62 protein-coding genes and 7 pseudogenes are annotated in these 49,650 nt (G+C 51.5%); 7 read left to right on the top strand and 62 right to left on the bottom strand.

Features of this window, described 5'->3' with window-relative positions:
• From ACJHWR_RS22515 to traI, 15 genes and pseudogenes are all read right to left on the bottom strand, one after another.
• On the bottom strand, positions 1-55 hold a 55-nt coding region (locus ACJHWR_RS22515; protein ID WP_129692851.1), incomplete at its 3' end, for an IS1 family transposase.
• A 248-nt stretch (positions 56-303) separates the two neighbouring features.
• Positions 304-636 (bottom strand): type II toxin-antitoxin system toxin endoribonuclease PemK-mt, encoded by a 333-nt coding sequence (gene pemK-mt / locus ACJHWR_RS22510; protein WP_000439434.1) that lies wholly within the window; start codon positions 634-636, stop codon positions 304-306.
• A gap of 1 nt (position 637) precedes the next feature.
• The gene (gene pemI, locus ACJHWR_RS22505; RefSeq protein ID WP_000557619.1) at positions 638-895 is read right to left on the bottom strand and encodes a type II toxin-antitoxin system antitoxin PemI; all 258 of its coding nucleotides are present in this window, start codon (positions 893-895) and stop codon (positions 638-640) included.
• A 92-nt stretch (positions 896-987) separates the two neighbouring features.
• The gene (locus ACJHWR_RS22500) at positions 988-1,641 is read right to left on the bottom strand and encodes a CPBP family intramembrane glutamic endopeptidase (RefSeq protein ID WP_000616807.1); all 654 of its coding nucleotides are present in this window, start codon (positions 1,639-1,641) and stop codon (positions 988-990) included.
• A 938-nt stretch (positions 1,642-2,579) separates the two neighbouring features.
• Complete coding sequence (repA, locus tag ACJHWR_RS22495) at positions 2,580-3,437, bottom strand: incFII family plasmid replication initiator RepA (protein ID WP_000774297.1); 858 nt, start codon at positions 3,435-3,437, stop codon at positions 2,580-2,582.
• Entirely contained in the window at positions 3,430-3,912 is a 483-nt protein-coding gene (locus ACJHWR_RS22490) for a hypothetical protein (protein WP_001273588.1), read from the bottom strand. Before ACJHWR_RS22490 ends, repA begins: the two co-directional genes overlap by 8 nt.
• The gene (gene tap, locus ACJHWR_RS22485; protein WP_001442103.1) at positions 3,905-3,979 is read right to left on the bottom strand and encodes a RepA leader peptide Tap; all 75 of its coding nucleotides are present in this window, start codon (positions 3,977-3,979) and stop codon (positions 3,905-3,907) included. The genes ACJHWR_RS22490 and tap overlap by 8 nt, the downstream gene beginning before the upstream one ends.
• 231 nt (positions 3,980-4,210) lie before the next feature.
• Positions 4,211-4,468, bottom strand: coding sequence for a replication regulatory protein RepA (locus ACJHWR_RS22480; RefSeq protein WP_000083845.1), 258 nt, complete (start codon positions 4,466-4,468; stop codon positions 4,211-4,213).
• Between the two features lie 283 nt (positions 4,469-4,751).
• Complete coding sequence (locus ACJHWR_RS22475) at positions 4,752-4,901, bottom strand: Hok/Gef family protein (RefSeq protein ID WP_001312851.1); 150 nt, start codon at positions 4,899-4,901, stop codon at positions 4,752-4,754.
• A 360-nt stretch (positions 4,902-5,261) separates the two neighbouring features.
• Positions 5,262-5,336, bottom strand: a pseudogene (locus tag ACJHWR_RS22470) (endonuclease); the annotation flags it as partial.
• Between the two features lie 245 nt (positions 5,337-5,581).
• Positions 5,582-5,794, bottom strand: coding sequence for an ANR family transcriptional regulator (locus ACJHWR_RS22465; protein ID WP_001299730.1), 213 nt, complete (start codon positions 5,792-5,794; stop codon positions 5,582-5,584).
• Positions 5,795-5,929: 135 nt separating this feature from the next.
• On the bottom strand, positions 5,930-6,490 hold the full coding sequence (locus ACJHWR_RS22460; protein WP_000139315.1) for a fertility inhibition protein FinO: 561 nt from the start codon (positions 6,488-6,490) through the stop codon (positions 5,930-5,932).
• A 102-nt stretch (positions 6,491-6,592) separates the two neighbouring features.
• Positions 6,593-7,453, bottom strand: a complete 861-nt coding sequence (locus ACJHWR_RS22455) for an alpha/beta hydrolase (protein WP_000704513.1) — start codon at positions 7,451-7,453, stop codon at positions 6,593-6,595.
• 58 nt (positions 7,454-7,511) lie between these two features.
• Entirely contained in the window at positions 7,512-8,258 is a 747-nt protein-coding gene (traX, locus tag ACJHWR_RS22450) for a conjugal transfer pilus acetylase TraX (protein WP_000205749.1), read from the bottom strand.
• Positions 8,259-8,277: 19 nt separating this feature from the next.
• Positions 8,278-13,548, bottom strand: coding sequence for a conjugative transfer relaxase/helicase TraI (gene traI, locus ACJHWR_RS22445; RefSeq protein ID WP_000986962.1), 5,271 nt, complete (start codon positions 13,546-13,548; stop codon positions 8,278-8,280).
• A gap of 81 nt (positions 13,549-13,629) precedes the next feature.
• Here traI and vapB point away from each other — a divergent pair, with 81 nt between their 5' ends.
• Positions 13,630-13,857, top strand: coding sequence for a toxin-antitoxin system antitoxin VapB (vapB, locus tag ACJHWR_RS22440; protein WP_000450520.1), 228 nt, complete (start codon positions 13,630-13,632; stop codon positions 13,855-13,857).
• Positions 13,857-14,255 carry a type II toxin-antitoxin system tRNA(fMet)-specific endonuclease VapC gene (locus ACJHWR_RS22435; protein ID WP_000911313.1) on the top strand — a complete coding sequence of 133 codons (399 nt, stop codon included), beginning with the start codon at positions 13,857-13,859 and terminating at the stop codon, positions 14,253-14,255. Before vapB ends, ACJHWR_RS22435 begins: the two co-directional genes overlap by 1 nt.
• A gap of 8 nt (positions 14,256-14,263) precedes the next feature.
• On the opposite strand, the gene traD is transcribed toward ACJHWR_RS22435, so the two are convergent.
• The 9 genes from traD to traQ form a co-directional block, all read right to left on the bottom strand.
• The gene (gene traD, locus ACJHWR_RS22430; RefSeq protein WP_000009324.1) at positions 14,264-16,417 is read right to left on the bottom strand and encodes a type IV conjugative transfer system coupling protein TraD; all 2,154 of its coding nucleotides are present in this window, start codon (positions 16,415-16,417) and stop codon (positions 14,264-14,266) included.
• Between the two features lie 252 nt (positions 16,418-16,669).
• Entirely contained in the window at positions 16,670-17,401 is a 732-nt protein-coding gene (traT, locus tag ACJHWR_RS22425; RefSeq protein ID WP_023565183.1) for a conjugal transfer complement resistance protein TraT, read from the bottom strand.
• Positions 17,402-17,432: 31 nt separating this feature from the next.
• Positions 17,433-17,930, bottom strand: coding sequence for an entry exclusion protein (locus ACJHWR_RS22420; RefSeq protein WP_000605857.1), 498 nt, complete (start codon positions 17,928-17,930; stop codon positions 17,433-17,435).
• Positions 17,931-17,945: 15 nt separating this feature from the next.
• The gene (traG, locus tag ACJHWR_RS22415; RefSeq protein WP_001007018.1) at positions 17,946-20,768 is read right to left on the bottom strand and encodes a conjugal transfer mating-pair stabilization protein TraG; all 2,823 of its coding nucleotides are present in this window, start codon (positions 20,766-20,768) and stop codon (positions 17,946-17,948) included.
• Complete coding sequence (traH, locus tag ACJHWR_RS22410; protein ID WP_001517790.1) at positions 20,765-22,138, bottom strand: conjugal transfer pilus assembly protein TraH; 1,374 nt, start codon at positions 22,136-22,138, stop codon at positions 20,765-20,767. The genes traG and traH overlap by 4 nt, the downstream gene beginning before the upstream one ends.
• The gene (gene trbF / locus ACJHWR_RS22405; protein ID WP_001389370.1) at positions 22,138-22,518 is read right to left on the bottom strand and encodes an F-type conjugal transfer protein TrbF; all 381 of its coding nucleotides are present in this window, start codon (positions 22,516-22,518) and stop codon (positions 22,138-22,140) included. The genes traH and trbF overlap by 1 nt, the downstream gene beginning before the upstream one ends.
• Positions 22,505-22,846 (bottom strand): P-type conjugative transfer protein TrbJ, encoded by a 342-nt coding sequence (gene trbJ, locus ACJHWR_RS22400; RefSeq protein ID WP_001443031.1) that lies wholly within the window; start codon positions 22,844-22,846, stop codon positions 22,505-22,507. The genes trbF and trbJ overlap by 14 nt, the downstream gene beginning before the upstream one ends.
• Positions 22,776-23,321, bottom strand: a complete 546-nt coding sequence (gene trbB / locus ACJHWR_RS22395; protein WP_000059851.1) for a type-F conjugative transfer system pilin assembly thiol-disulfide isomerase TrbB — start codon at positions 23,319-23,321, stop codon at positions 22,776-22,778. Before trbB ends, trbJ begins: the two co-directional genes overlap by 71 nt.
• Positions 23,308-23,592, bottom strand: a complete 285-nt coding sequence (traQ, locus tag ACJHWR_RS22390; RefSeq protein ID WP_000624109.1) for a type-F conjugative transfer system pilin chaperone TraQ — start codon at positions 23,590-23,592, stop codon at positions 23,308-23,310. Before traQ ends, trbB begins: the two co-directional genes overlap by 14 nt.
• 80 nt (positions 23,593-23,672) lie before the next feature.
• Between traQ and ACJHWR_RS22385 the strand changes: the two genes are divergently transcribed.
• On the top strand, positions 23,673-23,987 hold the full coding sequence (locus ACJHWR_RS22385) for a hypothetical protein (protein ID WP_001324103.1): 315 nt from the start codon (positions 23,673-23,675) through the stop codon (positions 23,985-23,987).
• Between the two features lies 1 nt (position 23,988).
• Here the strand turns inward: ACJHWR_RS22385 and trbA are convergent, their stop codons facing one another.
• From trbA to traM, 22 genes are all read right to left on the bottom strand, one after another.
• Positions 23,989-24,336 (bottom strand): conjugal transfer protein TrbA, encoded by a 348-nt coding sequence (gene trbA, locus ACJHWR_RS22380; protein WP_001287910.1) that lies wholly within the window; start codon positions 24,334-24,336, stop codon positions 23,989-23,991.
• Between the two features lie 15 nt (positions 24,337-24,351).
• Entirely contained in the window at positions 24,352-25,095 is a 744-nt protein-coding gene (traF, locus tag ACJHWR_RS22375; RefSeq protein ID WP_410226718.1) for a type-F conjugative transfer system pilin assembly protein TraF, read from the bottom strand.
• Positions 25,088-25,345 (bottom strand): conjugal transfer protein TrbE, encoded by a 258-nt coding sequence (locus ACJHWR_RS22370; protein WP_000864318.1) that lies wholly within the window; start codon positions 25,343-25,345, stop codon positions 25,088-25,090. The genes traF and ACJHWR_RS22370 overlap by 8 nt, the downstream gene beginning before the upstream one ends.
• A gap of 26 nt (positions 25,346-25,371) precedes the next feature.
• Positions 25,372-27,180: a type-F conjugative transfer system mating-pair stabilization protein TraN gene (traN, locus tag ACJHWR_RS22365; RefSeq protein ID WP_000821841.1), complete on the bottom strand. Its 1,809-nt coding sequence runs from the start codon at positions 27,178-27,180 to the stop codon at positions 25,372-25,374.
• Entirely contained in the window at positions 27,177-27,815 is a 639-nt protein-coding gene (gene trbC, locus ACJHWR_RS22360; RefSeq protein WP_000777700.1) for a type-F conjugative transfer system pilin assembly protein TrbC, read from the bottom strand. The genes traN and trbC overlap by 4 nt, the downstream gene beginning before the upstream one ends.
• Positions 27,816-27,823: 8 nt before the next feature.
• Positions 27,824-28,816 (bottom strand): conjugal transfer pilus assembly protein TraU, encoded by a 993-nt coding sequence (traU, locus tag ACJHWR_RS22355; RefSeq protein ID WP_000830183.1) that lies wholly within the window; start codon positions 28,814-28,816, stop codon positions 27,824-27,826.
• Positions 28,813-29,445 (bottom strand): type-F conjugative transfer system protein TraW, encoded by a 633-nt coding sequence (gene traW / locus ACJHWR_RS22350; protein WP_001203720.1) that lies wholly within the window; start codon positions 29,443-29,445, stop codon positions 28,813-28,815. The genes traU and traW overlap by 4 nt, the downstream gene beginning before the upstream one ends.
• Positions 29,442-29,828 (bottom strand): type-F conjugative transfer system protein TrbI, encoded by a 387-nt coding sequence (gene trbI / locus ACJHWR_RS22345; protein WP_000099686.1) that lies wholly within the window; start codon positions 29,826-29,828, stop codon positions 29,442-29,444. The genes traW and trbI overlap by 4 nt, the downstream gene beginning before the upstream one ends.
• Positions 29,825-32,452, bottom strand: a complete 2,628-nt coding sequence (gene traC / locus ACJHWR_RS22340; RefSeq protein WP_001064245.1) for a type IV secretion system protein TraC — start codon at positions 32,450-32,452, stop codon at positions 29,825-29,827. Before traC ends, trbI begins: the two co-directional genes overlap by 4 nt.
• Positions 32,453-32,611: 159 nt before the next feature.
• On the bottom strand, positions 32,612-32,833 hold the full coding sequence (gene traR, locus ACJHWR_RS22335; protein ID WP_001278689.1) for a conjugal transfer protein TraR: 222 nt from the start codon (positions 32,831-32,833) through the stop codon (positions 32,612-32,614).
• A gap of 134 nt (positions 32,834-32,967) precedes the next feature.
• Complete coding sequence (gene traV, locus ACJHWR_RS22330) at positions 32,968-33,483, bottom strand: type IV conjugative transfer system lipoprotein TraV (protein ID WP_000809838.1); 516 nt, start codon at positions 33,481-33,483, stop codon at positions 32,968-32,970.
• A complete protein-coding gene (gene trbG / locus ACJHWR_RS22325; protein WP_001038342.1) occupies positions 33,480-33,731 on the bottom strand; it encodes a conjugal transfer protein TrbG in 252 nt (83 codons plus the stop codon). Before trbG ends, traV begins: the two co-directional genes overlap by 4 nt.
• A gap of 11 nt (positions 33,732-33,742) precedes the next feature.
• A complete protein-coding gene (locus tag ACJHWR_RS22320) occupies positions 33,743-33,940 on the bottom strand; it encodes a conjugal transfer protein TrbD (protein ID WP_001324648.1) in 198 nt (65 codons plus the stop codon).
• Positions 33,927-34,517 (bottom strand): conjugal transfer pilus-stabilizing protein TraP, encoded by a 591-nt coding sequence (traP, locus tag ACJHWR_RS22315; RefSeq protein ID WP_001376242.1) that lies wholly within the window; start codon positions 34,515-34,517, stop codon positions 33,927-33,929. The genes ACJHWR_RS22320 and traP overlap by 14 nt, the downstream gene beginning before the upstream one ends.
• Positions 34,507-35,934: an F-type conjugal transfer pilus assembly protein TraB gene (gene traB / locus ACJHWR_RS22310; RefSeq protein WP_000146685.1), complete on the bottom strand. Its 1,428-nt coding sequence runs from the start codon at positions 35,932-35,934 to the stop codon at positions 34,507-34,509. The genes traP and traB overlap by 11 nt, the downstream gene beginning before the upstream one ends.
• Positions 35,934-36,662, bottom strand: a complete 729-nt coding sequence (gene traK, locus ACJHWR_RS22305) for a type-F conjugative transfer system secretin TraK (protein ID WP_001230787.1) — start codon at positions 36,660-36,662, stop codon at positions 35,934-35,936. The genes traB and traK overlap by 1 nt, the downstream gene beginning before the upstream one ends.
• A complete protein-coding gene (gene traE / locus ACJHWR_RS22300) occupies positions 36,649-37,215 on the bottom strand; it encodes a type IV conjugative transfer system protein TraE (protein WP_000399792.1) in 567 nt (188 codons plus the stop codon). Before traE ends, traK begins: the two co-directional genes overlap by 14 nt.
• A 21-nt stretch (positions 37,216-37,236) precedes the next feature.
• Positions 37,237-37,548: a type IV conjugative transfer system protein TraL gene (gene traL, locus ACJHWR_RS22295; protein ID WP_000012106.1), complete on the bottom strand. Its 312-nt coding sequence runs from the start codon at positions 37,546-37,548 to the stop codon at positions 37,237-37,239.
• Between the two features lie 14 nt (positions 37,549-37,562).
• Positions 37,563-37,928, bottom strand: coding sequence for a type IV conjugative transfer system pilin TraA (traA, locus tag ACJHWR_RS22290; protein ID WP_000994779.1), 366 nt, complete (start codon positions 37,926-37,928; stop codon positions 37,563-37,565).
• A 32-nt stretch (positions 37,929-37,960) separates the two neighbouring features.
• Positions 37,961-38,356: a conjugal transfer relaxosome DNA-bindin protein TraY gene (gene traY, locus ACJHWR_RS22285; RefSeq protein ID WP_001309237.1), complete on the bottom strand. Its 396-nt coding sequence runs from the start codon at positions 38,354-38,356 to the stop codon at positions 37,961-37,963.
• A gap of 98 nt (positions 38,357-38,454) precedes the next feature.
• Complete coding sequence (gene traJ / locus ACJHWR_RS22280; RefSeq protein WP_000283385.1) at positions 38,455-39,144, bottom strand: conjugal transfer transcriptional regulator TraJ; 690 nt, start codon at positions 39,142-39,144, stop codon at positions 38,455-38,457.
• A 186-nt stretch (positions 39,145-39,330) separates the two neighbouring features.
• Complete coding sequence (traM, locus tag ACJHWR_RS22275; RefSeq protein WP_001151524.1) at positions 39,331-39,714, bottom strand: conjugal transfer relaxosome DNA-binding protein TraM; 384 nt, start codon at positions 39,712-39,714, stop codon at positions 39,331-39,333.
• Positions 39,715-40,046: 332 nt separating this feature from the next.
• Between traM and ACJHWR_RS22270 the strand changes: the two genes are divergently transcribed.
• A complete protein-coding gene (locus ACJHWR_RS22270; protein WP_186235717.1) occupies positions 40,047-40,637 on the top strand; it encodes a transglycosylase SLT domain-containing protein in 591 nt (196 codons plus the stop codon).
• A 296-nt stretch (positions 40,638-40,933) separates the two neighbouring features.
• On the opposite strand, the gene ACJHWR_RS22265 is transcribed toward ACJHWR_RS22270, so the two are convergent.
• The 3 genes from ACJHWR_RS22265 to ACJHWR_RS22255 form a co-directional block, all read right to left on the bottom strand.
• Positions 40,934-41,755 (bottom strand): DUF932 domain-containing protein, encoded by an 822-nt coding sequence (locus tag ACJHWR_RS22265; protein ID WP_001234469.1) that lies wholly within the window; start codon positions 41,753-41,755, stop codon positions 40,934-40,936.
• A gap of 118 nt (positions 41,756-41,873) precedes the next feature.
• Entirely contained in the window at positions 41,874-42,161 is a 288-nt protein-coding gene (locus ACJHWR_RS22260) for a hypothetical protein (RefSeq protein WP_000107535.1), read from the bottom strand.
• 24 nt (positions 42,162-42,185) lie between these two features.
• Positions 42,186-42,392 (bottom strand): hypothetical protein, encoded by a 207-nt coding sequence (locus ACJHWR_RS22255; protein ID WP_000547971.1) that lies wholly within the window; start codon positions 42,390-42,392, stop codon positions 42,186-42,188.
• A gap of 69 nt (positions 42,393-42,461) precedes the next feature.
• On the opposite strand from ACJHWR_RS22255, the pseudogene ACJHWR_RS22250 reads away from it, so the two are divergent.
• Positions 42,462-42,635, top strand: a pseudogene (locus tag ACJHWR_RS22250) (hypothetical protein); the annotation flags it as partial.
• Here the strand turns inward: ACJHWR_RS22250 and ACJHWR_RS22245 are convergent.
• The 3 genes and pseudogenes from ACJHWR_RS22245 to mok form a co-directional block, all read right to left on the bottom strand.
• Positions 42,633-42,863 carry a hypothetical protein gene (locus ACJHWR_RS22245; protein WP_001426396.1) on the bottom strand — a complete coding sequence of 77 codons (231 nt, stop codon included), beginning with the start codon at positions 42,861-42,863 and terminating at the stop codon, positions 42,633-42,635. The pseudogene ACJHWR_RS22250 and the gene ACJHWR_RS22245 sit on opposite strands and share 3 nt — an antisense overlap.
• Positions 42,864-43,082: 219 nt before the next feature.
• Complete coding sequence (locus ACJHWR_RS22240) at positions 43,083-43,208, bottom strand: type I toxin-antitoxin system Hok family toxin (RefSeq protein ID WP_001372321.1); 126 nt, start codon at positions 43,206-43,208, stop codon at positions 43,083-43,085.
• Positions 43,150-43,299 (bottom strand): annotated as a pseudogene (mok, locus tag ACJHWR_RS22235) (plasmid maintenance protein Mok); the annotation flags it as partial. The pseudogene mok and the gene ACJHWR_RS22240, both read right to left, overlap by 59 nt.
• 21 nt (positions 43,300-43,320) lie before the next feature.
• On the opposite strand from mok, the gene ACJHWR_RS22230 reads away from it, so the two are divergent.
• Positions 43,321-43,509 (top strand): hypothetical protein, encoded by a 189-nt coding sequence (locus ACJHWR_RS22230; RefSeq protein ID WP_001299721.1) that lies wholly within the window; start codon positions 43,321-43,323, stop codon positions 43,507-43,509.
• Here the strand turns inward: ACJHWR_RS22230 and ACJHWR_RS22225 are convergent.
• From ACJHWR_RS22225 to ACJHWR_RS22200, 6 genes and pseudogenes are all read right to left on the bottom strand, one after another.
• A pseudogene (locus tag ACJHWR_RS22225) lies at positions 43,478-44,240 on the bottom strand (plasmid SOS inhibition protein A). The gene ACJHWR_RS22230 and the pseudogene ACJHWR_RS22225 overlap by 32 nt on opposite strands.
• The gene (gene psiB / locus ACJHWR_RS22220; protein WP_064770609.1) at positions 44,237-44,671 is read right to left on the bottom strand and encodes a conjugation system SOS inhibitor PsiB; all 435 of its coding nucleotides are present in this window, start codon (positions 44,669-44,671) and stop codon (positions 44,237-44,239) included. The pseudogene ACJHWR_RS22225 and the gene psiB overlap by 4 nt, the downstream one beginning before the upstream one ends.
• A 54-nt stretch (positions 44,672-44,725) precedes the next feature.
• Positions 44,726-44,929, bottom strand: a pseudogene (locus ACJHWR_RS22215) (hypothetical protein); the annotation flags it as partial.
• A gap of 21 nt (positions 44,930-44,950) precedes the next feature.
• A complete protein-coding gene (locus ACJHWR_RS22210; RefSeq protein WP_000005987.1) occupies positions 44,951-45,184 on the bottom strand; it encodes a DUF905 family protein in 234 nt (77 codons plus the stop codon).
• A gap of 67 nt (positions 45,185-45,251) precedes the next feature.
• Positions 45,252-45,791 carry a single-stranded DNA-binding protein gene (locus ACJHWR_RS22205; RefSeq protein WP_000290840.1) on the bottom strand — a complete coding sequence of 180 codons (540 nt, stop codon included), beginning with the start codon at positions 45,789-45,791 and terminating at the stop codon, positions 45,252-45,254.
• Positions 45,792-45,816: 25 nt separating this feature from the next.
• The gene (locus ACJHWR_RS22200; protein ID WP_000275856.1) at positions 45,817-46,023 is read right to left on the bottom strand and encodes a hypothetical protein; all 207 of its coding nucleotides are present in this window, start codon (positions 46,021-46,023) and stop codon (positions 45,817-45,819) included.
• A 69-nt stretch (positions 46,024-46,092) separates the two neighbouring features.
• On the opposite strand from ACJHWR_RS22200, the pseudogene ACJHWR_RS22195 reads away from it, so the two are divergent.
• A pseudogene (locus ACJHWR_RS22195) lies at positions 46,093-46,173 on the top strand (hypothetical protein); the annotation flags it as partial.
• A 182-nt stretch (positions 46,174-46,355) separates the two neighbouring features.
• Here ACJHWR_RS22195 and ACJHWR_RS22190 read toward each other — a convergent pair.
• The 4 genes and pseudogenes from ACJHWR_RS22190 to ACJHWR_RS22175 all read right to left on the bottom strand — a co-directional run.
• A pseudogene (locus tag ACJHWR_RS22190) lies at positions 46,356-46,525 on the bottom strand (hypothetical protein); the annotation flags it as partial.
• A 593-nt stretch (positions 46,526-47,118) separates the two neighbouring features.
• Positions 47,119-48,090 (bottom strand): ParB/RepB/Spo0J family plasmid partition protein, encoded by a 972-nt coding sequence (locus tag ACJHWR_RS22185; RefSeq protein WP_000817028.1) that lies wholly within the window; start codon positions 48,088-48,090, stop codon positions 47,119-47,121.
• Positions 48,090-49,256, bottom strand: a complete 1,167-nt coding sequence (gene sopA / locus ACJHWR_RS22180) for a plasmid-partitioning protein SopA (RefSeq protein ID WP_001238646.1) — start codon at positions 49,254-49,256, stop codon at positions 48,090-48,092. Before sopA ends, ACJHWR_RS22185 begins: the two co-directional genes overlap by 1 nt.
• A 299-nt stretch (positions 49,257-49,555) precedes the next feature.
• Positions 49,556-49,650: IS1 family transposase (locus ACJHWR_RS22175; RefSeq protein ID WP_000306640.1), on the bottom strand; the 95-nt coding region annotated here is incomplete at its 5' end.

Below are 49,650 nucleotides of genomic sequence, written 5' to 3'. Positions count from 1 at the left end.
GCACCACCCCGTCAGTAGCTGAACAGGAGGGACAGCTGATAGAAACAGAAGCCACTGGAGCACCTCAAAAACACCATCATACACTAAATCAGTAAGTTGGCAGCATCACCGGAACTTCAAAACTGCGCAAAACACGCAAATACGCACAAGAAAGTAGGGCTGCGCTTGGAATTCGGAAAATAAACCACATCAAAACTACTTTTTAGCCAAATAACGTTTGGGAATCACCAGAATGGTGGGACAACAGCGGTTTTAGTGCCCTAAATCGTACGTTTTCATCCAGTTGCCCCTCAAACCCCATGTTCAAGTCAGAATAGTGGACAGGCGGCCAAGAACTTCGTTCATGATAGTCTCCGGAACCCGTTCGAGTCGTTTTCCGCCCCGTGCTTTCATATCAATTGTCCGGGGTTGATCGCAACGTACAACACCTGTGGTACGTATGCCAACACCATCCAACGACACCGCAAAGCCGGCAGTGCGGGCAAAATTGCCTCCGCTGGTTACGGGCACAACAACAGGCAGGCGGGTCACGCGATTAAAGGCCGCCGGTGTGACAATCAGCACCGGCCGCGTTCCCTGCTGCTCATGACCTGCGGTAGGATCAAGCGAGACAAGCCAGATTTCCCCTCTTTCCATGTCAGATTTCCTCCTGACCAGTCGCCGGTGCATCCAGCCATTCTCGTTCTTCAGCTGATATTTCAGCATTCGGATCACACTGTGCCAGTAGCTCAGCCAGTGAATATTGCGGGCGTCTGTACGGCTCAACAATCAGCCGGCCATTATCAATGACCATGCCAACTTCATTATCTGTGCCCAGAGACAGCGCATTCAGCAGTGCCGGTGGGACGGTCAGCATAACTGAGCCGCCAACCCTCTTCAGTCGGGTGGTATGCATTCTTCACCTCCATAAAAGTTATATTTAAATATAACATCCACTAAAAAAACACACCAGGCTTTAACGCACAATGTTTAATAAAAATATAACTTTCAACCAAACAGTAAACCCAGCGTGGTTGCTTCCATATGCAGCAATACCGGCAGCAGCAGGCCACCACTTCTGATCCTGGCCACTGATGTAATCAACCCCACCAGGAACAGTTCTGCCAGTGTCAGCAGGTTCTGATACTGGCTGTGCGCGGCGACGAACAACAACGACGTTATCAGCGCCCCCAGCCACATCGTCCAGCAGTACCGTGAACGGAAGACGTTCAGCATAATCCCCCGGAACAGCGTTTCCTCATTCAACGGGGCAAGGATAAAGATGGTCAGCAACGTCAGGATCACGTCAGGTATGGACTTATCGGCAAAAAGTTTCGTCATAAATGGCTCAGCAGGCAGAGCCAGCGCCTTACCGAGCAGAAATACACCGACATACACCACGGCCATCGCACCGACCAGCCACGGTACGCCAACGTTGCGCAGCTGACCAACGACCGGTAGCGGAGCTATCCAACGGCGGTATACCAGGAAAACACACAGCAGGTACATCAGAACAGTACCATGACTGAAGAACAAATAGTTTTTTCCTGATCCATAAAGCAGAACGGCCTGCTCCATGACAAATCTGGCTCCCCAACTAATGCCCCATGCAGCCAGCATAACCAGCATAAACTGCAGATATTGATTACGTGTTTGAATCATTGCATCGCCTGTAAATTTTTAACTTGTCCTATTTTTGTCATTACCACGTATATACACATGTATAACAATTCAGATATCGTTACCAGGATATGCCGCATCAGCGGCATGGAAGGCGGCACTCTGTTGTTTCATATGATACAGGAGTAAAACCGCCGAAGCCCGGCGTAAGCCGGTACTGATTGATAGATTTCACCTTACCCATCCCCAGCCCTGCCAGACCATACCCGCTTTCAGCCATGAGAGAGCTTCTGTGCGCGGTCGGAGTGGTCCCGACGAGGGTTTACCCGAAGTCGGGGCGTATCTCCGCGTTAGCGGGCCGTGAGGGCCGCTTACGAGCGTGTACTGAGAACTTCCAGCGAGAAGACTGACAGCGATGAAGATGTAGTTACAACATTCATAATTAAAAGCGACTCTGTTCCGGCCCGAAGGGCCGGGGCGGGGCCGCTTTTCAGTTATGAGGGAGGGGCTTTGTGGTTTCAGTTCTGCGCTGGTTCGGGGTTTTTCTGGAGGTTGGTTTTGTGTGTTGTAACTAAAGTGGCTCCGGTTGGGGCCCGCCGTTTACGGTGGGAGGTGCATATCTGTCTGTCCACAGGACAGGCAGTGAATAGGTTTTCTTTTTAAATGAATGTAATTAAGTAGTTTAAAGGAGATATAAACAGGTGTTTAAAAGATACATTGCACCCTGTAAGGCTGGCGCCTGGCGCTTTATGACATGAACGGTTGTAACCTTATGGGGAAGTCCATTGCAGTTAAATGTGGATAAGCAAAATTCCCCGTCTGTGAGGCGTGTTTTGTATCAAAAACAGGGGGGGCCAGATGCACCAGAAGGTGGATGATGAGGTTGTTTTTTGTATGAGGTGCTGCTTTTTTGTTCGCTGGCAGGCTTCAGGCGTGCGAATGCCTCCGGTGCGGGCCGGATTATTCAGAAGAGGTCACTTTCAGGGGGAAGCTGTGGCCAGCCGGCTGTAATTACGGTTACGTGACAGAATCATGCGCTCTTTCACACGACGCTCCACTTCGCGTTTTACCGCCTCACGATTGGCAGTGAAGCGCCCTTCCGAGATTTCACGCGTCAGCTGCCGTTTCACCAGGGTGACGATATCCTGACGTTCCCTGTTCGCATCACGACGCGCACGGGCACGCTTTATTCCACGGGACTTAAGCTCTGTCTGGTAACTGCGGAAACGCTCACGCACAAAACGCCAGGCTTTCGCTATCAGTTCATCCATACCCAGGGTATCCAGCCCCTGCTTTTTGCGCTGTCTGTTTTCCCATTCAACACGACTGCGGCGCGCAGCAACCACTGCATCCTCAGACACATCAAGGGCGGCAAATAACGCCGGTGTGAACGTGATATCGGTCGGAATGTAGCACCCGATAAGCGGATCATATTCCGTCTGGTAGGTAATCAGTCCCAGCTCTGCAAGGAACGTCAAGGCTCGGGAGGCCCGGGTGATGGAGAGTTTTCCGGCAGCAGACTCCGTCGCCAGTCCGCACTCAATGGCCAGCGTAGTGATGGAGCACTGGACGCGGTTGGCCAGCGGGTCATAGTGAAAACACAGCCCCTGCAGCAGCGCATCAATAGCCCGGCGACGCAGTACCGGTGGCATGCGCCGACGCAGTCCCTTCGAACGGGCATGTGCCACATGAATGGCGAAATCAAAACGGGAGGTGAAGCCCACCGCCTTTTCCATCAGTTTTTCGCAGAACTTCAGCGTTCCGGCACCTTCACGGGGTGTGAACACCGGATTCGGATTTTTAACCTGTGAATAGTATTTTTGAAGGAGATCAGCCATGTCCCCCTCCAACACTATTCCCCCTCCTACGGGCGGTAACTAGCTCGTCTGGGCCGACACGTAAAGTTTCGAACATATCTGGTCTGAACCAGATGGTTCCTCCATCAAAAGCGATGAGATGAAGATCATTATCAAGAGTTTTGAGGGCTCTCCAAACACGAGTGTATGAACCTCCACTACAAACTGAAAGCTCTTTAACAGATAAGTTAACTTTGTTCGTATCAGGGATGTAGTGTGCGCACATTACTTGTACGAGGGAAACATAAAAACTAACCATCGACGCGCTGATTTTATTTTTACGTTTGCCATGCGCTATTGCAAGCAAACCTCTGATGAAGATCAGATGCTTGAAGGAGTCAAAATGAGCCCTTTTCTGGAGAAGGCTGCAAAACGGGTGAGGATACTTGCTGGAATCAATGTGAAGATCTGATTCAATCCCACCCGCTATTACTGAATGTGTTTCATGATTAGCCACACCATCCTGCACTTACAATGCACAGAAGGAGTGAGCACAGAAAGAAGTCTTGAACTTTTCCGGGCATATAACTATACTCCCCGCATAGCTGAATTGTTGGCTATGCGGTTTTATGGGGCCCCGGTAATCTTTCTAGTCGCCAAACTTGAAGAAGATTATCGGGGTTTTCGCTTTTCTGGCTCCTGTAAATCCACATCAGAACCAGTTCCCTGCCACCTTACGGCGTGGCCAGCCACAAAATTCCTTAAACGATCAGCAATCTACCACTCACTCCTGAGATAAGCAAGAATGTGAATATTTACGAAGTCGCTCTGCGTTTCAGCTCTGATTCAATCAGTTTTTCAAGCATCTGCGCCTGAGTAATACCTTCCTCATCCGCCAGTTCACTCAGCCTGTCTTTTAACCGGGCCTGAATAACCGCATGAAAAGCCTTATGAGTGTTGCTTCTGCGAGCCAGAGAAGCTCTTTGCCTCTCTCTGGCCGGAACAGGGTTACCTTTCCGGTATGTACGCTTGGTGCCTGATGAGGAAGTCACTGCATTTTCTGTCTGCGACATCTCGCCTCCTCAATTCTCAAACAGGGATCGTTTCGCAGAGAATACTACAGTTTTTTGAAATCAGCGACTTGAAAGTTGTGACGATGATCTGTGTTGGCGCACAAATCATGTCTGATTACGACCGTTTAATGTGATTTTGATAATGAAATGACTGAAAAGCTGGAAATGCCTTAGCCAGGGTGCCGGCCCCGGGCGGGACCGGCTGTTTCTGGTATATAGGGTGTCTGCCCCTGAAATACCTCACACTTCCGGAAAGCGGGGACTTCCGTCCCCGCCCGGCAGCTTACTTCCGTGCTTCGTAGGCCAGAGTTACCTGCACCACTGTATTTCCTCTGTGAATATTCAGCTCACATAACCGTTCCCTGAATATCAGTGAAAAACACAACACCGTGGCGCACACGGCGAGCAACCCGATAAGGGCATATTTCGTCATAAACTTTGACCTCTCAGCAAAGAAGAGGCTACAATCAGTAGTGTTAAGGTACTTCATGCAGACCTCACGAGTTAATGGATTAACGAGTGGGGTCTTCGCATTTCTGGTACCTGCGTCTTGCCTGAACCAGAAAGGCTCAAACACCCGCCGCGATAATACCACATTCCCTGTTGCTGACTATTACCCCCATTTGCCTGTTTTTGTTACAAAAACGCCGGGAGCGGGGGAAAACTTACTTTTTCCCGTTTCCGGGGGGGACAACTGAGCATTGCGAACGCGTCAGCTACGATGTTCCGGTGATTGCTGATCAGCCCCTGTTGTATTCATAAACTAATTAACATTCATTCTGTCTGGTGCATAAATCTGCCCGTGAACATCTGCAGACAATACCGGCCATGAAAAGATAAATAATACCAGTGGAATATATTTCCTCATGTTATTCTCCATATCAGATAAATGGCACCTGTATTTCAGCCCCCCTGAATATCGCAGCACACATTGAATAAGACCTTATTTTGTGAAATTAATCACAAAATATAAAATCGCGACTTAATACGGAAAAAACTCTGTGCTACTCAGAACTGGCCGGTCATACTGCCCGACCGGATATTAAAAAAAGCAAATCTCATAAACTCCTTTCAGCCTTCTGACTCCTGGAGTAATGAAGGCTGCTTTTTTCGTTACACCCTTCCCCGGCAGCGCCGGTGGCAGTGTTCAGCCCTTTTCCGGGCAAACTGTTGCCAGTCTGTCCGGGGAGCTATGCAGGCAGCCCGTCGCCATGCTTCTGCCGCTTCCATCCAGCGTCCACTGACCTCCAGAATAACGGCCCGCCCGCCGGCACGCTGGTAACGCCAGACCTGACCGTTCCGTGAACTGTTTCTGAATCCATTCATTTTTCTGCTCCTCCCTTTTAGTCGTCAGTATTATTGTGGTAAATAATTCAGTGGACTGGCTTCCTTTCGGGTACGGAAGTTATTTCCTTTTAAGCCTTATTGTTTCAGCCTCCCCGGTTTCCGGGGAGGCTTTTTTTATTTCCCATCAAGCACGGCCTGAAGTTCTGCCTTTGTCCGGTTCTGGCGGCGAATTTTCTCCAAACGCCCTGCCGCATACGCTTCCTCCTCCTGAGAAATATGCTCCGTCACATACCCTTCCGTGTCATACCGGCAGGCACCGGCTTTCATGGCACACAGATAGCTTTCTGAACGGGTGATGGCCTTCAGCGCCCGGCGCAGTTTTTTATGCGAGAGCGGGATATTCCGCTGCGCCACGTCTTCCAGTAACACGTCCCGGATACCGCAGGCCAGAAGCCGGGGCGTGTTACCGTCAAACAATCCCGGCCACCAAGGTTTCAGAGTGTTCACCGCCTCATCCAGCGAGGGCAGCGTCAGATAAATGGACAGCGCCTGTCTGGCCTGTGCTTTCTTCGCCGCCAGCTCTGCTTCCCGGGCAGCCTTCTCCGCCAGTTTCTGCTTTTTCACCTTCCATTTTGGTGGCGTGGTGACATTGATGATGGTTTTCCGGCTCCGGGTCGGTGTTTCCCCTTCCGTTTTCCGTTTCAGTGTCAGTACCGGTCGTTTCTGCTCTGTCATGATTGCCCTGACCTTTGTGAAAATATGTCCTCCAGGTCGTTGAAACTACTCACTATGATATTAAGCTGACCTCAACGACCTCTGACATATTAATACCGACAATTAAAGATGTTTTTTAAACCATTGCGTCTGTACTGCCGCCACACGTTCAAAAAACGCGCCTTTATAAATATCATAATGGCATGCGTCAGCTTCCTCGTATAATTCCTTAGTACCAGAAGCAACAGCATCATATAAGGCTCTTCCCTGTTCTGGTGGATTAACACTATCCTGGCCGGCAATAACAACCAAAACTGGGCACTGTACTTTGGCTGCGCTCTCTGCCGGTTTATATTGCAACGTCTCCATAACCGTAAGGAAAGGTATTTTTATATCCATTTCAGGATACTGACCTTTTACCTTCTCGAAGAATACCTTTGATTCATTATCACTCAGTACCCGGGTAACCCCCACAAACATCTCTTTCCCGGTATTTTTCTTCTTTTCTGCCATTTTATTCAGCGTGGACAGAAAAGAAGCTTTCTCCAGTTCATTCATTTCTCCGGTAACCAGAACCTCACCGTCAGCAAAAGCCAGCTGGCTGACAATACTTTTCACTCTTTTATCCTGCGCAGCTGCATTGAATACATGACACCCACCCAGCGATGTTCCCCATAATCCTATACGCTGATTATCAATACATACCTGCTTTTCTGCCCAATTGATAACTGAAATAATATCTTCGGTCTGCATTGCCGGAACCAGACGACCTCGTTCCCCTTCACTCTCACCGAATCCACGATAATCAAAAGTAATCGTTGCAAACCCGGCTTCTGTAAACGCATTCGCAAAGGAAGGCAGCAGAACATTCCGGATACCGCAAAATCCATGGCATAAGAGAATCAAAGGATGTTTTATATTTCCTTCCGGGACACGAAATGTCAGGGCAATACCTTCAGGGAGTTTGTGATCCGTAATTTTCATAAATATCCTGTGTTATGTTGTTTATTAATAAGCAGAATCAGCGCCAGCATCATACCAGTCACACAGCCAGAACGCCCAGCACAGTAAGATGACAGGCATAGAACGTCGGGAAAAAATCCCCGTACCAGAAACGGGGTAGTGATTTCCCTGTACAGGACACCAGACCAACAGTCAGCACCGTCATCACAAGGCCGGCCACCGCCGCTGCATCACTGGTGGCAAGGTTAAGCGCCGGAATAACAGCCAGCAGGCAGGCGACCAGCGCCAGACGTTCCATTCTGTCTTCCGCCCGGTACAGCCTGTGGCTGACTGCCAGCATCAGCAGCCCGGCAATGCCGTAACTGGTGCCGGAGAAAGGCAACCACATTGCCAGAAGCAACATGGTCTCTGCGGAACGCCACCAGGTGCGCGTTTCACACCATGTCAGCACCTGTGCCGCAACTGCAAAGGCAAACAGGATATTCCCCTCATACCAAGGAAAGCCGGCCAGATAATATGCGAACTGGGCAATCACCGCCCATCCCCACAGCCGGTTAATGGCCTCCTGCCGGATATGCGTATGACGGGACAGATTCAGCCCCCACACCAGGGCAAACAGCGGAAAGGCCCCACGCCCGACCAGAAACATCCACGACTGGTCCAGATGCAGAATGCGGTTTGCATGGTCCAGAACCATCAGCACCAGTGCCACCGTTTTGATGATATCCCGCTGTCCGGGTGACCAGACCAGCAACGACTGCAACCAGGTATCGGTCCGGGCAGCCAGTGAATCATTACGTGTTGTGTTCGTGTTATCCGTTGTCATCAGCGTTTATCTTCCTGTGTCAGTCTCCGCCCAGGGTTTTCTCTTTCTGCAGGTCACGAACCATATCCCGCTCCATCTGCTGCAGTCGCTCCTGCAGCAGATTTTCCCGGGCAACCTCCCGGACCGCTTCCCGCACCCGTTGTGGTTCACGCAGTACACTCTCCGGCAGCGCGGCTTCCCGTTCAGATATGGCAGACCGGTCACGCTCCAGCCCGGCAATATCCCTGACAGCCTGCTCTGTTTTGCCGTCCGGCAGGTCAGGTTTGTTCTCTGCCATTTTACGGACAATTTCATCCGCACGGCGTTCCGTTTCACGGCGGATGGCCTCTTCAGCCTGCCGCTGTGCCAGTACCTCTGCCGTGACCGGTTCGCCATTTCCGGCTCCCGGCTGAACGCTGTTGTCCGGGATATCCCCCCACACGCGACCACCGGTGATGGTTCTGGGATTCCACGGACGACCTTCACCGGCGATTCTTACCACCACACCGCTGTCAGGATTATCACGGGCAATCCGGACACCATCCTGCATATTATCAGCCAGCAGGCTCTCTCCGTTACGGCTGCCCTGCAGGGCCACGAACTGCGCATCCCCGCTGCCTTTCACCCGGCCTTCACCACTGAAGCCCCGCAGCCCGTTTCCGTCATCCGTGGTCAGCGGGTTCAGCCAGATACCAGCTGACTTGCCGTTACGGTCAAAAGCCGGCAGTGCCACATACGGCTGCGGATATTTGCGCCCGGGTGCAATAAACCGTGCAGGACTGTCTCCCCCGGCCAGCCCTGCCTGACGGAGAACGGCACGGCCGGCCACCACGTCCCGCAGCTCCCGCGCCGTACTGAACAGCCGCTCTGCATTCATGACCTCCCGGTCCGATTTCGGCTCTAGCACATCGTGGGCAGTTCCTTTCTGTACGGCATTGTTGATGGCATCCGTCCAGCCCTGACGGTTATCGGTGTACACCTGCACATGCTGCTTCATACGCGACAGGGCCACGTAGGCTGACTCAAAGCCGGCCATCAGTTTCCGGTTACCTTCCGTGCCTTCAAGCGCGATGGCAAAGGTTTCACTTGCCCCCTGCGCACCGTGGGCGGTGATGGCATAAGCCAGGTCAATATGTTGCTCTGCCCGCTCCTGACCTGGGCGAATCACCCGGATCTGCTGTCCGTCCGACAGCGTGACACTGTCACCGGAAACCGCTGTCACCGTCCAGACGCTGTTGGCCACATAACCTCGCTCCCGGTCACTCTTCGTGAAGCGCATCCGGTCACCGGTTCCCACCCGGATGGTGTCCGGGGTGTACAGTGTGACGCCTTCAGCCACCGCCTCCCGGGGCGAAATCAGCCGCGTGTTACCTTCCGCATCCTCCAGGGTTATCAGCCCGTCATCCTTGCTGATACCGGCAATCCGGTGATACACACTATCCACCAGGGCAAGGGCATCCGGGTTATTCTCCCAGGTGGAGAGACGACGCAGTTCTCCGTCACGTATATTCGCTGTGTTCAGGACAGGCACCATGACCTGCTCTTTGCCCAGCTCACCGGCCTTTTCCCGTGCATCATGAATCATGCTGTTCAGTACGCGCCGGTCCTCATTCAGGTGTGTGACAATCAGCGTCTGCTCCCGTGCTTCCGGTGTCCTGCCGGTATAGTCGCGGACAATGGCTTCATACAGTGTCATGGGGATATCCGGGAAAGCCTCGCCTTTCAGCATCGCCTTCTGCTGCGCTTCTGCCAGTTTCGCTTCCTGGCTGTGACTGAACTCCGTCACGGAGTGCTCCGGTGCCCATGCGCCCTCCTGACGGGGAACCTGAGACGGTTTCACACTCTCAAGCCCGGACAGTGCCCTTTCCACATCCCGGTTAATCAGGCTGTATACCGCCTCCCGCAGTTCCGGCGTCTGACGCACAATCTCCTTCATGATGACCACATCGGCAGCACTGCGCGTCTGCTGGAGACGGAAAGGCTGACCGGGCGCGATGGCCTGCAACTGGTCCGTGTCACCACTGGCCACGGCACGACCGCCACCGGCCGCAATCAGGGCGTATGCCCGTGCCATGTCGGTATTGCCCACCATAGAGCTCTCATCGAGCAGGAACAGCGTGTTGCTGAAATTCGGCGTTTCTCCGCTGCGCTGCAGCAGCTGCGTGTCATGCAGAAAGGACGCCAGCGTCTGTGCATCCACGCCGGCGCTGCGCATCTCACCGACCGCACGGTGCGTGGGCCCCAGCCCCACGACACGGGGACGTTCACTCTCCGGCAGCATGTTCACGGCTGACATCACCGCCCGGAACTGTGTGGTCTTACCCACACCGGCATAGCCCTGCACCACCGTGAAACGGTCGGACGTTTCCAGTATCATGCGGGTAGCGGCACGCTGTCCTGATGTCAGTTTCTCCATGAGTTCGCCAGGTACTCTCTCCATCAGTGGCGTGACCGCCTCCTTACCTTCGAGAATATGGCGAAGAATGCTCTTTTCTGCCTCATACGACGCACGGGAAACCAGCAGGCCTGTGCCATAGCCTTTTGCCACATCCACATACAGTAAATCACCGCGTTTTATCTGCGCATTGATTTCCCCTCCCAGTTCAGTAAAACTGGTTCCTTCTGCAGCAAACGACTTCGCCTCTGTCAGCAGGTCCACCATGCTGAAGGCCAGGTTTTTACTTTCCACCACAGGAAGCGCCAGATGAATAGCCTGCTGTGCCGGCGTGTGAAGCCCGGTTTTCTGCAGACTGATAGCGGTTTCCAGCAATGTCTCACCGGCACGCGCCTTTATCTGCTCAGAAACCACCGTAAAGGAGGGATGGCGGGCAAGTTTTTCCGCAGTACGGGTTTCATCCAGTGAGGAATACAGCCGGACATCACGACCGCTGCGGGCCAGACCGTTCAGGGTGGCGTTGTCCATTGCCATCTGTGTGACGGAGGCAAAAACCTTCGCACTGTCGCTGACGGAATGCCCGGGCGTTTCCACCCAGCCGTTCTCCAGCTTCAGTGCCATGAATGGTGAATCGCTCACAGGCAGGGAGGCCGGTTCAGCCCGCCCCGGCACAACAACCGTCATCGCATCTTCACTGACGGATGCCACCTGCAGGCGGTCACCGCCGGAGACGCGGAGTCCGGGAATTTTCCCTGTCACCCTCAGTCGCTCGCCGTCTGCCACCGGCATTTTTTCCGGCCGGAACAGCGACCAGCTGCTGTCCAGGGAGGAAATACGCACCACCTGCGTTTCATCCTGCGCATCCCGCAGGGTCAGGCTGTTACTCTGCGCCGTCACCCGGTCGATAACATAGCGGTCATGACTGCGTGTCTCCGGGTTCCACTGCTCCATCACCATCCCCGGACGGTACATATCCCGCAGATAACGGCTCCGGCTGTCCAGCCAGACCGGCGACAGGGCGGTCATGGTTACCTCCGGGCGTCCGAGCACGCCCTGTGTTTTCAGCTCACTGCGAATGGCCTGTGTCAGTATGGCCTGTTCCCGTACCCCGCTGACCTGTGCCACGCTCTCTTCTCCGGCTTTCACGCTGGCAGCAAAATCTCCTGCCAGCCGGGCATAGCGGACATTACGGTCCGGTTCACTGATGATGGTGGCCGGCCGCTGTTCTCCCCCCTGCCAGCGATATGTGTTCACCCCGGCATCTTTCATGGCCATCAGTGCACTGCCTGTACCGGTTCGCTGCCCGCTGTCGGTTATCAGGACCTGTACGTTATGACGTGCGGCACCGTCCAGCAGGGTTAACGTCTCTTTCAGGGAGAGTTTTTCGCCCTGGTCAACGATAACAGTATTGCCCGGCGTGAAGGCCATGCCCTCCTGCAGCTGACGACGTCCGGTTATCAGCTCACCGGACAGCCGTTCATCCTGCTTCAGGTTCATCTGCGAGCGACGGTCAGCGGCGATAATCTGCACCTCCCGCCCCTGCTCCCGGGCCATCATGACCAGCTCCGCCACCCGCTCACGCTGCCCGGCTGCACCGCCCTGCCCGGACACAATAGCCAGCGACGGGCGATCCTGTGCCAGAACACTGACCGCATCGCTGTAACCGGCCGTCCGGGGGACACTTTTCTCCGGATGTACGGTCACCCGGTTCTGTTTCATGATGTCACGACTGAGTGCCCGGACTGACAGCTCATCGAGCACATGAATCCCGGACGTGAACAGCCCCTTCTCACGATCGAGGGGGATAAGCTGCTCACGGCTGATGGCCTCATCGATACCGGCGCGTGCCCGTTCAATCACACCATTTTCCGGCGGCAGTATGCCGACCGTTCTGGCCAGCACGTCCGTGTACGTAAACTGCACTTTGCGTTCACTTAATCCGGCAATGGCCTGTGTCACCGCCTGCTGCACATCCGGCCCGTCCTGTGAAGCGGGTCCGGGCGTCTGCGTGCGGGTCTCCGCCCGTTGGTCCGCCGCGTCACGATACGCCCGGATGTCGAACCCGGTTTCCTTCAGCGTCTGCATCCATTCAGCCATTCTGACTTCAGGATCGACGTGCTGTTTGGATTTTCGCGTATCCAGTGCCGCCACATCCCGGGATTTCAGCGAGGCGTCTTCCCCGACGGCCTCCCGGATAGCCTGTGAGCGTCCGGAGAAGGCCTCCACCGGTACGCCCGGCATCTCCCACATACCGTGCTTACCAACCACTTCCGTTTCATAGCCTAGCGCCTCAACCTGCTCTTTCAGTTTTTCCCGGTAGAGCCTGCCGAAGGCAATCTGATTAGCGTACACATTCTCAATGAACCCCGTTTTCCCCACTTTGTCACTGCTCAATGTCTTCCACTCGCCGTTATGCTGCGTGACATTGGCCACTACCGCATGTGTGTGTAACTGTGGTTCCTGATCGCGACTGGTGTCGTGGTTAAACAGTGCCATCACCAGATTACCGGTCAGCACCGTTTCTGACTGTCCGTCCGTCATAACCCGTGTGGAAGCCAGCGCCTCCACCTGACGGACAGCAAAATCCACGGCCTGGTTATGTGCATCAATAAGACGTTTATCACCGCCTAACATGGCCATCACGGAGACACTTTTGGGGGCGGAGAAGGTCAGGTCGTAGCCGGGACGATGCTTATTACTGCCATCCTGCATGCGGCTTAAATCCGCTCCGTCCGGCAGCTTCCCCTCCAGAAGACGGGTAAAAACATCCTTATCGACGCTGCCCTGCAGCCCCAGCTGTTCAGCCCCCCTGCCGGCCCAGCGTTCTCCCATGCTGCCCAGCACATAGTAATTATCCTTGTCGGTATAATAGTTACCGGCACTTCCGGCCGATCTGACCTGCGCGATACTCATCATAAACGTATATCCCTTTGACATATCCCGGTATCAATCCCACAATGGATATACACAAGACATATCCACATAAGGAGGCAAATAATGGAAACCACCGTATTTTTCAGCAACCGCAGCCAGGCGGTCAGACTGCCAAAAGCGGTTGCATTGCCGGAAAACGTAAAACGCGTTGAAGTGATTGCTGTCGGACGAACCAGAATCATTACGCCAGCCGGAGAGACATGGGACGAATGGTTCGACGGACACAACGTCAGCGCCGATTTTATGGATAACAGGGAACAGCCCGGCATGCAGGAAAGGGAGTCATTCTGATGCTGAAGTTTATGCTCGATACCAACATCTGCATTTTCACGATAAAGAACAAACCCGCCAGCGTCAGGGAGCGTTTTAACCTGAACCAGGGGAGAATGTGTATCAGTTCGGTCACCCTGATGGAGCTGATATATGGTGCAGAAAAAAGCCAGATGCCTGAACGTAATCTCGCTGTGATCGAGGGATTTGTTTCCCGCATTGATGTTCTGGATTACGACGCTGCCGCAGCCACACACAGCGGCCAGATAAGAGCAGAACTTGCCCGTCAGGGACGCCCTGTCGGGCCATTTGATCAAATGATCGCAGGTCATGCCCGCAGTCGGGGACTGATTATTGTGACTAATAACACCCGGGAATTTGAACGTGTGGACGGTCTGAGAATTGAAGACTGGAGCTGACCTGTTCATCAGAAATCATCTCCCGGCTCAACATCCTCCCCGCGCTCCCGGTGCACATTGATGTTCACCTCTTCACGACGCTGCATCTTCTGCTGGATATCCGGATTCTGCTCCCGTTGCCATGCCTCATAAACGGCCATATCCACCACTTCACCGGATTCACTGATCCCGGGTGGCAGTTGCTGTTCCATCTCTTCTTCCGGTTTCATTTTCAGCTCCTGCTCGATCCCCCCTGCCGGAACATTCACACCTGCATCTGACTTCTTATCGTTGATGGCAGGAGACACCGGCTGTTGCGGCTGTTCAGCCTGAGTCACGTCTTCTCCGGAAACAACCTCCGGGACATCCGGTTCGAAGAGGCTGGCCATCTGACGACCTTCTGCTTCCCTTGCGGCAAGTACGGCACTCAGACGGTTCTCCATTTCCGGGTTGATGTCACGCGGAATAAACTCCGGAGCGACCTTCGGTCGTGTCTGATATTTCAGGGAGAGTTTTACTGCCGGATACGGTCCGGGCAGGGTGACATAACAGGTCAGATCCGGCAGAGACTGAATGTCGGAATAACTGACCAGCGTCTGACGCTCCATATCCTTACCGGTCGATACCCCGTCACGTACCGGATCAGCACCGTAGGAATACTGCTCGCTGGCTTTCAGGTGCTCTTTCTCACCAATTTCACCGGCAGCGAACTCTGCAATCTTATGGCTGGGAGAACGGAAAAAGGCACGGGTGTTCATGACGTCAAACAGCGTGGCAGCCGCTTTCTCACCGTAGATATCTTCCAGCTGGGCATAGGACTGGATACCAAACACATAACAGCCACCGAACTTACGGGCTTCCGGCAGGATCTCCACCAGATCCGGCAGTTTGTGTAACGTGGGTAACTCGTCACAGAAAAACCACACACGACGGTTACGGTTTTCTCCCATTGCCAGCAGACCACGAATAGCAATGGACAGCCACATGGAGATCACCGGCTTCAGGGAGGCATGGGTGTCGGCGTTCGACGAAATAAACAGCCAGCCGTTTTTCTGATCTTCCCGGACACCACGCATCCAGTCACGGATGGTGAAGGGCTCACCGTTATGCTCAATCCCCTGCAGGTAACGGATGGCTTTCACGTAGTTGGTCAGCACAGCACGGATGGATATGGCCGTTTTCTCGATTTTCTCTTCCACCAGGTTGGCCGCCGGTGAATTACGCAGGAAGGTACGCAGCTTTTCAATTTTGATGGAAAGCAGTGTGTCCACCAGTTTGCTGTAGCTGCGGTTGGGGTCATTACGCATCAGGTATGCCGCTTCCGCAAAAATGGTACGTCCTGAACCCTGCCAGAACGGGTCCTCTTTTGTCCCCATCGGGATCAGAGTATTTGCGGTATTATCAAAATCTGGCTGTGTCAGGCACTCCTTCCACAAATCCCAGGCAGCACAGCGTGCATCCAGCGGATTCAGGATTTTATCGATGGAGGGATCATAGTAACTTTTAACAAATTCCCCCGAACGGTCATAAATCACCACCATATCACCACGCTGACGGGCGTAGTTGGCCAGACGACGGATAACCTCCGACTTACCGGCCCCGACAGTGCCGTGCAGACAGAAGTTCTGGATTTCAGAATCCCGGATAATCGGCAGATCGCCAATCCGGATATCGGAATCCTTGCCATCTTTTTTCAGCATCCTGGCCACCTCTTTCGGATTGTCAGTCAGCTGACGACCACCTGTGATTTCATTTTCGCTCTGTTGTTTACCCTGACGCCCCAGAATCCAGGAGACAACAAAGAAGGTGATCAGGCAGATAACCAGGGCCACGACAGACGCCAGAACGAATGCCGACCATAACTGCTCACCGCACCAGATCATATATTTATCATGCAGTACCTGAGCCGCGTTCATCCGGAAGGTTTTGCCGTAATACTGGATCTCATAGACCGGCTGGGACCTGATTAAATCCCGCATGCCTTCCAGCGTGGTGCACCACCAGTAAATGCAGCCATTCACAAACGTCTGCCAGCTTATTTTTACCCATAAAACCAGACCAACTAGGATCCAGAAAAAAATAAACAGGCAGTAAAGTATGATATTGGCGATCTGACTGAACATGCGGATACGCATGGACGCAATCTGACCGCCCTGGGTCATATCCTTTGCGTTAAAACTCATGATGATATTCTGAAGAAAGAAAGTCAGTCGGACTGATTATTAATGATGAAAAGATTAATAACCGTTAAATTCCGGCTTCGCCGGCAACACTTCACGGTCGCACAAAGAATTTGCACAACCGCTCAGTGTTTTCATATTTATTTCGGAAACGCCGGGGAGAAATAAAATTTATTTTATTTCTCCCCGGGGTTGGACAACGAGCAAAGCGAGGCGTCAGTCAGGAGGCCGGTCAGACCAGCCTCCGGAAGATAATCAGAGAATATTTGCGATTGATTTGGCCAGCTGGTCTTCGAGAACAGGCTTCGCCTCTTCAAATTTCAGGTTAACCTTGTTCGCATTTGAGACCACACGGGTCTGGTATTTATGCTGGTTACCTGTTTCAGTACTGGTCTGAATTTTCGCACCTGATGTGCCCTGACGCAGGGCGGCAACATTATCCGTTGTCACCGTTGCCTTAGTACGCTCTGCAATCTGCACATCCGTGATCATGGTATAGTTCACATCTTCCACCATCGCATCTGCAGCCATACCCACCAGACCGGCAGCAAGGCCCACACCGAGTGTGGCACCGGCAGAATTGGAATTATATCCGGTGATACCGGCACCTAACGCTGCACCAACTGCTGCGCCTTCATAACCACGGTTCAGCCATCCCTGAGACTCCCGCAGATCCATCTTATCGGCCTTCAGCACATTCGCCTGAATCCAGTAGTAGGCTTTATCCGGAGAAGTCACCACCTGATACCCTTTTGCTTTCACAGCATCAGCAATTTTGCCCTGCAGCCCACTCATGTCTTTATCAGACGTGTTTTTGATCTGCAGAAATACCGTGCGTTCGCTGGCGGGTTCAAGCCAGATGGTCTCACTCATCTGAGTCTTCACCTCAAGGTTACGCTTCTTGATTGCTGTGCTCATCGCACCACACCCTGAAAGGGCCAGAGTGGAACTGACCAGTGTAACCATCATCAATTTTTTTGTTTTCATCAAATTACCTTTTTTACAAACTACAGTTTTCTTATTGCCTGTCATAATAGTCCTGCCAACGAGTCCCAAAAGTATTTCCCGCTGAATCAAAGCCTCCATGCATAGGATATCCGGTTGAAGGGTTATAGTAGATCGTTGGGGTCTGTTCAATGCCCCCGAAGTCTAACTTTTCACTCCCATCATATTGGTCTTTGAGTTGATTTTGCCCCCATTTTTTTATGCTTATGCAACCACTAACTTGCCTTAATTCGTATAGTGTACCAATGATAAAAACCATCAGGCTTAATAACGGAGAGAGTAAGGAAGATACTGGCATCGTTATATACCAAACGCCTTTACTAAACTTAAACTCATCCGACACATCCCGTTTTTTTCGTATTTGAGAGAACAACCAGATAAACAGTCCCTGCCATAGCACTATGAAGAACAGCATAAAAACTGTTTCGGCATTCCCCCAATCAGCCAGATAACAGGCGATAAACTGTATCACTGTTACCAGAGCAATATGGGCTAAACATCTCATTATCATCTCCCAAACACAGTATTATTGCTTATACTTATCCTGATACTCCTTTGCCCTTTTCATCAGTTCCTGTGGACTGTCAGCCCCGGGCATTCTTTCCTGAGCCGACTTTTCTTCATTATATTTATTATTCTGAGATAATGCCTCTGTTTTATGGTGATTCTGCAGTTCAGAATACTGTCCTCTTACAATATTTTCCTCGCCACGTATGCTGTTCTGAGTATCACCTATATTCCCTTTATATTCTGTGACCATATTATCAACCTGATGTTTTACATCATTACGGATATTACTGTCCTGCGTTCTTTGCTCAATAATGGCCTGATGTCCCTGATGGTCAGCAATAATATCCTGACTGCCTCCACCCGAAGGTACGCTCTCCATTCCTTTACCAATATCGCCACGGGATTCCCGCCAGGCATTATCAACACCAGGCTGTATCTGTTCCTGCACAAAAGACCAGGCCATTGCCCGACGGCGTTCTGCAATCTCCGGCGAACTGGTATTTGTCAGAATAGCTTCGGCATCCTGCGGTGCGTGTTTCATCACATACTGTGCAAACTGTTGCGACAAATCTTCGCTCATCTGCCCACTCATGCTTTCAGTACGGGATGCCATTTCAGCATATTCATGGCTGCGGGTCATATTCGTCGTGTACTGGTCGTAACTCTGTTTCGCTGAATTCAGGGCTGCAGACAGTTGATCCACCCGGGAATCAGCATTATTGTCAGTATGGCTGCCGGATTCACTGACTTTGCGACTGGTAAAGTAATCGCTGGCCTCTTTAAAGTCCTTACTGGCTTTAGCGTCAATATCATGACGAGCATCATAGCTGGCCCGTGAACCACTGCTGGCCTGATGCGCATCATCATCACTCCAGTCAATGCCAGCCCGACCACCACCTCTAACGCCTAATCCTCCACCAACACCAAGAATTTTAGGTTTAACCCCCCATTCAGCATGAGCATCTCCATACATCCCGGCAGAAGCTCTCGTACTTCTGGATGCCAGTTCCTGAGTCGCCTGCTCATTACTGATATTATGCGCCTTCGCATAGCTTTCCACTGCACTGCGCATACGGCTGGCCATCATGGAGTCCTGTGCACTCATCGTACTGTCAGCACCACTGGTGACAGAGTCACTGCTCCCCCGGTTAGAACCAAACTGACTGAGCGTGTTCCAGGCACTGGCAATACTGCTGCTGAAACCATGCAGGGCACTTTCTGCTCTGTTCGACGCCTCCCGGGCCATTTCCTGTTGTGCCACTGCAATCTGACGCGTTGCATTGATACCGACCGGTAAACGGGACATCGCTCCGCTTGCATCCATCACCATATTACCGTCACGGGTCTGTGTGGCGGTTGCGCCACTGCCGGTCTGGTACATCATCTGACCAAACGACGTGGTGCTGTTGGTGCTCCAGCTGAAGCCGTTCACGTTTTCCGTCTGCATGTTGCCGTAGGAGTAATTACCGTCAACCACACTACCTGCCGCACTGGCAGTCGGGCTGATAGCAGAGGAAGCGAAATGGCTGTACACACTGGAAAATCCGGCCCCAAGCCCCCTGACCATCATCCAGGATAATGGCGGGATCATCATGGAAAGATACCCGGCAGTGGAAGCCAGATCGGAGTATTTCAGTTGTATCTGTGAAATTTCAGAGAGCACCACCGGCGCACCATTCTGTTTCGCATAAAATGTCATGGCACTGTTCAGAATGGCGTACAAGAGTGGCCATGACTGCAGCCACATCAGGGCAAACACATAACCTTTCAGGACAGACAGCGTCAGTTTGTTGAATACAGCCGCCAGTACCAGGAGCGGGAAAATACCGATGGCGATCCCCGTCAGGATGGTCTGCGTCATGGGCAGTGTCCGCATCGCCACATGACCGATGGAGACATGTGCCAGACGTTGTTTCTCCATCGATGACGTGGTGGCCAGATTCACCAGGCTGGCCGAATCACCATTACGTGCGGCATAACTGGTGATCCCCTCCTTCAGCGCATTGATGGTGACATTCTGGCGGATGATCTGGCTGGCTGATTTACTTGAGCCATAGAAGTAACTGTAACTGTCGCCAATCAGCGTACTGAACAGCAGGTTAGGATCAGGGCGTCCACCAAATAGCTGCTGGGCATAATAATGCCAGGTTTTTCCGCCACTCTGTGTGTCCAGATTCAGCTTGTCTTTCAGCGAAACCGACGCGTCCTTACAGGTTACGAAATTATTATTGCTGTCATAAACGCCCCGCAGCGGGCTGGGGCGGGAAAAAATCAGCGTGTAGGGATCAGCGGAGGCCATCAGCTCCTCCAGCGTGTATTTGTGGTTCAGGTAAATATCCCCCATAACACAGTTCTGCACATAATCCTGGAAAAGATTGGCGATTTCCGGATTGCGGGACAAAAAGTCGGTGCTTTTTGATACCAGTTCTGCGCCAAACAGCATCCCCGTTTTGCTGTAGGTGACACTGTCCGGTTGCGTGAAGATCATCTCGTAACTGGCCACCATTGCATGCCCGATACGGGTCGTCAGTGAAAGTGGCATCGCCAGTCCGACCGGCACATTATCCACCCGGTGAACTTTGACCAGGTCACTGTTATCAATAATCTGCACCGATGTGCGGACATTAACCAGCAGGCTGATAAGCACAAATACGGCCACCCAGCCCAGCAAATCCATCACGTTGTGCCGCTGTACCCACATTACGGCCACCGCGAGAACAGACAATGTGAGCGCAATTTTTTCAATGGAATCCCACGTCCTGGTTCCCATAAAGGCGGCAATGGCGTTCAGGTTATTCCGCAACCACTCACCACCGGCAATCACATAAACTTCATTCACCGCGTGCTCCCTCCGAAGTGATAGTTGTTTTGGTAACGACTGAGCATGCGGGCGGAAAGCTGCTGACGCATGTAGCTCATCTGACGATCGACAACCAGCAGCGCATCCTGCTGTACCTGCACCTGTGACTGAAACGCCGCAATCTGCCGGGTGGCATCATTCATGTTGTCGTTAATATGTCCGATAACCGCTTCGTCATAATTTCCCGTGGCCACCATCGCCCGGGCCTGCTGTATCAGCTCCTGAATGTACTGCAGCAGGATGTCGTAACCGATATAGTCCGTCAGCTGGTAAATCATGCTGTTGGAAACTCCGAGCATCTGCGGGTCAACCAGGTATTTGAAGACGGGGATGGTGGTACTGGAAATAAAGCCTTTTTCCTTGTCATCCAGAGGCGTGTCACTGACCGCCTTGTTCTGAATGCTGGCCAGAAGTTTAGTAATCTGAGACTTCAGTGCATTATCCCGGCTGATAGTCACCGGTGTGTCTGCCACCACTTTCAGGCATTTATCAGAATCGTTGCAGTGATAAATTTTTGCTGTGCCGCCTTCCATCATGGCCCGGATAATTGAGCGGTCAGTGGTTCTGGCTGACAGCGGTGTGATTTCGCCGTTGGGACCAAACACCAGTGAGCCGGTCAGCGTCATCACAAATTCTTTCAGCTCTTTGTTGCCGTCAAACATTCTGTTTTTGGAAAGCGCATTCCACATGATGTTGATGTTTTTGGTCACCCGCTCCTTATCCTTGTCGCTGGCTTTATCCCTGACACTGTCAGATTTCCCGCCAACGGTACATCCCTGCCGGGAAGCCGCCCAGTCAGCAAAAATATTGCTCTCACCGGCAATGTCCTGACAGACTTTCTGCTGGGACACCTGCGTCCGGGGGAAAAGCCCGCCGATAATCCCCTGTGCAGCCTGGCAGGAACTGAGGTTCATACTGTTAATGTCGCTTGCCATTTTCTGCACGAAGTCTTTTGCGGTTTTTATTTCCGGCACCGTTGTCTGCAGGGCAAGGTCAAAAAAGTAACCGGCAGCATTGCTCATAATCTGCTTAACAAAACGCTGCAACTGCTCACCATTAATAAAACTGAACGAGCCGAGATAGGCGTCGATGCCGCCACATCCAGCATTGATATCCGGCAGCGTCATGGAAATTAGCTGAACATTTTTGACCTGAGTACGGGCATACAGGGAGCCACCGTAAGCATAGCCGGCGGCCTGCCCCTGCCAGACGCCCGGCTGTGTGGTATTGGAAGCAAATCCCAGCTTATTAAAGAACTGATTCATGTCGCTGTTCACATCCGCTGACGCTGCAGGCGTCACCGTCAGTAAGGCGGCACAAAGAACCAGAAGAGGTTTAATGCGTGGCATCATTCTTGCCCTCCCTTAATGTGTTCTCCCGGTGCATACGACATTTCAGCAGGAATATCTCGATATTTCCGTATATTAATTCGTACATTGGGGACAGAAAAAAATGTAACAAGAAACCCGGCTGCAAGCGCATATAACGCATACGGAATGGCATATATCAGGATATTCCACATATAACTCGAATTATTTAATTCCGGGTCCGCTTTCCACGAATCAATACAGGCATCAAAAATAATATCCATAACTGTCCATAAAACAATTCCGGCAGTCAGGAATACCAGAGACAACCCAGCATACCTGCCAGTAATTCTGGAAATGTATTTATAATCTCGTTCTGTACTTCTGATTTTGAGCTCAGGATTACTTTTATTTTCTCTCATTATAAGTTCCCTCTGATATTTCCGATGATTCATTCAGACCGGTCATGCGGCTGTAATATATTTCAGACACCGAAATCCATCCCACAATTGCCCCCACAAAAAACACAACAGAAACAGAAAAGGTAAGACTCAGCGAAACGACAATTTCTACAGGGCTGGCGGGATAAAAAAGCCCCTGACGGATAAAGGGGATATTCAGGCTGACGATTATTCCCGTCACGATGCCGGATATTCCGGCAATGAGTAACACCACCTGCTTATTTCGCACCTTTTTTTCCTCCGTACATCTGCAAAACGGTATCCACCCGCGCCATAAAACCGGCGGCATCCGTTGCCCCCTGTAAAAGCGGTAATGCCTCAAGCGTGTTGACGTTGACCAGGAAGGTGGTCGGTGTGGCCACCGGGATATTCGGGAAGAAGGTCTGCATCACCTCCGGTGGCACCGGTAATGCTTCAGGAAAGGCCGTATCCCCCTGACCATCCAGGGTGTAGGAAAAAACGGAAAAGCCGTACTGCTGTGCCAGCTGTTTCAGTACCGGGTCAAACTGGTGACAGTAAGGGCAATGCCCCTGCATAAACAGCACCACCTTCCAGTCGGCCAGGTTAACCTGCCTGCCATTACTGAGGCGGAACCAGCGGGGAGCCGGCTTTGCTGTCCTGGCTGACGTGCCTGCTGCCGGTTGTGCAGGCTGCGTAGCCATACCCTGCGGATTCCAGAGTCGCTCTATTTCATCCCGGGTGGAGGCCTGCACAGCAGCGGCGCTCAGCAACAGGGTGAACAGCAGTGATTTAGTGAGAGACATGTCCGCCCTCCTGCTGCCCTTCCATCATGGCCTGTTGCCTGGCTTCCAGTGCCTCACGCTCTTCCCGGCTGACACGGGCAATCCATGCATCCAGCACCTGGTATGCGCCGAACAGTACGAGAATGGCCGCAATCAGCTCCGCCAGAAAAAAAGCCATCCAGGGTTTGCTGTAAACAAGACGGGCGACGATATGAAACCAGACACCCAGGGAAAATACCCACATTCCCGTAATATCAAGCCGGGGTAAAGAGAATCTGCGTTTACTTATCATGTTAAACTCCGGTTATTATTTACATGAGAGTATTCATGTCTGTAATATTCGCGTTTGTGTGATATTAATCAGAGGTACAAATGGAAAAGCGATCTTTTAAAGAAAAACTGGAAATAATCAGAAACATAATAAGAGAGTCGTTACCGGGAAATGCGGCAATTATTGCGCTGATATATGCAGCATCACATTCATTACCGGTCAATGCCTTCCCTGACTATCTTGTAATAAGTTTATTAAGTATCGCAGCAGGCATCGTTGTATTATGGTTATTTTCAATTATCTATATTTATTTTTGTGAGCTATTCAGAAGCCACTGGATTGCGGTATGGTTTATCATATGGTCTTCAGTAATCAACCTCATTATTTTGTATGGTTTTTATGACCGTTTTATATGACTTAGCCTGTCATAAGCCCCCTTATAAAAAACCACATCACTCCGGACCATACCGATGACAACACAATACAGATAAATATTCTTCTGAACCTGTCGAAGCTCGTAACGTCCGGTAATGCGGCCGCAACTATTGAAACAACCAGTGCTGCGCCCTGACTCATAATTGCACCACACAGAAACCAGAGACTGGCGGTAAGCACATATAAACACGCGATATTAATAACAAGGAAAACCAGTGAGCTCAGGAGAAACATTTTCCTGTCATTACGCTCAGAAAAGAAATAACCGGCAATAATGACAAATATTAACAGAACAACACCTGTAAACATTTTCAAATAATCTTCACTCATAAATCAAATCCGCGATTAAAAATTGGGTTTAAAATCTTCAGAAACGTTCAGGAACTGTTTTGCCAGGTCGTCCTGCGAAATAAAGCCGTATGATAACGGGCGAATACTGCCCTGTTTCGGGTCAACCAGCATCATGGCCGGGAAATATTTCACGCCGAGGCGCTGCACCTGCCCCTGGTCAGTCCGGGAATCCGGCAACAGCGGATTAATCACGCCATCCACGGAAACGGGAATAACACTCAGACCATACGTATCCCGGAAGCCATTAATGACCTGCGCCAGTTGCCCGTCGATGGGGTCCTGCCCCCGGTAAAAAAACATGATGCCGTAGTGTTCAGCCAGTTTCGCAATGGCCTGTCGCTGCTGCGCCTGGTCTGCTGCCAGCTGGTTCCGTACCGTGCCGTTGTAATGGCTGTACTGCAGGTTATAGTCCAGTTCAGGATGTGCCAGCATGGCCTTTCTGGCGCTCATGGTGAAAAGCCCGGCCTGCTGAGTCCAGTAATTTTGCAGCCGGAAATATTTCACAAAATTATCCACGCCGGGATACAGAATGGCTTCGTACAGCGCCCGCTTTGTTGCCGTCTGCAGTGCGGCCAGTTTCTGCATAATATCCGGTTCCTGACGGGGGGCTGCAGATACAGGTTTATTTTCTTTTTCCTTCGGATTTATTTTCTCGTTATACCACTGCCAGCCTGCATCTTTTCCTGACGCCGGAAAAATAAAGCAGCAGAGTAACAGTGGCAGTAATGCTTTATTCATCTTCATTCCTTTCATCACTTTTTCTTTCATCAGGTTTCTGCAGGTCAGTCAGGGCAGAAAAACAAAAATACAGAATAAACAGGAGCACACCGGAGTAAAGGATAACGAAAGCAGCGGCAAGCATCCCGTCTGCCGTGGTTTCTTTTACCGTATCCCACGACCAGATAATTACCGGAGAAATGACAATCGCTGTAATCAAAAGCCGGATAAGAAAATCAATAAAACGGTTCGACGTGAATATGACTTTCATCATTTCCCCCGGTTATTTCCCATACCTTACTGTCCTGCCTGTTTCAGCTGGTCAGCAATCTGCTCTTTCACTTTCTGCGTCAGAACGCCACTGTCCGGGATTTTCTGGTTATTCATCAGGTCTTCGTAGAAGTTAGTGAAATCCAGTCTGTTGAACTGAATTTTCTGCAGCTCATCAACCGTAATCCCCCGACAGTCAGGATGCTTCGCACTACCAAAACTGATACGCAACTGACCGTTGCGCCCCTGCTGCTGGACTATCTGCGCCAGCTTCGAATCAAACTGACAGTAGCTGCGTTTTTTCTCCAGACAGACACCCAGCACTTTCTTCGAACAGAACTCCCCGACGCTGACGGTCAGTTTGTTTGATTTTGCTTTAGCCAGGGCCTTTTCATCACTGCTGCATTTGGCCAGCCCGATATCCTGTCCCCAGCCGCTGTCCTTACAGCAGTTGCTGTATCCGGCTGCAGCCTTCTTACAAAATTTCGCCTGACCGGTGAAAGCACGGACATCCCCCCCGTTCAGCGCCGCAACATCCTTACCTGCTGCGGCCAGTGCCGCCAGCTGAGAAACGGCTTCGGCAAAATCATTACTCTGCCCGCTCTGAGCCTTATCGCATTCGCCATCGAGACAGAATACGTCTCCCCCACAGACCATCACTTTCCCGGATGTTTTTGACTCACAGGAGTACGTGGCATATTCATGCAGACAGGCACCTTCTTCGGAGTAAAAGGCACACTGGTGTGACACCAGGGTACAGGCAGGATTGTCGGTGTAGGTCTGACAGGTTCCCTTGTCTGCTGACTGCGTGACATACGTGTCCCGGTATGCCCAGCAGCTCTGGTACATGCTGTATGACTGACCGTCTTTCACCAGCGTCCTGTTCCCGCCAGCCTCCGTACATTCTGTTTTTGTCAGTTTCCCCTGCTCCTTGCTGAACGGGCAGCTTTCAGACCAGACAACATACGGGGTGTACGAGGCTTTTTTTACCCTGACAACCAGACGCAGCTTCATTGCCGTATGACGTTTGAATTTTGTATTCCCGACCCGGACGGGGTGAGATGACGTAAAAGCCACACCGGCAGTCAGTGTTTTCTGTACTGGTGTAAATGAGGCATCTGCTGAGTATTTGGCATTCCAGCTCAGTGGGGTTCCCAGTACTGTAATTGTCATAGGTACACTCTTCTGCAAGTAAGTACGACTCCAGCTGTAATGCGCATCGACAATTTCACCGGTAACGGGAGAGGTAATGGAGACAACATACTGACCATTCACTTCACGTGCAGGTAGCTGACTCATTTCATACTCCAGCGTCCGGGTTTCCCATGTGGTACTCCCCTGCAGCTCCATACGGGCAGTTCGTGTGCAGTACTGCTCCACCTGTAAATCCCGCTCACAGGTGTAATTCGTGTATTCACTCCTGCTAATCTCCTGCGCACTGCACTGCTGCCCGGTGTTTCCCACAATGCTGTCAGCCCGGTTCACCACATCCCTGCCGGTCTGGATAAACGGTGCATCCGGTGAAAGAATGTCTTTCGGCTTGTTCATGAATGACTCTGTAATGGTTTTTCCGGTTTCACCGGTCGCCCATTCCGTGGTGCCGTCATTTTTCAGGCCGCCATCCCCGCCGGCAGTCACGCCACCGTAATATTTTGTCTCGTCCGGATTCGCGTTATAGCCGGGGATACTCTCCTGTGGCTTAAAGCCCTGAATACTGCTGCTTCCCTGCCCTTTGATCTGGTGAGCAAAATCAGAACCGGCCCGGTAATCACTGTTGCTGTCAGCCTGTGCCATGCCGGCAACCAGAGCCAGTATCAGAGGTAAAATACGTTTCATTTCCCGGAATCTCCTTTCCCTGCCAGTAAATCATGAGCCACCTGCCGGCAGTCACCCGTGGCGGCCACTTTCTCCAGCGCCTGGCCGACCCGCAGGTTTCCCCGGATGATGTCGTATCCCTGACTGCAGAACACCACCAGTGCCGGTACAGTGCGAATGCCGTACTGTGAAAACAGCGTCGGGTCGATCTGAACACCATCAGTCGCTCCGTCTTTCACCAGGGACAACACAGCTTCAGCGGTGGTCTTCAGGTCATTGTTCACCATGCCCCGCAGTGTGGCCGGAATACCGTAGTGCCGGGTTTCGCCCAGCATTCGTTTCAGCCCCTCTTCGGGAATGGAAAACGACACAAAATACAGAGCACCCTGCCGGGGTTTCCCGTCCTGCGAAGCCTGCTGTTTACGAACCAGCTCATCCAGGAAATGGTTATCTGAACGCTGAAGGGGGGTTTCCAGCACCTGTTTCTCCGCCCAGGCTTTCAGCTGATGGTCAGGTTTTTCACGCAGTTGTCTGCTTAAATTTTCCTGCTGCTTCAGGAACTGGCGGTTTTCAGGAGTGTTCACGTTTTCTGACGCCATAACCGCCCCGTTCAGCATCATCAGCAGTGCTGCCAGAGATTTCATACTCAGCTTCATCATTCACCTCACAGGAAGACACAGTTACGTTTACGCCACATCAGGTAGCCGAAGTTTTTCTTTGTGTTGGGCGGATTTTTCCCGGTTTCCCAGCGGGTCACGCTGCGCCCGAACGGGTGGCACTGCCCGCTGTCCGGATACATATTCACCATCTGGTAACGCCAGCGTTCTTTGGGCAGGATTGGGGACGGATATTCATTACAGACGGCGTTATTTTTCCCGATGGTTTCCATAATCATGCCCTGACGGTGCAGCTTGAACGCCATGCGTTCACTGACCAGCAGGGAGGACTGCAACGGACTGGACTCATTACTCACCCAGCCATTGAACGGGTACATACTTCCCTGCGAACCGGCACACCAGAACAGAACATCGAGAGGCATATTAAAGGCGCTGGCAATCGCATCTGCTGCGCAGGCTCCCTGTGCTATCGGATTGGCAAAGATGACAGCTTCCGGATTGAGAATGGTGGTCAGGCTGCTGTCCGTCCAGGTGGGGTCGATTTCAGAAAGATAAGCGATATCCAGGTCACCACCTTCCAGACAGCCCAGCGATGTGATGATGTTCAGCCAGTACGTCAGCGGGTATTTGTACCAGTGAACGTGATAGAACGCCCCATTTACCTGCTTCTCATCCTTTTTCGCCGTTCCCTGTGCCGTTTTACCAAAAGCCGGCAGGCTGAAGCCCAGGTTCACCATGCATCCCGGTGACCGGGTGACGTCCGTCAACGCCATCGGCTCCCAGTAACCAATGGCCAGCCCGATACGCCTGAACAGCGGCGGCGGTGCCGGACAAATCTGAATGGGCATCGACGGGTTCGCCGTGTCGGGGACCTTACCCTGACTGACTTTGATACTGCCCAGCGAGAGCGGGAAAATACAGCTCCAGCAGATATCTGTGATCGGGTTTACAAAACGCCCCTCACAGGCAGAATCCGCAGACGCCGCAGGGACATGACCGGCGAAAAGGAATAACATCAGCAGCCACAGCCTTCGCTTCATTTTCTGCCCTCCTCTGCCGGAATAAATTCCACCTTCAGGAAGCGATCGCCGGGAACGGCGCTCACCCGTGCCGGGACCTGATCAATGCCGAGGCGCTGGCAGAGCACACCGTTCTGGTCAAAGTAAACACGGCTGTCCAGAGACTTCTGCATCTCCGGGATACTGCCCTGCACGAGGATAATTTTGCTCTCCAGTGTGGGCGGCGTCTGGCGTTTCATCCAGGCCACCTGCGCCGGATCATCGCCATTGATGAAATACAGCGTCTGGTTAAAAGGAACATACTGCAGCGGATTCATCACTTCACCCTGACGGGCAAACACCCGCCCTTCGTTATCCCGGATATCCGCAGCCAGTCTGACGGACGGGTCAAACAACCGGCTGCCGTATTTCTCCGTGCGTCCGATACCGGGCACGGCAGGGGGCCGCAGACTGTTGCGGATCACCCGCTCCTTAAAGGCATCCATTTTCCGGCCCATCTCACCGGACTGCTCCAGTGCCGTCAGGCGCTGCATGATCACCGTCAGCATGTCCGGCTCCTTTACCGGCCACAGATCGCCCCAGGTACCAAGATCGGCGGCGGCCACACTCTGCCCCCATATCAGCAGGGCAATCAGCCCCCGGCATCTCATGGTTCCGCCCTCATTCGCCGGGCAATATCCTGCTGGATTTCCCGGGTGATATCCGGTGCCCCCTGTACCACAGCAGGCGACACCAGAATGACCGCGTGGTGTTTCTGCTGCCACGCCTGCAGGCTGGCTTCCAGTGCCGTGTTAAAACGCGCTGAAAGGGCTTTTGACTGCGCTTCTGACAGTTGTTTCTGACTGGCTCTGTCAAAAAACGCATCCACGGTCTGTTTCATGTTGAAGGCGACAGTCACCGGTGCGTTCAGTCTGACAATGCCGTAACTGACGGCTGCGTTCAGTAACACCATTGCCAGGCATCCCGGCACCGTCCACCACCAGTGGCTGCGTCGTTCTGCCATGACGTCGGCGGGTTTCTGCGTTGAACTCATGCCACACTCCTGTATTTCTCATGTTCTTCCAGCCAGGCTTCCAGCGAAGCCATTTCCGGCCCTGACTTCTTCCACGCCAGCTGCCACACTGCCTCATGAATACTCAGCCCCTCTTTACGCTTCTGCTGCACAAACTCAAAATCCGGGCCGTCAGAGCTGTACATGGCGCGGCTTAACGGGTCCACAAACAGACGGTGCCAGGAGGAATGGTTTTCCACCTGCAGCAGGAAGGAACTGAACCACTGGTCTTTGGCCGCACCAAACTTACCAATCATGTCGCGCTGCAGTGGCAGGAACTGGTCCGGATACAGTTGGTTGTATTTCGCGAACTCCTTCGCACTCTGTTTGAGGATAATTTTGTAGGAGGAGTTACCCCATGCCGCGCGGGCAGCACTGGAGGCCTTATCAGAGTCAAAGTCGACGATGTTCTGTGTGATGGTGATATAGGCACCGGTATGACGGCGGGCCGTACGGTAGCCTTTCTCAATAAATTCACCGACCTTGTGATTTTTGAAGTCCAGCAGACGCCAGCCTTCATCAATAACGTTCAGTTTCTTGAGGTTACGCGGCGTGCGGTACATCCTGTTCTCGATGTAGATAATCAGGGAGAACATCACCGCAACCAGCAGTGACGGACGGTCTTCCAGTCCGCCCAGCTCCAGCACCACCATTTTTGCGTCATCCCGCAGGGACGGCTCATCAGAGTTAAAATACTGGCCGTAAGTGCCGTTGGCAGTGTACTGGTCAAGCAGCACAATCATTTCGTCCAGACGGCTGCGGATAGTCGGTGACTCGGCATACTGCTCGCTGTCACTGGCGTTTTTCAGGAAATCCACCACGTCATCAATACGTGCTCTGTTCTCTTTGGCCAGCCAGGAGGCTCTGACCGCCTGCAACAGCAGACCTTCATGCACTTCATCCAGGTTACCGTTGGGGCTGGCCATCACTGACAACTGGTCACGGACACGCTCCGCTGACTGGTCAATATCGGTGATGTTCGCAAACGGGTTAAAACGCAGGGTTTCACCGTCCAGATACACCCCGCCCATGTTCTCACACAGGGACTTGTATCCATCCCCCATGTCGAACACCACGGCAAAGCCTCCGGAGTCCAGCACGCTGCGGATAAGTGGCTGTATCAGCCCGGTTTTACCGGCCCCGGAGGTGCCACAGACCGCCATGTTGTAGTTGGTGTTATTCATCCCCCGGAAGAAAATATCGATAAACGCCAGCTGGTTACGGTAGGTGGGTGCCAGCAGACCTGCCGGTGTCAGGGGGTTATCCGCCACTAACGGCATCAGGTTGGCAACATTAAAGCTCTCTGCGCGCTGAACCACTCCGGCCTCTTTCAACTGTTTAAACAGCCCTTTCCCGGCCATAAAGGGCAGGCAGGTCAGGAAATTGCGCATGTGGTTAAAGCGCGGTGAAATCAGCTCAAAACCGTTTTTACGAAAGCTGTTCAGGATGTCCTGCTCCACTTCCAGCGCCGTTTCATTATTGTCCTTGCAGAATGCTGTGATGTTGAGGAAGTAGGACACCACGGAGGACTGACCGGAGCCCAGCCGCTGACGCAGTTCCCCCCACTCCTTCGCCTCTTTCTCCACGGACGGAAACCATTTGGCATAGGAGGTCTTCGACTTTTTCTCCAGGTCCATGTACTTCAGGTTGGCTTCGCTGTGGGTTTTCACCTGGTCTTCCACCACCAGAGTCAGCGTCAGGATGAACGGACAGGAGATGGACAGTTCCGGGTTCAGCAGGTTGCTGTAGTTGTCGGCCACGTTCCACAGGAAGGCGATTTCCGGGTTACGGGCCAGATGGAAATTCAGGATGCGGGCCGTGCTGTTCCTGCCGTTCTCACGCAGGCCCAGCGTCAGGTAATCAGCCCGGACTTTCAGATCAAAACTGTCCTCCACACACTGATAATTCAGATCAGAATACGGGTCCAGCTGACGTCTTTTCGGGTACAGGGAGTCCGGGTTATGGTTAATCATCTCCCCGACAATATCGATAAAGGCCTGTGCATCCACCGTCTGTGTGGTGATACTGGCCCCCTGTAACGACGCCCGGATGATTTTCACCAGGTTTTCCATTTCCAGAATGTCGGCCCGGCTTTTTTTCTTCGAAGGAGAACAGTACGAGATAAACACCCGGTAATGGCGCAGGGTCAGGGGCAGATTCATCCCCTCCGGCAGCGGAAACTGTGTCGCTGCCGCTTTCATATAATAGGCCCGGGTAATGGCGTTAAACCGTTCAGCCTGTTCACCTGACCAGGAGAACTCACGCAGCCCGTATTCAATCCTGTCACCAACCAGCTGACTGGACATCAGATGGATACACAACGGAATACCGCGCGGCAGTTTGGTGCGCAGCATGTGATCGAGGGCCTCCACAATGGACTCATTCGCCCCATTGATGGGGATGGCTTCCAGCATAAAGCCCATCGTGGTGTCATTCATGAACAGACCGGATTCCTGGTTGTAATCACGGTACGGCAGCAGACGGCTGAACTGCGGGAAGCTCATTTCGCCCAGAACTTCATTGGCCTTTGCGGATTCGTCAGGCAGTTTCAGTGCTGTGACGAGGGAGTTAACCGCCTGAGTGACGGCCTCAAGTGGGTTATTCACATGAATTCCTTAGTTGAAAAATAAAGCGAGAAATGCGGTAGCCATGAAGGGAATACCTGTAATTAACGCGCCATTTCCCGGCGCATATACAAAGATTTCTGTTTTCTGAATATCCACTCATGTTCATCCGGAATTAAATCACTATGTTCTGCGACTGACTTATGCATAATGTTTTCTCTGTCTTTCCTGATACGCCTGACATTCAACGCACAACGTCACACCGGGAAATATTTTCCGCCGGGCTTCCGGAATAGGATTTCCGCATGCTTCACAGAGATAAACAGGAATACCATGAGCATTTATTTTCTGGCGTATCCGGTTTATTCCTGTCATGGTCAGTTGTTCTGTCACTGAATATGCTTCATCGGCTTCATCACTCACGGAATATTCCTCCCGACATGTTCTGACACGCTACCGCCCATCCCTTTTCACGCACAGGGCACTCGTTTTACAGGCAGATTTTGAATACAGAAAGCCCGCCGGCATTGCCGGCTGATATACAACTTCAGGGCCAGTTAATTAATACGTGGTTTTCCCCACGCAGACGGTTTAATAACAAAAAACACGCTGGATGGCTGATGATAAACATCCTGGTTATCAATATAAGGCGCTATCCATAATGCTGCCGTCTGCTCACCCGTTCTTAGCGGACGAGGAGGTGTTACCGGCGTAACTGAACTGACCGGAACAACCGTTTTCACTTCCCGGGCAGCGGTAAACAGCGGGCGAGGTGCCAGCAGTTTCTGCTCCGGATGTGCTGTCACCGCAGGTCTGCTGCCGGACGGAGTGGTCGCGGTGACGGTCTGCACCGGCATTGTCCGGAAGTTCCCTTCAGCCAGGCGCGGCAGTGATGCCGCAACCGGCTTTGCTTCTGAGGACTGCTCCAGTTTTTTGGCCTTCTCATTGGCCTGCTCCATCGTCATACAGGTATCGGATGTGGTGGCGTTACACTCAAATTCCGTACTGGTTCCGGCACAGCCGGAAAGTAATAAGGTCCCCAGCAGAGGAATAAAGAAAGAAATCTGTTTCATTGTCCCTCACCTTTCTCATCGCAGTTCACAAAATCCTTCTTCAAATCCCTGACCGTACAGGTTTTTACAATGTCAGGATTTTCAAAAACCGTACTCCGTGATGATTTATAAACATATGCCACAATGCGTTTCCCACCCGCATCAGGTTCTGGTGCACTGACTTCACATAACGGAGGTGTTATTCCGGACTCATACAGCACCGGATAATTTATTTTTTTGACGCTGCCATCAGAAACCAGCTTATTCATCGAAGGGTTCCTTATATTTCTGAATTCTTCATCACACCGACAGCAGTCATATTAAAATTGTCCGGCAATGACTCAGAACCGAATTTCTCCGGTGCAGGAAGTACGATTCTTGTGGCGCAGTTACTGAGAACAGCATGCATAAAATCATCTGACACGGTTTTACCCGGCACAGAGAGGGCTGTAATAACATTAATATTACGCATGTTCATTTTTATCTCCGTTGTTTCTGTTTGTTCTGTCATCAGGAAGATAAACAGGGCATTTCCTGATTTTTCCCGGCAGGGAAGCGTCTTCCGTATAAACTTCCTTCAGATGTTCATCTGCGGTTACCACCCGGATACATTTCATTTTTCCGGGTCGCACCGGATATTTCCCGGTGATCGCTGCCAGCGAGACATACATCAGTGCCAGTGTTGCCCATAATGCGGTGACCAGTTGCATCAGTGACCGGTCAGTCTCCCTGACATAATCTGCAGCATCAGCCGCGCGGTAATGGCAGATATCCTGTATTTCTGATCTGCCTGAAGAATCAGAGGAAGAAAACCAGCATTCACTGACCGGGAACTGTCCGGCAGGTGCTGTTTGTCTTACGAAGTTAATCTCCTTAACCAGTAATTTCCCCGGCGTGGTGTTGTCCTTCCATAAAACAAACAGAGCCATCAGGGCCATTGTGGCCAGTGGCAGAATGACGGTGTACTTCAGACACCAGAACAGTCCTCGCAGAACCCGGGCGACAACATACCGGGCGGCATGGCCCGCCTGACGGGACGACGTATTATTTGCCATCATTGCCCCCTCCCTGACTGCCGGACATAAACTGCTGCGGATTCAGGTTGCCCAGCTGCTTCAGCATCTGGTCAGTATTAAAGCCGTTAAGATGACTTTCAGCTGATGGCGGAACAGGAACCGGACTTTCCGGATTGTCTTCTTCCGCTCTGCTCTGCGTGCGTTCCAGCGCCATCTCTTCCACGGTTTTCAGCTGGAAGCCGTCCTGGAACACCACGGTCACTTCGTTGCCCGCACCAATCGGTATCACCGGGTGATACTGTTCGGCACGTTTGATGTAGTAGTCACTGAGCGTCTGTGCGGCTTTCGATGCGCCGCCACCGATACCCATTTTAAGGACATCGCCGGCCCCGTAAGCAGCAGTGGCACCCAGCCCGACAGCCGGCTGGGAGGCGCGCTCCATTCCCTGACCGATACCGTCAACAAATCCCGCGCCCCATGCCCAGCCGAGGATTTTGCCGTTACGCATCACCACTTCGCCCTTGATACCGTTTTTACCCCGGAAGCTGACATGCCCCTTAATCGGCATATCAATAGTTTTGCCGTCCTTCAGGCAGCTGATATTGCGGGTACGTACAATGGCACGCTCACTGGACACATCCCCCCAGGCTTCCAGACCAACAAAACATCCCGTTGCGTCATACGTCTTGCTGTTCGGCATTTCCACCAGGCCGGTGATACGCAGCTGCATCGGCACCGTGGATTCATTACCGGTGACAGAGGCATTGGCATCCGCCCCTTCAATCAGCATGGCTTTCGCAAAACTTCCTGACGGAATGTACGGCAGTGATGGTCCCTGTTTTCCCTCATTACGGGTAAACACCTTACGCTGTATCCGGTTAGGCACCGGCACAGACTGGTACGTCACCTGTGGTGGTGGCGTGACACCATTCCCGGGATAAAACGCCGTCGGCGGTGGAACAGCAACGCTGCCCTGCGGCGGGAAGGATACGGGGGTGTTTCCTGGCTGTGGTTCGCCTTCCGGGCCGGGCGGTGAGGCAGGCATCTGCGGTACAGGCTCACCGGTCGCCGTGACGGGATTAGCACCCAGGGCTTTTACCTGCTCTGCCAGGGCGGCATTGTCCTGTCCCAACTTTTCAATACGACGCTGGTCATCACCGCGCTGTTTGTTCAGAACATCCAGCTCACGACGGATTTCCTCATACTGCTTCTGCATCTGCGCTGCCGTCACCTGCATCTCGGTGGTGGCATGCTGACGCACCTTGTCATCAAAGGTCGTATCCACCACACCGGTCATATCCGGCACAGGCTCCTGTTCAGCCACGGTTTCACCGTTACCGGACATGTCCACATCAGACAGATACAGTGCCCCACCAATCGCGGAGGCTGTACCGACAACCACAATCCCCAGCCACAGGTACTGCTTGCGTTTCACAATGGTATTGATACTGGCCATCAGTTGCCCTCCCCGTCACGGATGACATACACATCCATGCGCGCACCTGCCAGTAACTGGCTGGCAGGCTGGCTGAACATCACGGCACGGGTTCCCGGCTGCCAGAAGTCACTTTCCCGGATATTCAGGGCAGACAGCGTTTTATTTTCCACGGCAAAGCGGACCATCTTCAGGTGATTCCCCGTCCATACGGCATCTGCCACTGAAGACAGCCCCGCCGGGGCCTGCAGGGTTTCCTTTGTCACTGGGACCTGATACCAGCCTGCGGGTAATTTTCCGCCACGGACGGCCTGGCTGATGGTCACAAGCAGGGATTCGTAAGGCGTGGACGTTTCCCACGCACCGGCTTCTTCTCCGGTTCCGCGCAGGTCACTGACCAGCTGAATGGTACGCCCCGCGCCTTCACGGGGAACGGCCTGAATGGAAAGATTCAGACCACGTTCTGTTTCCAGAATGAACGTAAAGGGCTTTTTGTTGACGGTGGCAACCACCACACCGCCGGAGGCGGTCTGCTCATTATTGGTCAGGGCACCATCCAGACTGTTCACGGCGATAATCCGGTCACCGGGAACGGTAAACAGATTCGGGCTGGTATTGCTGATGGCAATACTGGCCTGACCACCGTTCACCATTGGCACCACGGTGGGGGCCAGCGTACCGTTTGCGGCCATCACGCTGCAGGAAAAAAACAGGCTGCCGAATATTATTGCCGTATTATTTTTTCTCATCGTCTGTTTCCCCGAAATTATCCAGCCAGGTCACCCCGTTTTCCCGCTTCAGAATAAGGATGTAATGTTTGATATCAGTGAAAGGTTTTGAATCACCAATCCAGGTTTTAAGCACACCTCGAATTTCCACACGGCCATACTGAGGCCAGACACGAACACTGGTCTGGAAAAAGGCTGAGTTCACGTTATCGTTTTTAATACGCTTCGCTTCTTCAGCCAGAATAACTTTCATCTGGTTCTGTGCGCCCGGGCGGATATATTGCAGAAGCGCCTGATGTGAGGCATCGACGGTTTCTGATGAAACATTCAGACGGAGGGCAATAAATGACAGCGCCATCTGCTGTAAATAAGAGGCGTCGGCACTGTTCTGTGACACGGCAAAGGGGGCATTAAATGCCATTGGCGTCACGGCAGTGCGTTGCTCATTCTGAAGACGGTAGTTATTCACCCCCTGAATGACGTTAACAGAGAGGCTGAGAACAATAAGCACTGACATAAATATAAAGGCGATGGCCATTACACGACTGGTACTTAAACGGGCACCGTGTTCCATATAACAATCCTGGTATCAGTTCTATTTAATCCACTGCCGGAAACACGAATCGGGAACATTATGAAAAATACCGCGCAGCAGGGCTGTTGGCATATACCAGTAAATCAGGTCACGTAACCAGGAACTGCCCCGCCCTTTTTTCAGTTTTTTAATCCCGAAATAAACCAGAACCGCTGCACCAATACCGAACAGATATTTCGATGTTGTGATACCCCAGCCAATACAGATTGCTGCGGGGATCAGTTCATCCAGTGGCAGGCCAAACCAGCGGCTCTGGTTGGTCAGTGTTTCCGGGAAACGATATTTCTTAAGTTTATTCTCGTCTCCCGACATCGTTTTATTTCCTGTCAGAGGCCAACGACGGCCATACCCACAGCAATAAATACAGAGATGATGGCAAAACCGGCCAGGAACTTGACGTTTTTGGTCATCATGTACATGACAGCACCGACCAGAACTTCAGCCAGAACAACCCATTTAACAACACTGGAGTCCTTACCGAAGGTCGCCTTAACCGTGGTGTTACCGCTTGCCATCAGGTCCTGACCACTGCTGCCGGCGGCCATCGCCAGCTGCGGGAAGAACATCATCAGAACAGCAGCCGGGATCACTGCGCGAGCCAGGCGAAGCATATTCAGACGAGTGAATTTAGAAAAAAACGACTTCTTTTTGACGGGCGCAGAAGCACCCTGAACACTTAAAACAGCATTCATAAGTTACCTCAATTTCGGATAAATGAATAAAACTAGAGTGTATTAAATGTTATATCTTCCTCTTTATCTGCCTCCCTGAATATCTCCGAGTTATAAAAATCAGGAAACTTGATCAAATGATCAATAACTCTGTCTGCAGCCTCATCTGTTTTACACCATCCACTACGATTTTTGGCTGCAATAAGTAGCTGGTTAGTTTCATCATCCAGACGCATTGTCAGATACTTAACCAGCGACTTACCATAGATATTCCCTGCCCTGTTAAACTTTGGATAGCGGTGAAGATGATCTTTAAGTCTTATTACTGCCTCAAACGATCGACTTCTTCCGCTTCTGTTACTTGCCTCAATTAATAGACTTTCCACATCTACAGGTAATTTTAGTTTTACCATCTTACCTGTTGCAGAACGTGTACCAAATCTTTTCAATAACACCTCCCGCTGTTTATCTTCTGGTTACCACTTATGTTTACAGAATAATCAGAAAAGGTAAATAGACGGAAAGTCTATATTTTATTAACACCTTATTAACGCGTATTTATGATACACATAGCCTTCTCGTATAAATAATAAATAAACTTTTTATTGTAGAGTAAGATAATTAACTCATCTTTATTAGAAACAGAGAAGTAGTCGCATATCAGAGATGCGTGTTTCTTTGATGTGGAGATGGATATATTTAATATTCTTGCTATAGCATTATGACTGATTCCGGTGCTATATAAGTAAAAGACATCATTTACATATGATGATACAGAAGAATCATCACTCATTCTTCTGATTATATTTCTGATATCATCACTGACAATCGTTTTTTGATTATAACTGTCTTTATGACGAACATGAGCAGCATCATAAAATTGCCACAGAATAATATTTCTGTGTCCATTAAGAAATGACTGGACAGATATTGTCCAGAATCTGTTCTGAATAAAAACATCCTCTACAAGATTAAGATGCGTATGCTCATTCCTGTATGCTTCCATCTCTGTGACAGAGATCAATTCACAAAAATCTCTCTGCGACAGAAGCCATTTTTCAGCACTTTGATCTTGTGTAAGAAATGACTCATGAAACAGCGTATTGCAAAAAATAAATTTTCCAGTTTCGTCCCTGATACAGGCTGGATTTGGATAATCCTGAATAACTGCCGTCAGATTTTCCAGCAGATCTATTTGACGAGCATGTTTTTGTTGAATACGATCCATCGGATACATAGGAACCTCCTCACAAAGGATTCTATGGACAGTCGATGCAGGGAGGAGAGAACTCCCTGCATCGGCGATTTTCAAATTCAAATTTTAACGTGGCATTAACCACGTAATTAATATACTAATTATCTTTCGTACTGTCACCTTTTTAAATCATAAAAACTCTGATATTTGAACGAAGTCAAATTTCTTTTATTCATCATCATTTTTTGGAAAAAATCGTTCCATCTCAGATGATACCTTCTCCCTGATATCTTCAACCATATTGGCATATTCAAACTTTGGATTTCCGGAGACATGAGGACTGAGAGACTCAATACCCAAAATTTTCGCTACTGATGATTGTGTTTTTACAACGCATTCAAGAAGCAATTTATTAAACTCAGTCTGATTAAATGCAGACTCTTTACGCTCCATCTGAGCCTCATGTACACGAAGCCCCAGTTCAAGAAGCATTGAAGCTGTTGCTGAAAAACTGACATCTTTTTCCCTTGCCCCTTCCTGTCGACGCTTCTCAATAATCGCATTTATTTTTTCATAGGCATCATTGCTGATATACAGGTTCACCTTAGCCATTAGAGATTACCTTTTTTGAACATAAAATAAAGTTAATTTCGAAACACTAAAATTCATAATGCAAACAGGGACGCACCGCTAGCAGCGCCCCTAGCGGTATCCTATAAAAAAACACACCGCGCCGCTAGCAGCACCCCTAATATAAAATAATGTTTTTTATAAAAATAGTCAGTACCACCCCTACAAAGCGGTGTCGGCGCGTTGTTGTAGCCGCGCCGACACCGCTTTTTTAAATATCATAAAGAGAGTAAGAGAAACTAATTTTTCATAACTCTCTATTTATAAAGAAAAATCAGCAAAAACTTGTTTTTGCGTGGGGTGTGGTGCTTTTGGTGGTGAGAACCACCAACCTGTTGAGCCTTTTTGTGGAGTGGGTTAAATTATTTACGGATAAAGTCACCAGAGGTGGAAAAATGAAAAAATGGATGTTAGCCATCTGCCTGATGTTTATAAATGAGATCTGCCAGGCCACTGATTGCTTTGATCTTGCAGGCCGGGATTACAAAATAGATCCTGATTTACTGAGAGCAATATCATGGCAAGAATCCCGTTACCGGGTTAATGCCATCGGTATTAATCCGGTAACGGGATATGGCAGCGGACTGATGCAGGTAGATTCCCAGCATTTTAACGAACTGGCCCGCTACGGAATTAAGCCAGAACATCTGACAACAGATCCCTGCATGAACATTTATACCGGTGCTTATTATCTGGCAATAGCATTTAAAAAATGGGGCGTCACCTGGGAGGCCGTTGGTGCATACAATGCAGGATTCAGGAAATCCGAACGCCAGAACCAGAGACGTCTTGCCTACGCATCAGAGGTTTACCGGATTTATACCGGGATAAAAAGCAGTAAAGGTATCCGGCTTCCGGCCACGAAGAAATCACTTCCGGAAATTAACAGCGTGCAGAACAATTAATTTTACAGACATTGTCAGATACCGGTTATGCCGCAAAAGCGGCATGGAAGGCCACACACAAAAATATCATATGAGTGACAATACTGACTGGCCGAAGCCCCGCGAAGCGGGAACCCATCTTATATATACCCGGTAACTGCGCAGCCTCCTGCCAGACCATTTTTCGCGGGCACAATATTTACAGACAACCGGAAAGCCGGTCGATGAAATTGAGGTATATCAGACGACACAGCAATGCCGAAAAATGATAATATAAGCAAAGCCCCGAAAATTTTTTCGGGGCTTTGCTTATATTATCATGACTTCCACTTTCTGAACTGTTCGGCAATCACCCATAACGCCTTGTTGATTCTTATATCACCATCAATACCTGTAATGGCTCTTGTCCTGGTATTTTTCCCGGAGGCACTTCGCCCCGATAATCCACCTTTTATCATATTCTCCTGAACCCGCTGCCAGGTTGTCCAGAGATCGTTCTGTTTGTCTTCCCGACGACGGGGAGTAATTATCTGTTCAGGTGTCACTGGCGTTTTATTTTCATCTTCATACCTGACCATCAGTGCAGCTCTGCCAAATAAATGTTGCTCGTCACTGTTAAGATGAATTTCTTTCATCGCCTCCATATTATCAGTGACCTTATCAAAGACACCGAGCACTTCATACGCTCCCTCGATAACCTGCCCGACAATATCACCTTTATGTGGAACGCGGATTTCGCCAAAATTATTTCCGCACACCAGGCCATTTGTGCAGACAAAACGAAAAATTCCGGGGATCATCTGATAACTGGATGAACCATCATGTGAATTAAGCAGGATAATTTCAGGAACTTCCTGTCCGTTAATATGCCCTTCCCTGCGAAGACGTAACATATGTTTACTGTATTCGCGACGTCCCAAATCACGAACCCGACTCTGACAGGCAAAGAATGGCTGGAAACCTTCATCACGTAACTTATTGATGATATTGATTGTTGGAATATACGTATAACGTTCACTCCGGGACTCATGTTTATCACCGGAAAATACCGAAGGCACGAACTGCATTAATTCATCATCCGTTAAAGGACGTTCACGGCGGATGGAATTATACCGACCAAAACGGGAAGCTAATCGCATAACAGCTACTCCTTTATGAAAGAATAAATTTAATAAAAAATTTTTCCGCTTAATATCATCCCTCCCGGTCTTCATTAACAAGTTTACAACAATCAGGAGGGATATTCATCACATCCGGTCAGCAGATCGCCCGGATATCGAGGCCGGCACGCTTAATCTGACGCAGGAACTGTTTGAAGTGATCGGCTTCCGCAATGTTGATATGGCGGAACTGCTTATCCACACCCTGACTGAGCGCGTAGCTATAACTGAAGGCCATCTTTTCCGGGTGGCTTTTGCGATATTTTTTCAGCTCAGTCAGGCTGCTGAATTCCAGGACGTCCCACTCTTCCCCGGTGTTTTTTTTCTTCCCGGCAACAAGAAGCGTGTACGACGCGGTGTTAACGTGGATATTTCGGGTACTCATCCTGCTTTCTCCTCTCTCTGGTTTTCAGCCCCCATCATCTGTTGAGTTTCGGGAGCCGCGGTTTTGACGTTTTGCGGGGACCTGCTCTTTGTTCCCTCCGGTATTCACCATCACCTGTTTGAGAACCTTCGCCGCAAGGGGCATCACTGCCACGGCCGGAAACGACTGTCCGGGGGCAGACCGCAAAAGTTTTTGCCTGCTTCTGGGCAAAAAGTTTTGCGGGATGTGCATTTCACCCCTGGACTGGCGGAGACGGTTGTGGCTGTCTATGCCCCCGGCGACAGGGGCTTAAACAGGTGAATGGCACCGGACACAACAACGGGCAGGGACCCGCCGCAACGACGTGAAGCGCGGTTTGCGAAACGGCGTTGCGCCTTACATCCCGGCGGCCTTTTGCCGGGATGCCAGGAGCGCAGGCCACGGCGCGACAGAGGCGGCGCGACCGGAACGGTCGCTGCAAGCCCGGGGTTTTCACGCATCGGACCGTAGCGACAGCCCGAAACCGCGCCAGCGGGTTCGGCGGAGACTGGCAGGTGCGCCAGCAGCTGCCTGTCGGAGTCGGGCCTGACGACCGGATGCCGCCAGGCAGCCGGGAGCCGAAGGTGCGCCCGGCAGACAGGACAACACTGCAGTAGTCAGAATCAGAGCAGGAAGAAAAAGAGAATAATCACAGGGAAGGTGATGTGATTTCTGACAGGCCATAACCAGAGAAGGCGGGGGAAAAGAACGGGCGCCGCAGGCGCGCGTTCATCCCCGTTCCTGAAGGGAAACGACCTTCCTGAAGTCAGGTTGTTCATGCCCGTACAACATCAGCAAGGAGAAAGGGGCTACCGGCGAACCAGCAGCCCCTTTATAAAGGCGCTTCAGTAGTCAGACCAGCATCAGTCCTGAAAAGGCGGGCCTGCGCCCGCCTCCAGGTTGCTACTTACCGGATTCGTAAGCCATGAAAGCCGCCACCTCCCTGTGTCCGTCTCTGTAACGAATCTCGCACAGCGATTTTCGTGTCAGATAAGTGAATATCAACAGTGTGAGACACACGATCAACACACACCAGACAAGGGAACTTCGTGGTAGTTTCATGGCCTTCTTCTCCTTGCGCAAAGCGCGGTAAGAGGCTATCCTGATGTGGACTAGACATAGGGATGCCTCGTGGTGGTTAATGAAAATTAACTTACTACGGGGCTATCTTCTTTCTGCCACACAACACGGCAACAAACCACCTTCACGTCATGAGGCAGAAAGCCTCAAGCGCCGGGCACATCATAGCCCATATACCTGCACGCTGACCACACTCACTTTCCCTGAAAATAATCCGCTCATTCAGACCGTTCACGGGAAATCCGTGTGATTGTTGCCGCATCACGCTGCCTCCCGGAGTTTGTTCGGCACCATCCACCGTTCCATCTCACGGACAGCATGACCGGCCTCTCTGGCTGCCATACCTGCCTCTGCGATAACCTGCCAGAATGGCATATCCTGCCACTGCCAGCGTTCCATTCCGGCCAGTGACGGAAAACGCTCGCCCCACTGCCAGAACAGGGTTTCCAGGTCATGCTCTGCCACCCGGTCACTCCAGCGTGCATGCCAGCTTCCGACTGTTTCCGGTGAATGAAATGCCAGTTCGATTTCAGCCTGAGCAACCAGCGCCTGGTACGCACGGGCTTTCTGCTCTGCCTCCCGTGCCTGCTGACGGCTGTACTTCTGCATGACCAGTGCGGATTTATGGCGACTGCGCTCCCTGACACGAAACCGCACCGACGGGAACAAGCGTTCTGCTGCATCGCCGGGAAGGGGAAGGAGGCAGACCTCGCCCTGTGTTTCAATCAGCACATCGATGGCATACAGCCACTGAAGACGGTTGCCGTGCAGTTCTTCTGCTGTCAGGGACGGCATGAAAAATCGCAGGTCAGACAGCGAAATCCTGCGGCTTCCGTTCAGACAGCGGAAAAACGCCCCCGCATACGGATATTCCGCCAGCGTGTTTCCCTGATGGCGGCGTTTTTCCGTCTCCGCCACCGCCCGCCATGCGGCCTGTTGCTCTGTGCTGAGGGGAACCAGTGCCCGTGAACGTACGCTCATGCCTGACCTCCTTCTGCCATCAGGATATGGATGATGTCATTAACGCTGTATCCCTGTTCATCCAGTGACGCTGCCAGTGCCAGTGAATGGCTGATGGCTTCCGGTGCAAACCGCTGCTGTACCTGAACCACCGCAAACGGCTCACCACCGGCATTGACCAGAACCAGCACCCAGACCTGAGAGACATCACCCGGTGAACATAACGCCAGGTGAAAACGTTCGTGGGCAGGCGTGAAACGGACCTGGACGGGGAAAAAGCCGCCAAACTCGCTGCCGTACTCGCCGTTCATCGTCCAGTTATCCGGCGCATCCAGCTCCCGCATCACGGCGTGAGTCAGCTCACGGCGTTCATCACTTCCGGCAGCCCGGATATCTTCATATTCCTGTGTGTTCATGGTCTGTAATACATTCAGGGTCAGTTCAGTTTTCATCACGGTATCTCCCTTGCTGCCGCCCCGTCTCCGGCGGGGCGGTGTGGTTGTTCATCAGGCGGCATCAGCCAGGTTATCGGTGCGTTCAGTGGCATCCGTCTGTGGGCGTGGTGCACACATCCAGCCTGGAACCCAGCGGTTGTCTTTCATATGGTGCTCTGCATGTTCAGCCGCATCACCTTTCTTCATCTTCTCCGCGTCCCGTGCGGCACCGGACAGCCCTGCCTTATTCAGGGCTGCGATAATCTGCGGCGGACGTTCGCGCGTCGGGCACCTCTCTTACTTAAGAATCCCGAAATCCCTGATGACATGGTTCATCCAGTACCCGGCACCGTCCTCAAAATTCCAGGTACGCCAGACTATTGCACCGTTATTACGGACAACCAGGCGAAACTGTTCGCCGTGGTCATCCTCGATAAAGACGTTCCGGTACTGTGCGGCAACAGCTTCGGCATGTTTGCGGGTAAAAGGACCGTCAGGCAGCCCCTGAAGTATTCTGAAATATTCGCTCATCCTCATCTCTCCGGTGATGCCCCGCACAGAACGGGGCGGGGCGGGGCGGTTATCACAGTCAGCCCGATCAGAACGGGATATCGTCTGAAAACCCGTAATCGTCACCCTCCGGCGGTTGCGGCTGAGGCTCCGGCTGCGCGGCCTTACGTCCACGGCCTTTCGTTTTTGCGCCACCTTTTTTCGTACCGGCCTCCGCCTGTGGTTCCGGCTGAGGCTGACCGCTGAACTGTTGCCCCTCTTCCGGCTGAGTCTGAGCACCTGCGGCACGTCCCAGCATCTGCATGGTGCCCGTGGTCTTAACAAGAATTTCGGTGACGTAACGGGTGATACCGTTATCCTCCCAGCTACGGGTGCGAAGCTGACCTTCGATGTAGACCTGCGCGCCCTTGCGCAGATATTCGCCAGCCACTTCCGCGAGCTTGCCGAACAGCACCACGCGATGCCATTCTGTCTGCTCCCGCATCTCCCCTGTCTGTTTGTCACGCCAGGTTTCCGACGTGGCGACCTGCAGGTTTGCCACTGCGCCCCCGTTGGGGATGTAACGGACTTCCGGATCTTTTCCCAGGCGTCCCACGAGAATGACCTTGTTAATGCCACGAACTGCCATGATGTGCCTCCTTCTGTTGATGTTTTCAGCCCCCATCATCTTTTGAGTTTCGGGAGCCGCGGTTTTGACGTTTTGCGGGGACCTGCCTTTTGTTCCCTCCGGTATTCACCATCACCTTTTTGAGAACCTTCGCCGCAAGGGGCATCACTGCCACGGCCGGAAACGACTGTCCGGGGGCAGACCGCAAAAGTTTTTGCCTGCTTCTGGGCAAAAAGTTTTGCGGGATGTACATTTCACCCCTGGACTGGCGGAGACGGTTGTGGCTGTATCAGCCCCCGGCGACAGGGGCTTAAACAGGTGAATGGCACCGGACAGAACAACGGGCAGGGACCCGCCGCAACGACGTGAAGCGCGGTTTGCGAAACGGCGTTGCCCCTTGCATCAACGCCAGCCCGGCTAAGATGGAGGCACGGCACAGCCCGCACACGACTCGACGTCCACATAACTGAACCCCCACAAGGCCATGCTCCGCATGGCCGGGTAAAGCGGAGCCGGCGGCGACTTCCTTTGTGCTCTGTCCGGGGACCGGCAGGAAAAAGGCGGGGATTTTCCCCGCCATCGTCATCATTTCCGGATTTTTGCCAGGGCATCCGCCATGCTGCGGATTTCATCCCGTGCCTCCAAGAAAACTCCCGCAGAATATAGCGGTCAAACAAGCGGCGGGGCGGTTCACCCGGTATACGCAGCACATCACAGACCAAGCCACTGGCCAAGATATGTTCCACACACTCACTGGCAGGCATTAATGGAATCGTAGTCTCACGCTGATAATCAGATCGACAATACAAGTGAGACCGTGGTCCCAGACTGATTAGCAGACCAACAATACGAGTGGGACCGCGGTCCCAGACTGATTATCAGACTAACAATATGAGTGGGACCGTGGTCGCAGACCGATAATCAGACCAACAATATGAGTGGGACCGTGGTCCCAGACTGATTAGCAGACCGACAATATGAGTGGGACCGTGGTCCCAGACTGATTAGCAGACCGACAATATGAGTGGGACCGTGGTCCCAGACTGATTAGCAGACCAACAATACGAGTGGGACCGCGGTCCCAGACTGATTAGCAGACTAACAATATGAGTGGGCCCGTGGTCCCAGACCGATAATCAGACCGACAATATGAGTGGGACCGTGGTCCCAGACTGATTATCAGACCGACAATATGAGTGGGACCGTGGTCCCAGACTGATTATCAGACCGACAATACAACTGGGACCGTGGTCCCAGATATAATATTCAGGCCAGTTAGTTATGTTTTCTAGCCTGTGCTAAAGGAAATTAAGTAAAGACAGATAAATGTAGACTAAAACGTGCCGCATCAAAGTGCCGCTTTTTCAAGTTCCTTAAGAATGGCTTCAATTCTCTCTATACACTCAGTTGGAATACGAGATCTATCTAGGTTTAACACCATTTTATCGCCCTTGTACAACACTGTCGCTCCAGGAGCAAACTGATGTCGTGAGCTTAAGCTAGTTCTTGAGGCAGATGACGTTTTAAGCACAGACGTTAAAAGAGTGATGACTTCTTCAGCTTCAAATATCACTCCTGCTTTTTTCTGCTCGTGAAGGTTAGATGCCTGCTGCTTAAGTAATTCTTCTTTATCTGTAAAAGCTCTTTGAAGTGCATCACCTGACCGGGCAGATAGTTCACCGGGATGAGAAAAAAGAGCAACAACTGATTTAGGCAGTTTAGCTGTGTTGATACAGCGGGTAATAATCTTACGTGAAATATTTTCTGCATCAGCCAGCGCAGAAATATTTCCAGCAAATTCATTCTGCAATCGGCTTGCATAACGCTGACCACGTTCATAAGCACTTGTTGGCCTATAATCGTTACCCAATCTGGACAATGCAGCCATCTGCTCATCATCCAGCTCACCAACCAGAACTCGATAATCACTTTCTGTAAGTGCAGCAGCTTTACGACGGCGGCTCCCATCGGCAATTTCTATGACCCCAGACACTCTTCGACCGAATGCTGGTGTCTGCTGACCTGTCAGTAGAAAAGAAGGGATAAGATCATCCAGGGCGTCTTCGGTAAGCAGTTCCTGGTCACGTTCATTACCTGACCATACCCGAGAGGTCTTCTCAACACTATCTCCCCGGAGCACCTCAAGGGTAAATTTCACGTCCCTACCACATACAGGCAAAGTAATAGCATTGCCACGAGCCATAGCTCCTACGCGCGCAATTAACGAATCCACCATCGGTGCAGCTGGTGCCGATGACGGAGTATCTTCAAGCGGTTGAGTCTTAATCGTATGTTTTGGAATGACAGGCGCACGCTTCATTATCTAATCTCCCAGCGTGGTTTAATCAAACGATCGAAAATTTCATTGCAGACAGGTTCCCAAATAGAAAGGGCATTTCTCCAGGCACCTGTTGAAGAGCGTTGATCAATAGCCTGTTCAAAAACAGTTCTCATCCGGATCTGACCTTTACCAACTTCATCCGTTTCACGCACAACATTTTTTAGGACCATGCTTCCCCAGGCGTCCCGAATTTGCTCCTCCATCCACGGGGACTGAGAACCATTACTATTACTGTATTTGGTAAGCAAAATACGTACATCAGGCTCGAATCCTTTAAGATCTACGTTTTTGAGCAGATCACGAAGCATATCGAAAAACTGCAGAGCGGAAGTGTAGTCGAACAACTCAGCAGGCGTGGGGACAATCAACACATCAGCAGCACATACAACATTAATCGTGCCGATACCTAGGTTAGGCGCGCTGTCAATGACAATGACATCATAGTCATGAGCGACGGTTTCAATGGCCAGTCGGAGCATCAGGTGTGGATCGGTGGGCAATTTACCTTCATCAAATTTGCCCATTAGCTCAGTTTCAATGCGGTGCAGAGCCAAACAGGAAGGAATAATGTCAAGCCCAGGCCAGCAAGTAGGCTTTATTGCATAAGTGACATCGTCCTTTTCCCCAAGATAGAAGGGAAGGAGAGTATCCTCTGCATGAATATGAAGATCTGGCACCCAGCCGTGATACATCGATGCTGTTCCCTGGGGGTCGTTACCTTCCACGAGCAGAACACGTAATCCCTTCAGAGCCAGATCCTGAGCAAGATGAACAGAAACAGAGGTTTTGTAAACGCCCCCTTTATGAGCAGCAACTCCAATCACCGGCGGAAATACGTCTTCAGCACGTCGTAGTCTCGTACCAAACACGTCACGCATATGATTAATTTGTTCAATTGTATAACCAACACGTTGCTCAACCCGTCCTCGTATTTCCATATCCGGGTGCGGTAGCCGGCCTGCTTTCTCGGCATCCCTGATAGCCTGAGAAGATACTCCAACTAAATCCGCTGCTTCACCTATTCTCCAGCGTCGGGTGATTTTCCTCGCTTCCGGGCTGTCATCATTAAACTGTGCAATGGCGATAGCCTTCGTCATTTCATGACCAGCGTTTATGCACTGGTTAAGTGTTTCCATGAGTCTCATTCTGAACATCCTTTAATCATTGCTTTGCATATTTTCATTTAATCTTGCATTTTATTGCAAAGCAACAACAAAATTGCAAAGTAGTCAAAAAACCGCAAAGTTGTTTAAAATGAGAGCAACACATCAAAAAAGGAAACAGGAAGAGCACATACCTCAGTCAATAATTATCACTAGTACTCGTAGCCGTCGTGTAACCGAGCGTAGCGAGCTAACTGGCGAGGACGCGCGCTAACTGTTCACACTCAGTATCCCTAGCACCAAAATAACTATCTGATGGTCAAGGCGGTAATGACTCCAACTTATTGATAGTGTTTTATGTTCAGATAATGCCCGATGACTTTGTCATGCAGCTCCACCGATTTTGAGAACGACAGCGACTTCCGTCCCAGCCGTG

This window comes from Escherichia sp. WS568 (genome assembly GCF_046486085.1).
Taxonomy (GTDB): domain Bacteria; phylum Pseudomonadota; class Gammaproteobacteria; order Enterobacterales; family Enterobacteriaceae; genus Escherichia; species Escherichia coli.
Note: the sequence above shows the minus strand (reverse complement) of the source record. Positions and strands in the feature narration are given on the sequence as shown.

Bases quoted from the DNA above. Each gene is read 5' to 3' on its own strand.
- pemK-mt (WP_000439434.1), bottom strand. From the start codon at position 636: ATGGAAAGAGGGGAAATCTGGCTTGTCTCGCTTGATCCTACCGCAGGT.
- pemI (WP_000557619.1), bottom strand. From the start codon at position 895: ATGCATACCACCCGACTGAAGAGGGTTGGCGGCTCAGTTATGCTGACC.
- ACJHWR_RS22500 (WP_000616807.1), bottom strand. From the start codon at position 1,641: ATGATTCAAACACGTAATCAATATCTGCAGTTTATGCTGGTTATGCTG.
- repA (WP_000774297.1), bottom strand. From the start codon at position 3,437: ATGGCTGATCTCCTTCAAAAATACTATTCACAGGTTAAAAATCCGAAT.
- ACJHWR_RS22480 (WP_000083845.1), bottom strand. From the start codon at position 4,468: ATGTCGCAGACAGAAAATGCAGTGACTTCCTCATCAGGCACCAAGCGT.
- ACJHWR_RS22475 (WP_001312851.1), bottom strand. From the start codon at position 4,901: ATGACGAAATATGCCCTTATCGGGTTGCTCGCCGTGTGCGCCACGGTG.
- ACJHWR_RS22465 (WP_001299730.1), bottom strand. From the start codon at position 5,794: ATGAATGGATTCAGAAACAGTTCACGGAACGGTCAGGTCTGGCGTTAC.
- ACJHWR_RS22460 (WP_000139315.1), bottom strand. From the start codon at position 6,490: ATGACAGAGCAGAAACGACCGGTACTGACACTGAAACGGAAAACGGAA.
- ACJHWR_RS22455 (WP_000704513.1), bottom strand. From the start codon at position 7,453: ATGAAAATTACGGATCACAAACTCCCTGAAGGTATTGCCCTGACATTT.
- traX (WP_000205749.1), bottom strand. From the start codon at position 8,258: ATGACAACGGATAACACGAACACAACACGTAATGATTCACTGGCTGCC.
- traI (WP_000986962.1), bottom strand. From the start codon at position 13,548: ATGATGAGTATCGCGCAGGTCAGATCGGCCGGAAGTGCCGGTAACTAT.
- vapB (WP_000450520.1), top strand. From the start codon at position 13,630: ATGGAAACCACCGTATTTTTCAGCAACCGCAGCCAGGCGGTCAGACTG.
- ACJHWR_RS22435 (WP_000911313.1), top strand. From the start codon at position 13,857: ATGCTGAAGTTTATGCTCGATACCAACATCTGCATTTTCACGATAAAG.
- traD (WP_000009324.1), bottom strand. From the start codon at position 16,417: ATGAGTTTTAACGCAAAGGATATGACCCAGGGCGGTCAGATTGCGTCC.
- traT (WP_023565183.1), bottom strand. From the start codon at position 17,401: ATGAAAACAAAAAAATTGATGATGGTTACACTGGTCAGTTCCACTCTG.
- ACJHWR_RS22420 (WP_000605857.1), bottom strand. From the start codon at position 17,930: ATGATAATGAGATGTTTAGCCCATATTGCTCTGGTAACAGTGATACAG.
- traH (WP_001517790.1), bottom strand. From the start codon at position 22,138: ATGCCACGCATTAAACCTCTTCTGGTTCTTTGTGCCGCCTTACTGACG.
- trbF (WP_001389370.1), bottom strand. From the start codon at position 22,518: ATGAGAGAAAATAAAAGTAATCCTGAGCTCAAAATCAGAAGTACAGAA.
- trbJ (WP_001443031.1), bottom strand. From the start codon at position 22,846: ATGCCGCCGGTTTTATGGCGCGGGTGGATACCGTTTTGCAGATGTACG.
- trbB (WP_000059851.1), bottom strand. From the start codon at position 23,321: ATGTCTCTCACTAAATCACTGCTGTTCACCCTGTTGCTGAGCGCCGCT.
- traQ (WP_000624109.1), bottom strand. From the start codon at position 23,592: ATGATAAGTAAACGCAGATTCTCTTTACCCCGGCTTGATATTACGGGA.
- ACJHWR_RS22385 (WP_001324103.1), top strand. From the start codon at position 23,673: ATGGAAAAGCGATCTTTTAAAGAAAAACTGGAAATAATCAGAAACATA.
- trbA (WP_001287910.1), bottom strand. From the start codon at position 24,336: ATGAGTGAAGATTATTTGAAAATGTTTACAGGTGTTGTTCTGTTAATA.
- traF (WP_410226718.1), bottom strand. From the start codon at position 25,095: ATGAATAAAGCATTACTGCCACTGTTACTCTGCTGCTTTATTTTTCCG.
- ACJHWR_RS22370 (WP_000864318.1), bottom strand. From the start codon at position 25,345: ATGAAAGTCATATTCACGTCGAACCGTTTTATTGATTTTCTTATCCGG.
- traN (WP_000821841.1), bottom strand. From the start codon at position 27,180: ATGAAACGTATTTTACCTCTGATACTGGCTCTGGTTGCCGGCATGGCA.
- trbC (WP_000777700.1), bottom strand. From the start codon at position 27,815: ATGAAGCTGAGTATGAAATCTCTGGCAGCACTGCTGATGATGCTGAAC.
- traU (WP_000830183.1), bottom strand. From the start codon at position 28,816: ATGAAGCGAAGGCTGTGGCTGCTGATGTTATTCCTTTTCGCCGGTCAT.
- traW (WP_001203720.1), bottom strand. From the start codon at position 29,445: ATGAGATGCCGGGGGCTGATTGCCCTGCTGATATGGGGGCAGAGTGTG.
- trbI (WP_000099686.1), bottom strand. From the start codon at position 29,828: ATGAGTTCAACGCAGAAACCCGCCGACGTCATGGCAGAACGACGCAGC.
- traV (WP_000809838.1), bottom strand. From the start codon at position 33,483: ATGAAACAGATTTCTTTCTTTATTCCTCTGCTGGGGACCTTATTACTT.
- trbG (WP_001038342.1), bottom strand. From the start codon at position 33,731: ATGAATAAGCTGGTTTCTGATGGCAGCGTCAAAAAAATAAATTATCCG.
- ACJHWR_RS22320 (WP_001324648.1), bottom strand. From the start codon at position 33,940: ATGAACATGCGTAATATTAATGTTATTACAGCCCTCTCTGTGCCGGGT.
- traP (WP_001376242.1), bottom strand. From the start codon at position 34,517: ATGGCAAATAATACGTCGTCCCGTCAGGCGGGCCATGCCGCCCGGTAT.
- traB (WP_000146685.1), bottom strand. From the start codon at position 35,934: ATGGCCAGTATCAATACCATTGTGAAACGCAAGCAGTACCTGTGGCTG.
- traK (WP_001230787.1), bottom strand. From the start codon at position 36,662: ATGAGAAAAAATAATACGGCAATAATATTCGGCAGCCTGTTTTTTTCC.
- traE (WP_000399792.1), bottom strand. From the start codon at position 37,215: ATGGAACACGGTGCCCGTTTAAGTACCAGTCGTGTAATGGCCATCGCC.
- traL (WP_000012106.1), bottom strand. From the start codon at position 37,548: ATGTCGGGAGACGAGAATAAACTTAAGAAATATCGTTTCCCGGAAACA.
- traA (WP_000994779.1), bottom strand. From the start codon at position 37,928: ATGAATGCTGTTTTAAGTGTTCAGGGTGCTTCTGCGCCCGTCAAAAAG.
- traJ (WP_000283385.1), bottom strand. From the start codon at position 39,144: ATGTATCCGATGGATCGTATTCAACAAAAACATGCTCGTCAAATAGAT.
- traM (WP_001151524.1), bottom strand. From the start codon at position 39,714: ATGGCTAAGGTGAACCTGTATATCAGCAATGATGCCTATGAAAAAATA.
- ACJHWR_RS22265 (WP_001234469.1), bottom strand. From the start codon at position 41,755: ATGCGATTAGCTTCCCGTTTTGGTCGGTATAATTCCATCCGCCGTGAA.
- ACJHWR_RS22260 (WP_000107535.1), bottom strand. From the start codon at position 42,161: ATGAGTACCCGAAATATCCACGTTAACACCGCGTCGTACACGCTTCTT.
- ACJHWR_RS22255 (WP_000547971.1), bottom strand. From the start codon at position 42,392: ATGCACATCCCGCAAAACTTTTTGCCCAGAAGCAGGCAAAAACTTTTG.
- ACJHWR_RS22245 (WP_001426396.1), bottom strand. From the start codon at position 42,863: ATGGCCTGTCAGAAATCACATCACCTTCCCTGTGATTATTCTCTTTTT.
- ACJHWR_RS22230 (WP_001299721.1), top strand. From the start codon at position 43,321: ATGAAAATTAACTTACTACGGGGCTATCTTCTTTCTGCCACACAACAC.
- psiB (WP_064770609.1), bottom strand. From the start codon at position 44,671: ATGAAAACTGAACTGACCCTGAATGTATTACAGACCATGAACACACAG.
- ACJHWR_RS22210 (WP_000005987.1), bottom strand. From the start codon at position 45,184: ATGAGCGAATATTTCAGAATACTTCAGGGGCTGCCTGACGGTCCTTTT.
- ACJHWR_RS22205 (WP_000290840.1), bottom strand. From the start codon at position 45,791: ATGGCAGTTCGTGGCATTAACAAGGTCATTCTCGTGGGACGCCTGGGA.
- ACJHWR_RS22200 (WP_000275856.1), bottom strand. From the start codon at position 46,023: ATGTACATCCCGCAAAACTTTTTGCCCAGAAGCAGGCAAAAACTTTTG.
- ACJHWR_RS22185 (WP_000817028.1), bottom strand. From the start codon at position 48,090: ATGAAGCGTGCGCCTGTCATTCCAAAACATACGATTAAGACTCAACCG.
- sopA (WP_001238646.1), bottom strand. From the start codon at position 49,256: ATGAGACTCATGGAAACACTTAACCAGTGCATAAACGCTGGTCATGAA.